At 62.3% G+C, this 57671-nt stretch carries 31 protein-coding genes and 3 pseudogenes (1 of these 34 running past the window's edge); 21 read left to right on the forward strand and 13 right to left on the reverse strand.

Annotation, left to right across the window (positions count from 1 at the left end):
• Nucleotides 1-447 precede the first annotated feature (447 nt).
• A complete protein-coding gene (locus NJ1_RS16045) occupies nucleotides 448-1713 on the forward strand; it encodes a helix-turn-helix transcriptional regulator (protein ID WP_067694698.1) in 1266 nt (421 codons plus the stop codon).
• A 54-nt stretch (nucleotides 1714-1767) separates the two neighbouring features.
• Here the strand turns inward: NJ1_RS16045 and NJ1_RS16050 are convergent, their stop codons facing one another.
• Nucleotides 1768-2169 (reverse strand): GlcG/HbpS family heme-binding protein, encoded by a 402-nt coding sequence (locus NJ1_RS16050; RefSeq protein WP_067694323.1) that lies wholly within the window; start codon nucleotides 2167-2169, stop codon nucleotides 1768-1770.
• 62 nt (nucleotides 2170-2231) lie between these two features.
• Nucleotides 2232-3452: a formaldehyde dehydrogenase, glutathione-independent gene (fdhA, locus tag NJ1_RS16055; RefSeq protein WP_067694701.1), complete on the reverse strand. Its 1221-nt coding sequence runs from the start codon at nucleotides 3450-3452 to the stop codon at nucleotides 2232-2234.
• A gap of 391 nt (nucleotides 3453-3843) precedes the next feature.
• Between fdhA and NJ1_RS16060 the strand changes: the two genes are divergently transcribed.
• Nucleotides 3844-5097 carry an MFS transporter gene (locus tag NJ1_RS16060; RefSeq protein ID WP_067694326.1) on the forward strand — a complete coding sequence of 418 codons (1254 nt, stop codon included), beginning with the start codon at nucleotides 3844-3846 and terminating at the stop codon, nucleotides 5095-5097.
• Between the two features lie 1488 nt (nucleotides 5098-6585).
• Here NJ1_RS16060 and NJ1_RS39120 read toward each other — a convergent pair.
• Together NJ1_RS39120 and NJ1_RS16065 are read right to left on the reverse strand one after the other, a co-directional pair.
• Entirely contained in the window at nucleotides 6586-7068 is a 483-nt protein-coding gene (locus NJ1_RS39120; protein WP_157574008.1) for a hypothetical protein, read from the reverse strand.
• A 24-nt stretch (nucleotides 7069-7092) separates the two neighbouring features.
• Nucleotides 7093-7884, reverse strand: a complete 792-nt coding sequence (locus NJ1_RS16065; RefSeq protein WP_067694330.1) for a peptide deformylase — start codon at nucleotides 7882-7884, stop codon at nucleotides 7093-7095.
• Nucleotides 7885-8685: 801 nt separating this feature from the next.
• Here NJ1_RS16065 and NJ1_RS16070 point away from each other — a divergent pair.
• On the forward strand, nucleotides 8686-9951 hold the full coding sequence (locus NJ1_RS16070; RefSeq protein ID WP_067694333.1) for a hypothetical protein: 1266 nt from the start codon (nucleotides 8686-8688) through the stop codon (nucleotides 9949-9951).
• A 436-nt stretch (nucleotides 9952-10387) separates the two neighbouring features.
• On the opposite strand, the gene NJ1_RS38125 is transcribed toward NJ1_RS16070, so the two are convergent.
• Together NJ1_RS38125 and NJ1_RS16075 are read right to left on the reverse strand one after the other, a co-directional pair.
• Nucleotides 10388-10729, reverse strand: coding sequence for a WhiB family transcriptional regulator (locus NJ1_RS38125; RefSeq protein WP_084478383.1), 342 nt, complete (start codon nucleotides 10727-10729; stop codon nucleotides 10388-10390).
• Nucleotides 10730-10946: 217 nt separating this feature from the next.
• Entirely contained in the window at nucleotides 10947-11921 is a 975-nt protein-coding gene (locus NJ1_RS16075) for a JmjC domain-containing protein (protein ID WP_169813156.1), read from the reverse strand.
• 543 nt (nucleotides 11922-12464) lie between these two features.
• On the opposite strand from NJ1_RS16075, the gene NJ1_RS16080 reads away from it, so the two are divergent.
• From NJ1_RS16080 to NJ1_RS39125, 6 genes are all read left to right on the forward strand, one after another.
• Nucleotides 12465-12884: an effector-associated constant component EACC1 gene (locus NJ1_RS16080; RefSeq protein WP_157574010.1), complete on the forward strand. Its 420-nt coding sequence runs from the start codon at nucleotides 12465-12467 to the stop codon at nucleotides 12882-12884.
• A complete protein-coding gene (locus NJ1_RS16085) occupies nucleotides 12874-17154 on the forward strand; it encodes a WD40 repeat domain-containing protein (protein WP_157574011.1) in 4281 nt (1426 codons plus the stop codon). Before NJ1_RS16080 ends, NJ1_RS16085 begins: the two co-directional genes overlap by 11 nt.
• 847 nt (nucleotides 17155-18001) lie before the next feature.
• Nucleotides 18002-18844, forward strand: coding sequence for a glycosyltransferase family 2 protein (locus NJ1_RS16090; RefSeq protein ID WP_067694346.1), 843 nt, complete (start codon nucleotides 18002-18004; stop codon nucleotides 18842-18844).
• 200 nt (nucleotides 18845-19044) lie between these two features.
• The gene (locus tag NJ1_RS16095; RefSeq protein WP_157574012.1) at nucleotides 19045-19947 is read left to right on the forward strand and encodes a hypothetical protein; all 903 of its coding nucleotides are present in this window, start codon (nucleotides 19045-19047) and stop codon (nucleotides 19945-19947) included.
• Between the two features lie 1055 nt (nucleotides 19948-21002).
• Nucleotides 21003-22010: a hypothetical protein gene (locus NJ1_RS16100; RefSeq protein ID WP_157574013.1), complete on the forward strand. Its 1008-nt coding sequence runs from the start codon at nucleotides 21003-21005 to the stop codon at nucleotides 22008-22010.
• 544 nt (nucleotides 22011-22554) lie between these two features.
• A complete protein-coding gene (locus NJ1_RS39125; protein ID WP_157574014.1) occupies nucleotides 22555-23190 on the forward strand; it encodes a WXG100 family type VII secretion target in 636 nt (211 codons plus the stop codon).
• Nucleotides 23191-23444: 254 nt separating this feature from the next.
• Here the strand turns inward: NJ1_RS39125 and NJ1_RS16110 are convergent, their stop codons facing one another.
• Nucleotides 23445-24662: a trans-sulfuration enzyme family protein gene (locus NJ1_RS16110; protein WP_218025206.1), complete on the reverse strand. Its 1218-nt coding sequence runs from the start codon at nucleotides 24660-24662 to the stop codon at nucleotides 23445-23447.
• A 36-nt stretch (nucleotides 24663-24698) separates the two neighbouring features.
• Here NJ1_RS16110 and NJ1_RS16115 point away from each other — a divergent pair, with 36 nt between their 5' ends.
• Both NJ1_RS16115 and NJ1_RS16120 read left to right on the forward strand, forming a co-directional pair.
• Nucleotides 24699-25154, forward strand: coding sequence for an Lrp/AsnC family transcriptional regulator (locus NJ1_RS16115; protein ID WP_084478335.1), 456 nt, complete (start codon nucleotides 24699-24701; stop codon nucleotides 25152-25154).
• Nucleotides 25155-25315: 161 nt separating this feature from the next.
• Nucleotides 25316-25579, forward strand: coding sequence for a hypothetical protein (locus NJ1_RS16120; protein WP_067694357.1), 264 nt, complete (start codon nucleotides 25316-25318; stop codon nucleotides 25577-25579).
• A 56-nt stretch (nucleotides 25580-25635) separates the two neighbouring features.
• Here NJ1_RS16120 and NJ1_RS16125 read toward each other — a convergent pair whose 3' ends face one another.
• A complete protein-coding gene (locus NJ1_RS16125) occupies nucleotides 25636-26940 on the reverse strand; it encodes a beta-ketoacyl [acyl carrier protein] synthase domain-containing protein (protein WP_067694709.1) in 1305 nt (434 codons plus the stop codon).
• Between the two features lie 954 nt (nucleotides 26941-27894).
• Here NJ1_RS16125 and NJ1_RS16130 point away from each other — a divergent pair.
• The 5 genes from NJ1_RS16130 (at nucleotide 27895) to NJ1_RS16150 (ending at nucleotide 47136) form a co-directional block, all read left to right on the forward strand.
• Nucleotides 27895-31455, forward strand: coding sequence for a non-ribosomal peptide synthetase (locus tag NJ1_RS16130; protein WP_281202130.1), 3561 nt, complete (start codon nucleotides 27895-27897; stop codon nucleotides 31453-31455).
• Between the two features lie 7 nt (nucleotides 31456-31462).
• Complete coding sequence (locus tag NJ1_RS16135; protein ID WP_084478339.1) at nucleotides 31463-35281, forward strand: type I polyketide synthase; 3819 nt, start codon at nucleotides 31463-31465, stop codon at nucleotides 35279-35281.
• Nucleotides 35268-40313, forward strand: coding sequence for a type I polyketide synthase (locus NJ1_RS16140; RefSeq protein ID WP_067694366.1), 5046 nt, complete (start codon nucleotides 35268-35270; stop codon nucleotides 40311-40313). The genes NJ1_RS16135 and NJ1_RS16140 overlap by 14 nt, the downstream gene beginning before the upstream one ends.
• Nucleotides 40310-46249: an SDR family NAD(P)-dependent oxidoreductase gene (locus NJ1_RS16145; protein ID WP_245717409.1), complete on the forward strand. Its 5940-nt coding sequence runs from the start codon at nucleotides 40310-40312 to the stop codon at nucleotides 46247-46249. Before NJ1_RS16140 ends, NJ1_RS16145 begins: the two co-directional genes overlap by 4 nt.
• Nucleotides 46250-46311: 62 nt before the next feature.
• The gene (locus tag NJ1_RS16150) at nucleotides 46312-47136 is read left to right on the forward strand and encodes a class I SAM-dependent methyltransferase (protein WP_245717410.1); all 825 of its coding nucleotides are present in this window, start codon (nucleotides 46312-46314) and stop codon (nucleotides 47134-47136) included.
• 229 nt (nucleotides 47137-47365) lie between these two features.
• Here the strand turns inward: NJ1_RS16150 and NJ1_RS41000 are convergent.
• Nucleotides 47366-47618 (reverse strand): annotated as a pseudogene (locus tag NJ1_RS41000) (hypothetical protein); the annotation flags it as partial.
• Nucleotides 47619-48328: 710 nt separating this feature from the next.
• Between NJ1_RS41000 and NJ1_RS16155 the strand changes: the two are divergent.
• A complete protein-coding gene (locus tag NJ1_RS16155; RefSeq protein ID WP_084478341.1) occupies nucleotides 48329-49801 on the forward strand; it encodes a serine/threonine-protein kinase in 1473 nt (490 codons plus the stop codon).
• 525 nt (nucleotides 49802-50326) lie between these two features.
• On the opposite strand, the gene NJ1_RS16165 is transcribed toward NJ1_RS16155, so the two are convergent.
• A complete protein-coding gene (locus NJ1_RS16165; protein ID WP_084478343.1) occupies nucleotides 50327-51556 on the reverse strand; it encodes an IS110 family RNA-guided transposase in 1230 nt (409 codons plus the stop codon).
• Between the two features lie 1015 nt (nucleotides 51557-52571).
• Between NJ1_RS16165 and NJ1_RS41005 the strand changes: the two are divergent.
• Nucleotides 52572-52622, forward strand: a pseudogene (locus tag NJ1_RS41005) (hypothetical protein); the annotation flags it as partial.
• Nucleotides 52623-52796: 174 nt separating this feature from the next.
• Here the strand turns inward: NJ1_RS41005 and NJ1_RS41010 are convergent.
• The 3 genes and pseudogenes from NJ1_RS41010 to NJ1_RS16180 form a co-directional block, all read right to left on the reverse strand.
• A pseudogene (locus NJ1_RS41010) lies at nucleotides 52797-52991 on the reverse strand (transposase); the annotation flags it as partial.
• A 477-nt stretch (nucleotides 52992-53468) separates the two neighbouring features.
• On the reverse strand, nucleotides 53469-54353 hold the full coding sequence (locus NJ1_RS39140) for an anthrax toxin lethal factor-related metalloendopeptidase (protein WP_157574015.1): 885 nt from the start codon (nucleotides 54351-54353) through the stop codon (nucleotides 53469-53471).
• Between the two features lie 753 nt (nucleotides 54354-55106).
• Nucleotides 55107-55910, reverse strand: a complete 804-nt coding sequence (locus NJ1_RS16180; protein ID WP_439957696.1) for an IclR family transcriptional regulator — start codon at nucleotides 55908-55910, stop codon at nucleotides 55107-55109.
• 128 nt (nucleotides 55911-56038) lie between these two features.
• Here NJ1_RS16180 and NJ1_RS16185 point away from each other — a divergent pair, with 128 nt between their 5' ends.
• The 3 genes from NJ1_RS16185 to NJ1_RS16195 form a co-directional block, all read left to right on the forward strand.
• A complete protein-coding gene (locus tag NJ1_RS16185; protein ID WP_067694378.1) occupies nucleotides 56039-56788 on the forward strand; it encodes a CoA transferase subunit A in 750 nt (249 codons plus the stop codon).
• A 69-nt stretch (nucleotides 56789-56857) separates the two neighbouring features.
• Nucleotides 56858-57511, forward strand: coding sequence for a 3-oxoacid CoA-transferase subunit B (locus NJ1_RS16190; protein WP_281202131.1), 654 nt, complete (start codon nucleotides 56858-56860; stop codon nucleotides 57509-57511).
• Between the two features lie 66 nt (nucleotides 57512-57577).
• Nucleotides 57578-57671, forward strand: partial view of a site-specific integrase gene (locus NJ1_RS16195; protein WP_245717411.1) — the 5' end (the start) only. It continues 236 nt past the right edge of the window; the window shows 94 of its 330 coding nt (coding positions 1-94); the start codon lies at nucleotides 57578-57580; its stop codon lies beyond the right edge, outside the window.

The following is a 57671-nucleotide window of genomic DNA, read 5'->3' on the forward strand; positions in this document are numbered from 1 at the left end:
GTCGTTGTGGATCGATTCGGGGAGCTGAATCGGCCGCCGTCCCCTGCGGTCCCTGGCGTAGTTCGCTCCTGGAAACCCTGCGATGATCATGTCGATCATTTCTATTCTGGCCGTCGGAGTGCGGTACCGCGCAGGAGGCCTTACAGGGCTGAGTCGATCGACAAACTTCCATGATGACCTACCTCGCCCGACAGGCGCGATCGGTCTCTCGGCCACCAGGTGTCCTCATTTCCCACCCACCGGCCTCCATATACCAAGCGCGGACAAAAGCACGTGGCCACAACGTCGTCCGGAGGGGCCGACCATAGGTTGCCGACAGCGCCCACAGCATCGACAGGGTCGTCACGCGATGAGTTCTCACACCACACTCGGTCTACCTTCACAGACAGGACAGAACTACCCGTTCGGATAGCGTGCACCCATCAGGAGGTGCCTACAGTGATGACAATGAGCCACCTGGTCACACCCAGCAGCTCCGACGCGCTGGTGACCATACGCGCGGTCATAGACGGACCACTGCCAGGGATCGCGCAGCGATTCTCCCGATCGATCGCACCGCTGTGCCGGCACACCGCGCTCATCATCTACACCAGGGAATGCACAGGCCGCCCACGAAAGGTTGCCGGGGCACCGCAAATCGTTACCCGCGCGACCATCACCGAACTCGAGGCCCTCAAACAGACAACCGAGCCCGGCACTCGTTTCCAGGGACGCGCGGTCGTGGGTGCGGTTCCCCGGCACGTATGGGTGTCCCACGACCCCAGCGGCATGCTCCTGGTGCTCGTGGTCGAACACGACGTCGATCCCACCTGCGCGTTCGTTGTCGAAGCGATGTTCGGGCTCGTTGCGACCTCCATCAAGCAACAGGTCACGCAGGCCAGTCCCGACTTTCTCAGCGATTCCCGTGCCGCATCCAACGAACGAGCACGTACCATCGCGGAACTGACCGCCGCCCACGAGGCGAACCTGTTGGCCGTTCTCGGGGCACTGCGTTCGGGACGCTACGACGATGCACACGCCCGCAGCGTCGCGACACAGATCACGTCCAGCGCGTTGATCGACGTGCGCGCAGCGACCGAGAACGATCGCGCGCTCGCCCAGGAGAACATCTTCACCGCGTTCGTGCGCCTGCGCCACGACCTTGCTGTCGTTCTGGGTGAACGCGATATCGACCTACAATGCATCGAACCGACTGACCGCAGCGAAACTCTCCCCGGCGAAATTGCCCACGCCGCCCGAGCGATCGTACGAACCATCGTGGTGGCACTAGCCGCGCACCCAGAACTCAGCAGACTACGTATCGCGTGGGATCGCCGCGACCACGCTCTGCTGATCGACGTACGAGACCAGCAGAGCACGCCGCTGGACAACGCGTTCCTGGCACACGAGTTGGCCGGACGGGTCGATCCCCTGGGCGGAACCCACACCATCGAGACTCTTCCGGGCTGGGGCAATCGCATAGCGGTCTCGCTGCCGCTCGAGCCGCCCCCCATACACACCGTCGGCGACACCATGACAACGCTCAGCAAGCGAGAACTACAAGTGCTGCAACATATCTCAGCAGGAAGGCGCAACAAGACCATCGCCGCGGAGCTCAATCTCAGCCAGAACACCGTGAAATTCCATGTGAGCAGAGTGCTCAGGAAGCTCGGTGCCACCTCACGCAGCGAAGCTGCGGCTATCGCCGCTCGCGCGGGGCTTGGAACAGCCTGACCACACGACACGAATTCCCGGTAGTGCCGCGCAGTGCAGGCTGTGCTGCCCCGATCAGAAACTGTCCCGACCAGCTTCCGCGATCTGTTGGTCCTGCTCGCCGGAGCCACCGCTGACTCCGAGCCCGCCGATCACCTTCCCCTCACGCCTCAAGGGAACTCCACCAGCGAAAATAGCCACACGCCCGCCATTGGTGGAATGGATACCGAAGAACTGCTGCGTAGGCTGGGAGTTCTCCCCCAGATCTTTGGTCTGGATATCGAACGCACGCGACGTCCACGCCTTGTTGATCGAGATATCGACACTGCCGATCCACGCCCCGTCTTGACGCACGTGCGCGATCAAATTACCGCCGTCATCGACGACGGCGATGTTGACCGGCTGACCGATCTCGACGGCCTTGTTCTCCGCTGCCTCGATGATGGCGCGAGCCTCAGCCAAAGTGAGAGTGGACATGAATGAATTCCTTCCATTGTTTGGATTCTGTTCGGGTAGAGATCAACTCGCAACAGCCAGGTTCAGTCGGTGAGGAGGCCACTGGGGTCGAGCACGTATTTCGTGGCGGCGCCCGCATCGAACTCCGCGTACCCGCGCGGTGCGTCACTCAACGCGATCGCCGTGGCGTTGACCGCTCGCGCGATCTGAACCCTCTCGTGCAGGATCGCCTGCATCAAAGGCCGGTTGTACTTCATGACCGGACATTGACCGGTAGTGAACGACAGTGACTTTGCCCACCCCGTCCCCAAACTCAACGACAGCGCCCCGACTTTCGCCGCATCATCCACAGCACCGGGGTCACCAGTGACGTACAAACCCGGAATACCGATCGCTCCCCCGGCCTCGGTGACGTTCATCAGGGAATTGAGCACCGCCGCAGGCGCTTCCGCCGCCTGCGCACCACCTCCGTGACTGCGCGCCTCGAATCCCACCGCATCCACAGCCGCATCCACCTCCGGAACTCCGAGCAATTGCTCGAGTTGATCTTCGACACGGCCGGCACCGACATCGACTGTCGCACAACCGAAACTTCGCGCCTGCGCCAAACGATCCTGGTTGAGGTCACCGACGATCACCACCGCTGCTCCGAGCAACTGCGCCGAAGCAGCCGCCGCCAGCCCGACCGGACCCGCACCAGCGATGTACACGGTCGAACCGACTGTGACTCCCGCGCTCACGGCCCCATGGAATCCGGTCGGGAAGATATCGGACAGCATCGCAAGGTCGAGAATCTTCTCGAGTGCCTGATCGTGGTCAGGAAAGATCAGAGCGTTCCAATCCGCGTACGGTACGAGCACATACTCCGCTTGCCCGCCCACCCAGCCACCCATGTCCACGTAGCCGTACGCGCTTCCCGGCCGGTCGGGATTGACATTCAGACACAGGCCGGTCTTGCCGGCCTTGCAATGGCGGCATCGTCCGCACGAGATGTTGAACGGCACCGACACAATGTCACCGACCGCGACGAACTCCACATCGGGACCGACCTCCACAACTTCCCCGGTGATCTCATGTCCCAATACCAGCCCCACAGGCGCGGTGGTGCGACCACGAACCATGTGCTGATCGGAGCCGCAAATATTGGTCGCCAGCGTCTTCACGATGGCCCCGTGCGGCAACTTGCGACCGACGTTCGCCGGATTCACCCCCGGACCATCCCGCAGCTCGAAACTCGGATAGTCGATCTGGACAATCTCCACTGTTCCTGGACCCTTATACGCCACAGCGTGGTTTCCGGGCATGTAGCCCTCCTCGAGATACCCGTGCGCTGCGCGTGTGCTGCGCACATGTCATGCCGTCGATCCTCATACGCGCAGCTCCGCACCGAAATCACCACTTCGGGGCGTCGACACCGCCCAAACGAATAGCTTCACCGCCCGCACGGTCCTGGACTGGACCGACAGCACATCGGTCGCCAGCGCGCACGAAGACTCACGCGATCGACCACCGCGCGAGCGGGACACAGGATTCGAATCCACCGATCAGGGGACGTTCCCACCACGAAGAAGCCCTCACCGCAGTGGTAATTTTCGGCATGAGCACATCCGAGTCACGAGAAAAGACCAGCTCAAGGCGCTACTCGATCAGTGCGCAACTCTCCCTGGCGGTATCGACGACAACCACACACTGACCGTGCGTGCCTTCAACTCCGATACCGAAACCCCAGCCAACTCGGGTCCACTCCGGGTGCTGACAACGCTGTGTCTGACCGAGATCACCAGTTGGGGCATCCTCTTCTACACCCTGCCCGTACTAGCACTGTCCATCACACAGGACACCCACTGGCCCTTGTCGATGATCACCGCCGCGTTCTCCCTCGGACAACTCGCCTGTGCCGTCGCAGCCATCCCCGTCGGCCGTGTCCTGGACCGGGGCGGGCCACGCATGGTGATGACATTCGGATCGATACTCGCAGTGCTGGCGCTGAGCACCGTCGCACTCGCACCGAACCTGGCCATCTTCTTTCTGGGCTGGACATTTTCCGGCGTGGCCATGGCCGCAGTGCTCTATCCCCCCGCCTTCGCAGCAGTGACCCGCTGGTGGGGCGAGCAGCGCCTCAAAGCCCTCATGATCCTCACCCTCGCGGGCGGACTCGCCAGCACCGTCTTCGCGCCATTGACAGCATTGATCAACGAACACACCGACTGGCGCACAACATATCTGATACTCGCCACCGGGCTGGCGCTCATCACGATCCCCGCACACTGGTTCGGTTTACGTGGCCCCTGGCCACACCCGCCCACATCCCCACCCGCCCACGCTCAGTTCACCAACCACGCCACCGTGACCCGCAGCCGCGCATTCGCAATGCTCACTCTCACTTTGTGCCTGAGCGGATTCACCACCTCCGCCGCAGTGTTCAACCTCGTTCCCCTGCTGCGAGAACAAGGTATGTCCCCCACTGTGGCAGCGCTGACGCTGGGGTTGGTGGGAGTCGGACAAGTCCTGGGCCGGATCATCTACCTTCCCTTGGCCGCGCGCAGTACCGCTGCCACACGCACTCTCACCGTCGCGGTCGCCGTCGCCTCCGCCACCATCCTCCTGGGGCTGGTTACCAGCACAGTCTTGCTGATCGCCGGTTCACTCGGTGCCGGACTCGCCCGGGGATCCTTCACCCTCATTCAAGCTACCGCGGTCACCGACCGTTGGGGCACAACCAATTACGGACGCCTCAACGGTCAACTCACAGCACCGGTCGTCATCATCATGGCTCTGGCGCCCTGGGCCGGCACCACCCTGGCCAGTTGGACCGGTAGTTACGCCCACACCTACCCCTTGCTCGGCGCAATCGCGCTGCTGGGAATCGTGACCAGTACCGCAGCGAGCCCACCGCTCACCGAAATCACCAGCCCGAGCAGTCAAATCCGCGATGCGAGAACGCGATAGCCGACACGGCATCGCTCCCCGTGCCGTGCCGAACCGCCTGACACCCGGAACACGATGTTCCGGCTCGCCATCTCCTAGGTCATAGGTCTACCGCGACCGACGGACACTCTCGGCGCCATTCTCAGCAGTGGGAATCGAGCATGATGGAACGGACCGGTTGCGACAGAGGTATCGGTACTCCTCGCAAACAAACCCTGCCTCTGGCGGCATCACCACATTCCGACGGCCACCACACGCGAGCAGCACGTACCCTGCCAGCATGTGAAAGCCTGTCGATCTCTCCCGGATCGACTGTCGGACAAGTGATTCCGTGGTCCAGCAACGGTCCAAGGTGGGTGGTGACCGACCAAATATCCGAGTGTGTTCGGCCACCACCCACCCCCAGCAGTGACGAAGTCCTGCAGGGCGAACACCCGGTACGGCTCGCGAGTCCGGTAATAGGGGCGCAAAAACAACAGAGTCGTGTTCGCTGCTCAGCGCCGCCGTTCGGCCCAGAGTCGAGGGGGCGGGTGGGGTTTGCGCATATCGTGCGGCTACCCCTTGACACAGCGATGCAAGGTTCTCGGGTATGCGGGACCGGGACTTGGCGATAGTTCGTGCAGTCCACCCAGTTCCAGCGCCGTCGATCCCAGTCTGCGAGACCTTGCCGTAGTGCATGGTGCCACAGCAACGAATGCGGGATGTCGTGCCTGTGGATCTTGCCGTACAGCAACGCCCATGAACAACCAGGTCGTCGATATCGATTTGGAGCAGGTCCTCTACGCGGGCGCAGATCTCGTTCAGCATCCTCCACACAGCGACTTTCCCGCACGTGCATGTCTCAGAAAAGGAGACGGGCCGCATCGATCGCGATCTGCGCGCGAACCGGGTGTCGAACTCAGGCTGGGGCGAGAGGCCGCCGGGTGGGAACCGCCGGCACGGCCCGCCCTGTTCGCGGCACCAGCTCAGCCGGGCCAAGGCCAACGCGGGCACCGTAGTCGCAGTGGCCGGCACAAACCCCAACCTCGGCAACACGCATAGAGCCACCGCAAGCTCGAGGCGCACCGCGGGCCCGGCCCGCGCGACGCCACCGAATCCGTCCCGAACCGCAACGCTGCTGATCAACACGCGTCAGCAGCCGAGCAGCACACATCGCGCTTCCAAATCGCGCAGCACCGGCCTGACCAGCGCCTACACGAGCTCGGTGGTCCCTACGCCGTTGCTACCCGGGCCCCCGACGCCCGATAGCCGTCGCTCCGCTGGAACTCACACGCCATTGCTTCATTACTCCGAGCGCGCGCCGCACCAGGATCGGTGATTGACCGCCACGGTCTGCACCGCGACCACCCACTGCGCCAGGACGCAGATGTTGGACGTCAGGCGCGCGGCGGTGACGTGCTGCCCAACGAACGGAGTAACTGGCCGATCGGCCCACCGCCGGTGAAGAACGCGCGATCGCGCTGCCCTCCAGCAGTGCTGGACGGGCAACGCGATCAATTCCAGACCTGCTTACGGGAGCGTGAGTGAACCACTCCCAGCGAACCCGCCCGAGGCACTGCCGGTCAAAAGGACCGGAAGGAAATCAGCCGAGCCGGTGCTGGGCTCAGGGTGGTTGATGGGCGCTGTGGTGATCTCGTCCGCCGCGGAAGCCGACGCTGCACCACCGAAAACCATTGCCAAGCCAGCCAGGCCGCTGAATCCCCATGCACCGAGGTTGTTCTTCATCAAGGTATCTCCAAGCCGTTGTTGCGTGTGACAGTCGAATCGACAGCCAAGACGGTATCCGCCGGCCACACATCGCCCTTCCCACGGCTGGAAAGCCACATAGGAAACGATCGTCGATGTCATCGGCGCCCATTGGACGAGCAACCCGCACTCGACATCTTTACTATCAATACGGACAACGCCGCGGTCGCAGACCGGCTGAAAGAATGCCCCGCTTCCGGTCGCCATGATCGGGGTCACATTCGACACCGCCTGCGCGGTGGCCATGATCGCCCAGGTGGCCCACCGCAGTCAGGTCCCCTGCTCGCGCGCCGCGGCCTCGGCCGCCCGCATTGCTCGATACTCCGCGATCGGGATAGTGACAACGTCGTAATCGGTGTAGATTTTTCCGTTCAAGTGGTCCCACTCGTGCGCCCACAATCGGGCACGCGCACCCGAGAAGGAACTCGTCTGCGGCGTCCCGTCGAGCAGGACGTGGTCGAAGTAGACCAACTCATCGCGGTCCGTCTTGCCGCGCTCATCAAAGAAGGACAAGCAGCCTTCCCAATCCAGCTTCCGGGTGCTCTCACCGGAGCGGGGGATGTCATTATTCATCTTGGGGTTGTACAACGTCGTCCACCCGGTATCCGGCATGTAGACCACCGCAACGGAATACTCGAGTGCCTCTTCGGTGGGGTGTAACTGCATGGTGTTGAGCCCAGGGCCCTCCTTGAACGGATGCACTTTGCGCGCCTCCTCTCCGACCGCGATCAGGATCTCTTCTGCTCGGCGAGCCTTGTCCGCGTCCTCGGGCAACCGAAGCGGGCGTGCGGTACGACTCAGCAGCGGATCCCCTCTTTGTACGATGCCGATGGCAGCCATCTGTTGGCTGGGCAAGAGTTCCGGATCCTGATCTGTGCGCAGGTGCTGCTCCCGAACGAAACCCACGGGTGTATCTGCCAGTGCGCGCGCCCGCAGTCCATCTCTGAGTTCGCCGGTGACCGGTGGGAGTCCTCCACGCTGTGTGCCTATGCCCGTGACAGCGGCCGTGAGGCGGTCGATGATCACCCTCATTGCCTCTGCGAACGTATGGATCAAGGGCATCCGTCTTTCTCGATCGACAACGCTCCGGGCACAATGAGTTCTTCCGATATCACCCATCCACCTCCCCGCTATCTCGACGAACGATAAAACAGGGGTGGGTGTCCTGAGAAAAATCATCGGTAGTCCCAGCGATGACAAAGTGCGCGCGGCCGGCCCGGATCATCCCGAAGTAGTGTGGGCCCGAGCATGCGGGAGCGCGTCGCCCGACGTTCGTAAGATCCGCCGTAATCCCTTGCCCGGGAGCGTATCGAGGTGTATTCACACCACTGCGGGCACCCGCCGGCGACGACCGGTCCTCGCGCCGCCGAACTCGACCTCACCGCAGCCGATCCAGGATCCACACGAGGCCGTGAAACGCACTCCACACAGGTTTCGAGTAGATCTTCCGCGCCACGTTCGTCGTGGTCCAAGCACATATGTGCACGAACTCCGGTCGAGGCTCAGCAGCATCACCGCCTCACACGGAACAGCTCACCGAGCACGTATGCTCGGTGAGCCGATATTCTGCGGTATTCCGTTGGGTCGCATCAGGGTGTGATGCAGACCCGTGAATATTAGCCCATAGGGCCGCCAGGCCCGCGACGGCCCCGGCCGTCCATGTGCAGTCCACCATCAGGAACGTTCCCCCGAGGACTCGGCTTATCGTCATCGATCGGACATTTGCCCGCACATACCAGAACGAGCCATCCACCAGGGCCGTGCCACACATGTTCTCAGCTCCCACCCGCGTCGTGGCGGAACCCACCCGATATATCCACACATGGGAACCGCGATTCCTCGTATTCCCCGTACGTTGGCCACATGTCCAACCAGGAGCGCTCTCAGATGCACGAGCTGAGACACCATGCGCCATGGGGTGGTGTGTTCGCCGCCGCCGCCGCGATCGGTCTGTGCGTGCCACTGACGATGTTGTTCGCGGACACCTGTTCCTACCGGACATGCCGAGACCCGTTGGTGCCGTTGTCCTTCGCTGTAGGCGTGACCCTCGTCGGGGTCGCATGCACTTTGATCGTATCCGCGACGATGATCCACTGCGCAGGGCGTCAGGGGCGACCGCGGTTCAAATACGCGGTGATCGCACTGGCCGGTGTGCTGGTGTCCGTCTGCAGCGGCGGAGCGCTCATGGCTGTCGATGTCGATTCCCGGCCAGATCTCTCCCTGGCCTCGAGAGACATCGAGGCCATGCTCAGCCATATCCCGGGAACCCGGAGCGTGTCGATCGAGATCGGCAACAACTTCTCGGCGGTAGTAGTGCTGAGCGAGGACGCATCGACCGAGCAGGCCAACGCAATCATCGCGGCCTTCCACCATCGCACCACGGCGTTACCGGATCTCCGCGAATGGGATACCGATATCGAAATACGCCGCAACGACCAGAAGAGCGGCTTCAAAGTGGGAAACGGAGGGTTCGCCACGGCTGCAGACCACATCGCGCAATGGCATTCCCTAAGCAGCGCCTTCCCCGATGATGAGATCGAATGGACCTATCGATGGTCCGCCCGCTCGAACTCGGACACACTCTCGTCCGGCCACCTCGGTGTCGGGGACATTTTACTCAGGCTCCCGCACGCCAATGACTTCCACGCCGTCAGCGAAACCTACCGACGCCTGATGAACCAGTTCGCTGATCTATCGAGTGCCAAATGGCAGATCGAAACAACGGCCCCTGAGCGCGGGTATCTACAGATGAACCATCGATACCCCACCGAGGTAGAGCTCTCGGTATGGGATCGGCTCAACATCGACCAGAACCCGCCTCACTCGGTGCGAATGGCGTCACAATCCGTTCTACCGTCCTCTCCGACCACGTGGCGGCCGTCCGTCATCGAGCGCTTCGATTCCCAGGACCTCAACGCCGCTAAACTGCTGGCCGAGAAGCACCTCCCCATAGTCGCCGAGCTGGGTGCATCCGCCCTCGACTACCTAGCTACCCCCAACACGCTCGACAGCCTCGGAAGCTACGATCGCGATCGGGGTCTTCGGGTCACCATCGGTGGGTGCCAGTCCACCGACTACCCGCCCACACCGACAGAACAACTGTTCGTGGATCTGTTCGGACAATGCTGATCGGCGAGAGAAGAGCACAGCCAGCGGTCGTGGGTATTCTCGCGCCCAGCCCGACCAACTGCACCAACGCAGGACGGCATGTGAGCGCGCTGATGAGAGCTGATGCTCTCATCAGCGCGCTCACCAGGTATGACACTGATCTGCTCATCACACGTAGATCCTCATGCTCGGCGGCCGGCTGCTACCGACCTCGGCACGGTCGAAGACCACAGCCGCCGTACTTCTCCCGCGCGGCTACGAGCCACGCCGCGATCACGGGCCCCTGATCGATAGCACCAGGCATCACGATCGTCATTCTCACCGCCGCCGAGACGGACACACCCTGGCATCCCGCTACACGGGCATCCGCGCCCGTGAGTCCCGAGCCGGTTGACTCTGTGCCCGATCAGCGGAGCGGCACTCACAGGGGTCTCTACCATCCATCGGCCCCGGCACATCAGCACACTCCACGCCGCGCATCGCATCGGCGCTGATGTCGGCTCACTGTCTTGGCCGCAGAGCCCGGCTTCTTCCCGAGCAGATCGTGACGCTCTTGCTCGGACATCCCACCCCAAATTCCAAAAGGCTGCTCCGTTGCCAGCGCATACGACAGGCACCGATCCACCACCTGACACGAGCGGCAAATCTGTTTCGCCCGACGCACCCGATCAACACGAGCCCGACCACGCTCCCCATCAGGATGAAAGAACATCGCCGAGTCCATTCCACGGCAGGACCCCGAATCCTGCCACCGCGTATCATCAGCGATTCCATGGTCACCTCTGACCGCTACCGACATGGCCACTCCTTGAACAGGTTGATTCCGGGTCAGAGTAGGACGTCCCCAGGCATGGAAAGCCGTGCCGCACTTCGGTGGCAGCACGACACCGCCTCGACCGTAACCGAACCGAACAAACCCCAATATCCACCGATGAGCATCCGTCCTCACCCCCAGCGAGTACGCATCGGAATTCACCCCTGCACGACATGTTCCTAGACGCGAACCGCGCGCTGGATCAGTCGGGCAAATCAGCGAAAAACGGATAGACCGTGCCAGGATTCTCCGACCAACTCTCTGCACGGGCCAACTCGGCGAACGACGCTCCGGTCGTGCGGACTTCTGATCCACTCGATCTGGCAAGGACCTCCGCGAGAGCAGCGACAGTCTCCGGGGCCTCCAACGTCCGCGTCAGCAAACCTATCGCCGTCGTGAGTTGATCCTCGAGTTCGTCCTGACTGGTATGGCGAGAGTGCACCAGCTCCCACGCCTGCCGATCACGCTCGACCGCAAGACCGACCAAATCCGAAAGCAGATCCTGCCGGCGGCGAACACGTAGCGCTACCACAAGATGCAACGACGTCGACCGCTCTGCAGCCACCACATGAAAAGTGTTCCTGGGCAGATACATGACATCGCCCGACCGCAGCGAGTGAGACCCCGATGCCTCCCCGAGTGCGGCCGGATCGAGACGAGTCACCCCGGTCTCGAGCCGTCCTGATGTAGGCCACAGTTGCCAGCACGAGGAACCCTGCAACTGGATGATGAACAAATCCACCAGATCGCACGACGGCCCACACGCCTGGGTCCCCGCTGGACGCAAGAACGCTGTGACATCCACCGGCGCGCCGAACCGCGTAGACAATCCGGCAGCGAGCATTCGAAGACTCGGCTGATCACGATCGATCAACGGCCATTCTATCGTCGCCCCGTTCCGGAAACAGTCGAGCACCTTGGAAGGAACCACATGATCGGGTACACGCTCACCACTCACCCACACGTCCGCGGTAAATTTGCTCGTCGGAACACGTTCAGAATTCTCGATGAGTTGGATGTAGGGCGGGCGCAGATACTCCGAATTCACGATCCGATCGAGATCGACGACGGTCAGCAACTCTCGGTAGGACTCTCCGAATGCACCAGCGTTGAGATAAGGTGCACGCCCGAAATAATCGGCGAAAAACGCGGACTCGTCGCCGACCAGGTCGGACAACGGTGACACAAGCATATACAGCTGCCTCTCGCAGAGCAGAAACAGTCGGTGTCGAAACAACGCAGCCCTTGCGACGATGGGTCGGATCGACACGCAAGCCGCGCACCATCATCGACAGCCCGTCATCGTCCTGAGGTATGCGCACCCCCTCGAGCTGACCAGGCATTCACCGAACGGCAGATGGAGTCTAGGTCACGCGCCGGACCCTCCTTCGACGATATTCCCACGACTGGCAGTCTCTGCAGAACACCCTCAATGCCGTTGCGCAAGAGTCGATTCAGGCGCCGCGTACAGAATCGACGACCCACCGACACCGTAGGCGCACGACGTTCACCCATCCGATGCTCTACGTCGGTCGCGCCGGGCAGCCTCGTCGGAAACTCGATGATGCGATCAGGCGTAGGTGCATCACTCGCGGGAGGTGCTCAACGCCGACGCCTGCCCGGTTGCGCCCACAGAGATCTCCGTTGCCCGGTGAACCCCAGCGCTGCAGTGGAATTCCATGACAGAATCGCGGCGGGAAACGAAAACCAGGAGGGGCGTGTGGATCTCGCTATCGAAATCGACGCCATCGAACCGATCGACCCGGCTGAAAAGCTACGGGCTCTGCGCACCGAGTTGATCGAGGACGAAGCACTACACGAGAAGATTTCCATCCTCTCAGCGCCGCCCGCCGAAGGGACGCTCGGCACCGCCACCGACATGGTCATCGTGGCCTTGGGCACCGGCGGAGCGATAACGGTCGCCGCACGAGCCACCGCAACGGTCCTGACAGCATGGTTGCATCGAGAACACACCAACCTCGACATCCACCTCACCGACACAGCCACCGGTCGCTCGGTGGACCTGAACATCGAATCAGGAAGATCCATCACCTACGACGAGCTCGCCACCTTCGTCACCCGATCGATCGAGAAACTCGTCAACGACTCCGTTGATCGACCCGGCTCCGATGCCGAATGACCCCACACCACCGCGCCTGACTCTCACCGGGTCAGGAACTCGGGTCCTGATCGTCGCGACCGAGGACTACCCCCAGGGCGAATTAGCGACGATAGGGGGCGTACTCGCGATCGCCCGGCGACTCGCGCAGGCCTTGGCCACCCGCTGCGGTGTCGACCCCGCCAACATCGAACTGCTCGAGAACCCCGCCAACCCGGACGCCATCGCGATCGCGTTCACAACCGCGGCACAGCAAGCGACCGACACTCTCGTCTTCTACTACATCGGGCACGGCGTCTTCAACGACGACCTCACATTGATGCTCGGCACCCAAATGACCACAGGCCCGAACAATCAGCGAGGCAAAGCCTGGCCCGTCACCGAGATCCAACGAATCAGCACCGACCACGGAGGACCTCGCCTCCTGGTGCTTCTGGACTGTTGCAACTCCGGCCGTGCCCAATCCTCCTCCCTGGTCAAAGACTTCGACCTGCGCGCACGCGGTCGCGGGATGTTCATCCTCGCCGCCGCGTACCGAGAAGCTCACGCAGCACCCGACAACCAGGGCACCGTATTCACCCTGGCTTTTCTGGACCTGCTGACCAAAGGCAGCACGCACGCTGCACGATGGATCCGCGTTTGCGACATACCGCACCTGATGCAACGACTGCTCGACGGGCGAGCAACCAAACGTGGTGACCCCGCGCCGATCCCGATCCAGGCAACGACCGGAAACATCGGCTACCTGATTCTCGCCTCGAACCTTCAAGGCCCGGAGCCCACCACCCGACTGGCTCACCTGACCGACCTGGCCGACATCGAATACGACGGCCCCTGTCCATGGACAGACCTCGCCCCGATCTACGCCACGACCACCGCCCAACTGTTCGGACGCGACGCATTCCTCACCTCGGCCCTCACCACCATCTCCGAACTGGCCGTGAGCTCAGGGCTGATCACCCTTGCGGGCGCCTCCGGCGTGGGCAAGACCTCAGCGGTGCACGCGGGCCTGCTACCTGCCATTGCCGCCGGCGCATTGAGCGTCCCTCGCTCGAACCTCTGGCCGCAGTTCACCATGACCCCAGGCACCAACCCCATCGAAACACTCACCACCACTCTGGCCACACACCTGTCCCCGGCCCGCGACCTCGACGACCAACTGCGCTCGTGCCCTGACCAGTTCGACTCCGCCCTCACACGAGCGATGCGCGAGCATCCCACTCCAGAGCACATCGTGTTGGTGATCGACCAGTTCGAGGAACTCTTCAGCGATCGCGTCGACAAGGACGATCGAGCGCTGTTCATACGAGCACTCATCGCTCTCGCCGACGGCCCAGCACTGGTGCTGCTGTGCTCACGCGCCGATTTCTACGGCGCCTATCTCGAAGATCCCATCCTTGGCCAGGCACTGTCGCCCCAACGCCAATTGAACCTGCCACCGATGTCGGAACCCGAACTGCGAGAGGTGATCACAGGACCCACCGACGCGGCCGGAATGGCGATCGAAGCTCGATTGGCAGATCAGATCATCAACGACCTACGCGAAGGCACACGATTGTCATCAGCCAGCCTGCCGATGCTCTCGTGCGCACTCACCCAAACCTGGCACAACCGGCTCGGATCCGTTCTGACCCACGACGGCTACACCGCCGCAGGAGGTGTCGGTGGCGCGATCGCCCAAAAAGCCGACCAGATCTATCAGGAACTGGCCGACAAACCACACGTGCTCACAGCAGCCAAACGCATACTGATCGCATTGGTCCAGTTCCGCGCTACAAGCGGCCCCGTCCGACAAGCAGTGACCATCGACAATCTCGTCGTCGGAGCCAGCGACGAACAACGCTCAGCATCGGCTCAGGCACTCACAGCACTGCGCGATGCCCGACTCGTGGTCATCGACGACGACACCCACCTGGCTCGCCTGGTGCACGATGCACTCATACGCGAATGGGGAACACTCGCAGGCTGGATCTCCGAACACAAGGAAGGCTCGGCCACTCGCGATAACCTCATCGCAGATGCTGAAAAATGGGCTTCGGCACCATCGGCTCGCAACTCCTCCTACCTCTACCGCGACGACGCACTGGTGATCGCCGAACGGTTCGCCGAAAATCACCCGCTCGGCACCATCGCACGCGAATTCCTCGACGCCTCCCGACAGCTACGAGCCCGCGAACAGCACGCAGAGCACACCCGCCGCACCCGAGAACTCCACATCGAGAAAGCACACTCCGCGGCATTACGCGTCCGCGCTCGAATCCTGATCGCGCTCACCACCGCCGCCGTCCTCGTCGCGATCACCGCGGGCTTCTACTTCGTCCGTGCGCGTGCGGCGCAGCAGCAGGCCACTGCGCTGCTCTACACCACTGTCGCAACCCATCTCGTGCAAGATGCACAACAACTGTTCGGCCGGGGCCGCGACACTCGCCGCGCCGTGCTGGAAACGCTCGCCGCGCACGCCCTGGCACCGGAAACGACCACCCTGGCGCTACTGGGCGCACATATCCACACAAGCCAGGTCACCGCTCTGGCCAGGCTCGACGGCATCGCGAGCCAAACAGTCACCGTCGACACACGGTGGAGAGTCCTCGGCGACTACACCGGTACGGTTCGAGTGTGGGACACCCACACAGCCACCGACCCCCGCCCACTGATCGGCACAGCCCACGACGCTGTCGTCAGTGTGAGCATCAGCCCCGACGGGCGATGGGTCGCCGCCGGTGACGTCAGAGGAGCGGTACGGGTCTGGGACACCCGAACATCCGAGGGGCCCCTGTCTCTGGCCGGCACAGGCAACACATCGGTCAACGGCGTCGCCATCAGCCCCGACGGACACTGGATCACCGCAACCGACTCCGCGGGAGCGGTCCGAGTGTGGAACGGACCCACCACGAACTCACCACGCATGCTGCCAGGAGCCGATCAATCAGGCCTCGACGGCGTTGCCATCAGCCCCGACGGGCGATGGATCGCCGCTGCAACCCTGACTGGATCAGTCACCATATGGGACACCACAGGCGACCCTGAACCCCGACCGCTTCCCGGGGCCGGCAACTGGCGTGTGCGTGCAATAGCCATCAGCTCCGACGGCCGGCAAGTCGCCACCGGAGACGAACTCGGCTGGGTCCGAGTGTGGGACGTGAGAACCGCCACCGGGCCCCGCGTACTTTCCGGCAGTGGTAATGCGCCGACACTCTGTACACAAATCAGTCCCGACGCACAACATGTGGTCGTCTGCGACATCGACGGCGCTATACGAACCTGGGACCTAGCGCAACCCCAACCTCAGGCACTACCTGATCTCGGATTAGCCGAGACCTACGCTATGGCAATCAGCCCCGATGGTCGCTGGATCGCCCTCAGCGACAACACCGGCCAGATAGGGGTCTTGGACCGGCAATCACCCACCCCGCTGCAGGCCTTTCCCGGCACCAGCGGGTCTCTGGCGCTCATCGCGATCAACAACGACGGGCAAGTCGTCATAGGCGACACCGCAAACACCGGCGCAGTTCGCCTGTGGAACGCGCACACCCAAGCCCCACCGCGCACACTGATCGATTTCCACTACCCTTTCGCCAGCGGCCTGTCGACAAGCAGCGACGGACGATGGGCAGTGGCCGGAGACATCCCGGACACCGTACGAGTGTGGGACCTTCGAACCACCGACGAACCGAAAACCTTACAGGGGCAAGACAACTCGGCAGTCAGCGCGGTGGGCATCACCCCCGACGGCCAATGGGTCGTAGCAGGGCATTACCACACCGGAGCGGTCCGCCTATGGGACACTCACACCGCCGGAAACCCACGAACCCTCCGCGGCACCGGCAATGCCGATGTCTATCAAGTAGCCATCAGCAACGATGGACGATGGATCGCCGCCGGCGACGCGGCAGGAGTGGTCCGGTTGTGGGACACCAAGGCATCCCACAACCCTCAGATCCTCACCGGCCTCAGCGCCGCTGTCTACAGCCTCGCGATCAGTCCTGACGGACGATGGATCCTCGCAGGAGACACCAACGGCGCCATACGGATCTGGAGCACAGACGCACAACAAATCGGCACCATCAGCGCAGACCAAAACCTCGGCACAGCAGGCGGTTTCGGCTTCGACCACACCCGCCGATCGATCACCGTGCTCTCCACCGGCGGCATCTCCCTCCTGCCGTTCCCAGCGCCGGACACCACAAGCCTGTGCGCCACACTCACACAACCCATGAGCGCAGAAGAATGGCGAGAATGGGTCTCCCCCGACATCCCCCAGCGACCGGTATGCCCGCGTGCCGACCCTTGACCAGGCGGGTTGAACTCCAGAATCGACGCCGAACAGCGCGACAAAGAAGGCAACGACACCCGGTCCGAACATCCTCACCGTGCATCCATGTCTGAACGTCCGATCACACGAAGACCGCCGAGTGTGCTCGCCACGCACCGACGTTCTACGGCGGCGAAAGCATTCGAATGCTTCCCCCTTCGAGGCACTACCCCGATTCCCTGTACTCCGGAATTTCGCCGTAGCGTTGTTCGCCCCCGATCGGCAACCGCGCGAGCACCTCCCGATCTGCATGATCGAGGGCAAAACCATACAACCCGGCGAGCTGGTCACCTCGGCCTCGCCCACCACGCCTAACGACGCTCGCGGAGTGCCGGCGCGGGCATCGCTACATGTGCCCGGTGCCGTGGTCGATTAGCTCGTGCCCGATCCCGGGTGCGAGAGGCGCTGATGGGCTTCCGGGGTGTCGGATACTCGGCGAGGTGGCCCTACACCCACCTCTGGACCCCGACAGAGCATGCCGATGCAACCTCCTCAGGTGTGCTGAAGCGGACGGGCAGCGCGACGCTGTGCGAAGAAACTGCGCGAGCAGGCAGTTTTCTAGAACCCCAGAACCCGGTGCGCACCGCAACAGGGAACGAATCACGATACCGAGGGGTGGTGTATCGACCGGATTCCTCGCCCCAGCTATATGCGCGACGTGGGACTGCGCTTCACCCCGGCGGCTTCGGGTTTGACACCGAGTGAGTTCTCAGCCGTCGGGCTTCCTGACAACGGGAACAGTTGAGCATTCACGACCTGGGAATCTGCCCTACCGTGCATCTGCGGTATGCACGCCGTGTCCCAAAATCCGAGGTGGATGTAGTCGATGACCAGCCAACCTGCTCTGACAGTTGTCGTTCCAGTTCTCAACGAATCAGCTTCCATCGAGCCCACCCTGCGCCAACTAGTAGCGCAGGCCAAGATCGAGGAAGTGATCGTGGTCGATAACGGAAGCGATGACGACACAGCCCACGTCGTGCAGGAATTCGCCATCCGACACCCGAAGGTAGTGCTCCTGCACGAACCAGTGAGAGGGATTACCTTCGCCCGAAACGCAGGCTTCGACAAGGCCCGCGGCGACATTATCGCGCGGACCGATGCAGACACTGTAGTTTCCGATGAATGGGGCGCCACCATTCTCGGTTTTCTGGCGGAAAACCCCGACACCGCCGCCGTCACAGGGCTCTGCACCTACCATGACTCGCCCGTCGGCTTCCTTCTGAGATGGGGCCAACGGCTGATGATCCGAACACGACAGCTCGGGGGACCCGTCGGCAACATGTACGGACCGAACATGGCGCTCCGTCGCACGGCCTGGCTCCAAGTTCGTGAACACACCCAACACCGCGCCGATGTGGCCGAAGATCTCGATCTGGCATTGTGCCTGCTCGAAAGACACCTTCGAATCGAACAGCTCACGACAATGCGCGCCCAGACGTCGGCTCGACGTCGACGCACCAGCCCAACTCGACAATGGCAATTCCAAATGATCGGCCTGCGCACCCTACGCGACCACGGAATCGAGCCTCGCCTGGTCGATCGAGTCGTTGTCACGCTGGCATGGCTGACACACACGATCCAATGGCCCATCTACCGCTGGTGGGACTTCGGACGTCGACGGTTCAGCCTCCACCCCGGCATCGAGCGAGTTTCCTCGGTAGGCCGCTAGTGCCTCCCGCAGACTCCGTACGCGAGTCCAACACCAGAACACATCTGGCACCCGTTCTTCGTTACACCACCCTGATGGTCGTACTGACGATAACGGCAGTCCTGGTGACCGGATGTGGCTATTTCGATCACGATCGCGCCCAGGCCGATCACGACAATTGGTCACGCAAGATCGAGACTGCCATCCGAGCGCTTCCCGGGGTGACCGACGCGTCACACCGGTTCGAGCACTACAAGGGCAAACACTTCACCGCCAATCTCGATGTGCGGCTCAGGGACGATGCCACACCGGCCGAGGCCGCGTCCGTGGTGAGTGTTATGGGTGCTCAACAGCTTCCGCAGCGTTTCCACGAGGATCCGATACAGCTCACCATCGATCGAATGGCGGACTCCTATACCGCGTACTGGCTTCTCGGTCGTGACGTGAGCACTGAAGCGATCGCCGCACACGCGTGGGCACGACTATGGGCCGTCCGCACTGAAGTGCACTGGGACTCCAAAGGCGGCGACGCGAGCCGCGTAACCAACTCCATCGACGTCCGAGCAGGCTCCGAGCGCGAACCTCACCACGCCACCGCAGCGATGCGCCGAATCATCCACGACTTCCCCGAACTGGCCTCCAATCAGTGGACCGTATCCGCCGTTCATGAGCGCGAGCGCGGGTTCACCAATCACTCGGAACGGAGCCCCGGATCCTATCCATGGTCCCACGATCGCCTCGTCCCCCACCAACAGCCCACCCCCCGCTTCCCGTCCAATGAGGAACTCGATCTGTGGCAGTGGTTCCTGACTGATCAACCTGTCCCGTTCTTCGTTCAGGTGTCGGTCTACGACCCGCCCTCCGAAGGCCGCACACTGGACGTCACCGTATTTCCCGCCGTGGGTACGGAATTCAGTGCCGCGCAGATCACCCAACTCGCCGAACTGCATCTCCCCTACCTGGCTGGCTCCGGCACCGTGGTCGACTACACGATCCACACACCCAACGGCCCTGCGTACTCCATGGGCCCGTTTTTCGAGGTTGTGGTCGGCGGCTGCCAGACATCAAGGCACAACGTCTCCCCGGAATCTCAGCCCTACGTGCGTCAGTACGAACACTGCTGATCCGAGCCCCACAAACCGCCGTGTCGAGATGATGAGTGCCCGCGATGTGGAGCACTGCAGGTAGCTGAGTATGAGGTGATCGGCCACGGCAAACTGGATAACGAACGATCCTGTGGTTTCACCGAGCTGGAGCCAAAGTCGTGTTCGGCCAGCCTCGGATCGCTACTGTCAGTCGATCTTCCGCAGAACCCTGTACGGTTCGGTCATCGACACCAGCAGATGTCGCCCGCTCAGTTTCAGGACGCAGAACTACTCGTTACCGACAGCCAGCCTCGCACCGAACGCGACCACCAAGTCCTCCGGAATCACATCCATCGCACACCGGACGCTCTCGCGGTCCACCCACATCTTGGCAGAGCCTGCCGCGCAGCTCATCAACAGGTGAGGCGCCCCGTCCAGGAAGAACTAGGGCCACACGGTCACATAGATCTCACACAGTTGAGTCGTCCAGTTCGGGTGCAACGAGGTGTTGTCACGCTCGAGATAGCACGCGAACTGGGCCTTAACCTCACCTCGATCAGGTGTCTACCTCATAGCCGCCCGATTTTCGGCGATTACCACGGAGACCCTGGACCAGCGGACCGGCTGGGACTTGCCCCTTGCGACACCCACCGGCCGAGCGGCAGACGCCGAATCAGCCAGCGCTGAGGCGAAGAAATCAGCAAGGTACTCAACGATCTCCTCTGCGCCGTGCCGGCACCGGACAGGTGCCAGTCTCGCAGATGCCTCGCTGATCGCGTTGGATCCGACCGAGCCCAGCACCTCGAAATCTCTCGGTACGACACCAGATGCGTTATCGCTCTGGACTTCCCAACCGTGAGCAGTGGGTAGGTTGTCGTCATGATCGCACCGCTGCTCAGGGGCGTTGACGTGATGCCGTGGGCAGATCCCCATCACACCTCCGGCTCGGTACCTGACATGCCGAAGCCGTTGCGTCCGTCCCACCACCACAGCTCGGACAACACCCCGCATACATCGACAACCGCCGTCGCACAATTCTGTAAACCAGTCGTGAACGAGAAGTACGCAGCCCCTCGCAGCGCTGGAGGAGCCAATTGACCAGCGACATACTCCCAACCCACGCGCGCGAACAGGCATTTGACCACCTTCACGAAATGGTCACCTCGGTACGCGACGACCTCGGCGTACCGCCGACTCTGACAGAGTTCCTGGAGATGATCGCGTGGTCCATTCCCGACGCCAGCGACAAATTCGAGGGCGTCGCATCACACGCGATATTCACCGCCACACTGGCGAACGGCCACACCTACCGAAGCACGGCCTCGCACGTACCGGACTTCAACGACGCTACGTTCTGCGCCGCAGACGATCTCACCCGCTTGATCATCGAGAGCGTTGCCTGCACTCACCGTCGCACCGCGACACTCGCCGACATAGCAGTGGCACTGCTGCAACTTCTCCGCCCTCATGACCACCTCCTGTTGGATATCGCCGGAACCGACGTGCGCAGCATCAGTGCCCGCGCCAAGAGACCTGTCGCCCGCGCCACGAACGGCGACCTGCTCGCCATACCCGTGCGCGGCGGATTCGCGATCGCGATCGTGATCACCAACAACCGATTCGGTCTGGGCCTGGGGCTGTTCGAGGGAACCACACCCCACCCACATCCACGCAACGACAATATCCCCGCCGGCGTCGTATACACCGACGGCCGGGCCATCGCCGCCGGCACATGGCCGATAATCGGACATGCCGATGCGCAACTGGCCCAGTTCCCCGCTGAACCGGAAATCTACTACAGCCCGCACCAACAATTCCGCGGCACGACCGATTTGGGCGAATTCGGCGCCGCGGAAACCGCAGCCGGTGCACTGCGACTCATCGGTCGCGACGAAGCCGCCCGTATCGGGCTCCTCGACGACAGCTACCATCAATTTTGGGATAGCGACTACCTTCATCACAAACTCGAAGCGGCTGCACCCGACGTTGAACGCCCAGATCCAGCCGGCGATGAACCTTCCGCGCATATCCCTACGAAAAACGTCACAACCTCACCAGAAGTCAGCAGACCGAAATCGACGGCCAACCAGGATCTTCATTAGGTGCCAACCAGTGGAGTCGCGCCGTGTCAATGCGTTCGATACGTCCTAAACAACCACGACGTCCACCCAACATTCCATGGCAGGAGATCGATCAATTGCATAAGCTGATCGGACGTATTCGACCGTCGATCGCGATGCCAAGTCCGAGAAGGCAAAGACTGTTTCATGTCACACAATCCTGATGACAACAGGGATACAGGAACCGAAAATGACGCCGCTCTGTGGGTCGACGAGAATAACTTGCCAAAGGCCATCAAGCAATTCTCTTGGGCACTCGATTCTATGAAGTATGCAACGGATCCGAGGCCGCCGTACGAGGCTACCGCACTCGGTGAGGTTACAATATATTTGAGGGAAAATACGATAGAACTGAACAATCAGATAGCAGCCTGGATCGACGACGGGACCAGATTGAACAGTGCCATGAAATATACTGTGGACAGTTATCATCAACTGGATTCAGCTAGCGCAAAAAAATTCCCCGACGGACATGACTAGTTTCGGTGACTAGCGGTTCGTCTCGCACCCCAAGAACGAGAACCCTATGAGTTTGGTAATCGACAACAGTACAAGTTGGAACTCCGGGAATACAACATTTTTGCAGTCGCTGATTGACCAGATGGATCAACTGGTGTGGTCTGCGGGCGATAACTGCTCCGAGGAGGGCCTCAAATCTATCATTCAGCTCGCATACAGATTTCAGAAGCCTCCGGGAGAGCCGGATTCAATTCGTGACTGGGCGCAGTCGTATGGAATTCGCGCCGAACCAGTTCAGAACGCCATTGGTCAGATGAAGGGCCTGACTTCCGCGGAAATACCTTCAGTCTGGCACGGGAGCGCCGCGCAAAGATACAGTCGAGCGGTGGACGCACTATCTGCCAGAGCATCGCACCTCGATGACACACTCAGGACGGTTTCCGAAGCCTTGTACGGTTGGGCGCAAACTCTCGAGTTTGCGCAGAAGACATACGACGATGGTCGCAAGCAACTGGATAGCACCATGAACAAGCTGAAGACCCCTTTCCATGACGAGGCCGCTCCCGTCGCTCACCCCGTATCGCTTGCCCTGGCCTTTGACGACGCAAGACGCGGACTAAAATGTCTGCGCCTCACCTCCTCTCAGGTGGACGACGGGATGAAGAAAATTGCTGAAAAGCTGAAATCGACGCACGATACATAACATACCGAATGGAAGTAAAACTCCTGATGTCCGCGCAGTATTATAATGCTGTCGTCGCGGACAAAAAATTCCCACCGATTTCGGAAACCTTACATTTCTACTTCCATGGCTGCAAATAGATTCAGTGCCACCGGGGTACTGTGTGACGAGGGGATCGCATGCCGGCTGGATCTGGTTGCCACAGAGTCGGCGGCGACCCTCGGTATCCGAAGCACACCCGGTCAGGATTGAACGAGTGTGCCCAAGCGCGACTTCTATACCGCGCCAGGATGTATGGCCACACTCTCAGAAAGAGCCTTGTCGAGGTCGTCCCACAAGTCTTCGACGCTCTCCAGCCCGATCGACAGGCGTAACAGATGCGGCGTAATACCCCCTGCACTCTTCCCGTGCTCCTCGACCAACCGATGCGTCAACGCCGCCGGGTGCTCGATCAGAGTGTCGACCGATCCCAGCGACACCGCCGCGGTGATGAGTCCGAGTGCTTTCACCACCGATGACGGATCACCGACGGTTTCGAACGCGATCATCGCACCAGGTCCACGCATCTGGCGCCCGATCAACCCGCGCGAGTCAGCACCAGGAAGGCCCGGATAATGCACCACGGACACTCCCTGGTGCCCGGCCAGCCGCACCGCAAGAGTTGCCGCAGTCGCCTGAGCCGACCTGATCCGCAACGGCAGAGTCGGCAATCCACGGTGAAGCAGATACCCCGCCAACGGATGCAGCACGCCGCCTGTGAGGATACGCAATTGCCGCAACCGTGCCGCCCACGGCTGCGAACACGCCACCACACCGGCAAGCACATCACCGTGCCCACCGAGATACTTTGTCGCGGAATGGATCACAAACGCCGCACCAAGGTTGAACGGATTCTGCAGGATCGGCGTGGCGAACGTGTTGTCCACAGCGACCGGAACATCGGCGGCCTGCATGACGACCGCATCGATATCGACCATGGTCAGTGTCGGGTTGCCGGGCGATTCGATGAACACCAGGCCTGTGTCCGAACGCAACCCCGCTGCGACACTGTCCTGTTCGACCCACGTGACCTCGACATCAAGCAGTCCGCAAGAGAGCAGATGGTCGGTACCACCATAGACAGGACGCACCGCCACCACATGCCGTTTCCTCGCGCACGCCACCTGCACCACCGCCGTGATCGCCGCCATCCCGGACGAGAACGCGACCGCCGCAGCAGCACCTTCGAGCTGAGCCAAAGCCCGCTCGAAGCGCGCGACCGTCGGATTGTGCAGTCGCGAATACACCGGCGACGGCGAGGTCGCCGCACCCTCGGCGAATCCCTGCAGCGCATCACCACCCGCGCACATGTCACGAATCGGATAGGTCGTCGACAAGTCCAACGGCGGGGCATGAACGCCCAGCCCCTCGAACTCGTCGCGTCCGGCGTGAACTGACAACGTCTCGATGTTCATAGCACGCAGCTTCGCGCACAACACCGGCGTGTAGTTCATCCGCCGAATACAATTCGGCGAGGAAGGAGCTAAAACGTGCTGGATTCGGTAGATCTCGCCATCGTGCGGGAGTTGCAGAACGATGCACGAATCTCCAACAAGAACCTCGCCGCGAAAGTGAACCTTGCACCGTCGACGTGTCTCGAACGCGTACGGATCCTGCGACAACGCGGGGTACTGAGGGGATTTCACGCCGATGCCGACCCAGGCGCGCTGGGACGACCACTGCTGGCCTTCATCACGATCCGAATCCGTCCTCACACCCGCGAGATAGTCGATCCCTTCATCACCTACACCCTGCAACTGCCGGAAACCATCGCTCTATCACATGTCGCCGGCCCGGACGACTTCCTGGTACAGGTCGCCGTGCGGGACGCGACCCACCTGAAACAGGTACTGCTCGAATGCTTCACCTCCAGACGCGAAGTGACGCAACTGCAAACACACCTCGTTTTCAGCCATATCTACAAGTGGGCTACCGACCCCATGTAGAGCCGAACATCCACCCCTACGCACGGCTCCATCGACCAAACCGCACCCTCGAGTCACACCACGAGCCTCTGATCGATGGGATGACCGTTCAGCTGCTCCGCCGTAGGTTGCCGGTGACGTCTGCCCCCTGATCGCGCGAGGCGACCGTTCGCGAGATTGCCGTGCGTGTCACGATCAGTCTCGACCACGACGTCACGGTGCGGACCTGCGGTGACGGACTCGCGACCGTCTCACAGCAAGTCACTGTGACAGGGCTCGACCGCCGGTTACAGGTCGCGCACACCAGCACCTTCAACGGTCCGATCGAGGACCGTGACGCCACCACGGACGGCAACAAGTGGGCGTGGATTGCCCAGGAACATCTCGGATCGGCGACCGCCGCGGATTTATACGCGGGGTCCGGTCACGTCCTGACAACCGCTTGATCGGATCGACGGTCTGTCCACTGTTACCGGCCCGACAGCCTGGTCGAGCAAACACATCAACGCTGCTCGGGAAGCCCGAGCAGGACATGTGCATTGCTGCCGGTCACACTGAACGACGACACAGCAGCGTAACGCATCCCATCATCGCAAACCGGCCACGACTCCAGACCCTGAGCTAGCGCTAATGACGTTGTCTCCCAATCGATATCGTACGAAGGGTTCTCGGTGCACAACCCTGGTGCGATCTGCCCGTGCACACCACACAGCAAGACCTTGATCATGCCCATCACACCCCCAGCCGCTTGCGAATGCCCGATGTTCGACTTGACCGAACCCACCGCCGTCCTGTGTCGGCCACCATTCGCCAGGCCGTACACTTCATTCAACGCCAGCAGTTCGGCCCTGTCATCCGCACACTTCGCGGTGCCGTGGCCCTCGATCAAACCGACCTGATCCGCGGAGACACCCGCGACCTGCAAGGTCTTTCTCATCAAACGTGCCTGGGCCTGTGCACTCGGTGCACTGATCAGTCGTGACTTGCCGTTGTGAGTACTGCCGATGCCAAGGATTCTGGCATAGACCCGGCGTCCCATCTGTCGAGCCCGCGATTCGTGCTCGACGACCAGGACACCGGCTGCCTCACCCAACACAGTTCCCGTTGCCTCGCTCGAGTAGGACTTGCAATGACCATCCTCGGACAACGCGCGCAGACGCGAGAACGAGTAGTAGGCCATCGGCGAATTCATCACGCATACCGCTCCGGCCAACGCCCACTCGCACTCGCCGGACCGTACCGCACCTACCGCAGTCTGAAGAGCGTTGAGCGAGGAAACACACGCAGTGTCGATACTCAAGGAAGGCCCGACAATGCCCAAACACTGCGATATACGTCCAGACGCACCACCAAGCGCCATACCCGCAGCCCGATACCCGACGAGTCTGTCGATCCTCGCCGACCGCGGAGCGTGCCCTGTAAACGAAATCCCTATATAGCAGCCGACATTCTCACCCACGAGCCGCCCAGGATCGACGCCGGCGTTCTCGAGCGCCTGCCATGCCACCCGAAGCGCGGCCCAGTGCTGTGGATCCATGGCGGCGGCCTCGTCGACCGAGATGCCGAAGAAATCCGGATCGAATCGCGTAGCGTCGGCCAGAAACCCACCCGCATCGGGTACACGTTCCAAATCTAGTTCAACAGGAACGGGATCCAGAAGTTCGAGCCCCCATCCGCGGTCACGTGGAAACGGTTCCATCAGATCACGCCGATCCCGCAAGGCAGTCCAAAACTCCGATGCGCTTGTGACGTTGCCCGGCGCTTCCAATGCGAATCCGCTGATAACAATGGGGTCGAGCTCATTCACGCGGTCATGGCCTTCCTTCTGTGCAGTTGTGCAAGGCCGCGCCGGTACTACGTGCAGGACCAGCAAACCGAGGCCGAATCGAGCCTCAACGTAGCCTTACCTGAGGCCCACCCCCTCGGGGGCTTCCCACTGCCGAGAAGAAGCGCCGGTACCAACGCGAAAAGGCGACGGGATGGCCTATCCGAAGCATCTGAGAGTATGGATGCCTCTTGTCGGCGGTTGCACTGACTCCCAACACTATTGGCGTGATGGCCGAGAGTTGACCAGGTCCTGTCGCCTAGGATTGTGAGCTGATCGGCCCAGATCTCGGGGTCGATCAGGCATCAAGACGGCCGTGGCGGCTGTGATCGGTGATCGACCCCAGGTGCTGACCGACAAGCAGCGGAAACTGCTGGAGCTGCTACTGCCCGAATGCCAGCGGCGCGTGGGCCGCAACTTTGCCGACAATCGCCTCGCCGCTGCCCCACCGACGGCACCTGGAATCAGTGCCGATCGCGCGGCTGAACTGGTACGACACACCGGCAACTGGACTGGGTCGTGTCACTCGACTCCACGATCGTGCGAGCCCACCAACACGCTGGCGACGCGGTGGGGGGCTAGGAATCAGCCGATCACGCCATCGGACGTTCCCACCGCGGGCTGACCCCAAGATCCACTTGCGTAGCAAGGCAACCTGAACGGTGGCGGTATCTCGACTTGCCGCCGGGTGTCCGCCTATCTGCATCAGTGGGAATACGAACCGGACTCAATGGACTTAGGATTGGCTATCCGAACTCTCGAGTCGGTGTGTGCCCGGCGTAAGCGCACCTGCGCAGCGGGACCTCACGACTTTCAGTACACCTACCGACCCACATCACCGCGGAAGGACATCGACGACCACGCTCGCACAGCCGGAAGAGACACCGTCCCACACCGAGCGGCACAAGGGACAATTACCACACTTACGCCCCAAATATGCTGTCCGCCAACCGATGTGAGACTCACCTGCCGACGCACGCGCGCACGAATTCGAGTTGGGCAGCCTCACCGCAGTTGTCATGTCAAAGCTTGTGCTACGAGGCAGTCGGATATCCACCCAAAGACATCACCCCATGCTGTCCCCCACTGCATGGTCTCGAAGGTGTGACTCGGCGCAACCGGTCAAGTTTGGCAGATAAGGGAGATATACGAATGCCCTCACCCGAGAGAGCCCGCTTGACCCCGGAGTGGGAGTCGCTGCTGCGAGCAAAACTGGTCGAAAGCGGGCTTCTGACGCCGGCTTCATACATCCAGGCGCGACCGCCCGGCGGTGTGATTCCACTGTCCTCGACACAGCGCCGGATGTGGTTCGCACAAGCCCTGTCCCCCGACGACGCCTCCCTCAACATGAGCGTCGCCCTGCGAATCGACGGCCCACTCGACGTCTCATCGCTACAGAACAGCATGACCTGGTTGTTCGACCATCACACCATCTTGCGGACCCGGTACCGTCGTGGCCCAGACGGTGAACCGATACAAGTGATAGAGCCGACGTGCAACCCCCCGCTCCCGACCGTCGATATCGTCACCACATCACTGGCATTCGAGGAAACCGTCCAGGCCCTGGCCCAGGAGATCAGCGAGCGCCCGTTCGATCTCGCATCGGAACCTGCACTGCGAGTGGTTCTTTCACGAGCGGCAGCGGATTTGCATGCTCTGATCCTGGTTCTGCACCACATCGCCGCCGATGAGACCACATGGGATGTGCTGCTCTCGGATCTGTCGTCCCGGTACGCCGACCAGACCGGTCACCTCGACACCGCCACCGCGCCGCCAGCCCTTCAATACGCAGACTATGCAGTGTGGGAGCAACAGCGGCTGCGCCGCGGTGACCTCGACACTCAACTCCACTACTGGATAGACCGGCTCACCCCACTGCCGCCCACCGTCGCCTTTCCCGCCACGACACCCTTCAGCGCACAATCGGACCCAACGGGCGAACAATGCAGGCATGCACTCCCGCGCAGCACCATCACCGGTATGCATGCTCTGGCACGAGCCCACCAGATGTCTCCGTTTCTGATCGTGCTCGCCGGGTTGGCCACGGTAGTACACCGATACACGCACGCAACGGATCTGGTGATCGGGATACCGGTCCTCGTGCGCGATCTGCCCGAAATCAAGGACATCAGCGGCAATTTCACGAACACCCTCCCGCTCCGACTAACCATCGAGAGCCATTGGAGCATTCTGGACGTACTGCACCACACTCGATCCGCGTTCCTCGACGCTCACAACCACCGTGACATTCCCTTCGAGCGGGTTGTCGAACAGGTTGCGCCGCAACGCACAACAGGCCGTTCACCCTTGTTCGAAGTGATGTTCGCAGCGACTCGCTCGGTCACTAGCGAACTGAACCTGGCGGGAACGACAACGACCGAGCTTCGGTTACCTCCCACGACCTCGATCTTCGACCTCGCCATCGAGCTGATCGACGACACCACCCTGGCTGCCACATTCCGCACAGCAAAGTACACCCCGGAGTTCATACAGCAAGTACTCGAGCATCTTGCCTCGGTACTGACGCACGCGATGACCGATCCCGCTAGAGCCCTCAGCGCCCTACCCATGATCACCGAGTCACAACGCGAGCGAATCGTCCACGGCTGGAACGCCACCACCGACGCCCGCTACCCCGGCGAAAGACCCGTGCACTCACTGGTCGAGCACCACGCCCTGCGCCACCCGAATGCAATCGCGGTCGTCGCCGACACCGAGCAACTCACCTACCGGGAACTGGACGAGCGTGCCGGAGAATTGGCGGCGCAGTTGCGCGTCGTGGGCATCGGTGCCGACAACCTCGTCGCAATCAACATGGCGCGCTCTGCGGAACTGGCGGTGGCGTTGCTCGCGATACTCAAGGCCGGTGCCGCATTCGTGCCCCTCGAACCAACATGGCCCACGCACCGGATAGCCCAGGTGTGCACAATCGCACGGGTCGCGGCGGTGCTCACCCACGGAACTTCGGGCACACGACTACCGCCCCTGCACACACCGGTAATAGAAATCGACCAGAAGCCTAGCCGCGCAACGGGTCTCCAGAATCACGCACCCGCGGTACCGATGGCCTCCCTTGCCTACGTCGAATTCACTTCCGGCTCCACAGGCACCCCCAAAGGGGTCATGGTCACTCATGCCGGACTCTGCAACCGACTGCTGTGGCAAGGTGCCCTCATCGGGTTCGAACCCGGCGACAGCGCCCTGCACAAATCACCACTCGGGTTCGACATGGGTATCAACGAAATCTTCCTCCCGCTCGTGCACGGAGGCAGAGTGGTCCTGGCTCGCCCTGACACAGAAGCGGACCCCGCGGGCCTGCTCGAACAGATCGTGCGCAACGAAATCACGTTCATCGATCTAGTACCCTCGCTGCTCGAGCCAATCCTGGACCGACCCGAATTCGCCTCGGCGGTCCACACGCTCCGCAGCGTGTGGACCGGCGGAGAGTCACTGAGCCCGGAACTGCTCGAGCGATTCACCACTGCCTGCGAGATTCCCATGTACCACGGTTACGGACCCACCGAAGCGACCGTCGCGTGCACACACCAGATCTACCGACCAGGCACACGCAGGCACACGATCACTATCGGCACACCCAACGCCAACAATCAGATCTACATTCTCGACGAGCGTCTGCGCCCGCTCGCCCCCGGCATCCCCGGGGAACTGTATGTCGGAGGCATCCAGCTCGCCCGCGGATACCTCAGCGACCCGGCACGCACCGCCGACCGGTTTGTCGCCGACACGGTGTCAGGCAACCTCGGTGCCCGCCTCTACCGCACCGGAGACCGAGCCCGCTTCCTGACCGACGGCACGATCGAGTTCCTCGGCCGAACAGACAACCAGCTGAAGATTCGGGGCCGCAGAATAGCGCCGGAGGAAATCGAGAACACACTCCTGACACACCCGGCCGTTCGCCGCGCGGTGGTGGTGGCCCGAGATGACCACCTGCTCGCGTACTGCGCATGCGACGAGACCGCACTGACCTGGCCCCAGCTGCACGACTGGGTGAGCACACGATTGCCACAACAGATGATCCCCCACGCCGGGGCCATCCTCGCCGCATTACCACAGTTGCCCTCGGGCAAGATCGATCGCGGTGCAGTGCAGCGAATCCCGGTCGAATCCACTGCCACACCCACCACCTATCTCGAGCCGCGGTACACCATCGAGCGGGTATTGGTGCAGCTGTGGCTCGACGTACTCGACGTTGCCCAGATCGGTGTGGATGACAATTTCTTCGACTTGGGCGGGCACTCGCTGCTATTGGCCCGCGTACAGAAGCTGATATCCGAGCAGCTCCGATACGAGGTGCCGCTACTCGACCTCTACCAACACCCCACCGTCGCACAGCTCGCCATCCACCTGCAGGGCACCCGCCAACACGGCACCGATTCCCCGGTAGCCGGCAGCGGACTCGACTCTGCCCGCGTCCGAGCACAACGCGGACAAAGCGCCCGCACCGCGCGCCGATCACACCTCGAACATAGGCGGTAAAACAACCATGCAGCACTCGGGGACACAGGTACAACAGTGGCTACGAGGCGGACCTCTCGATTCGACCGAGCAGCAGACGTTGGTGGTATTTCCCCATGCTGGTGGCGGAGCCACGTTCTACCGTCCGTGGCTGGACAACGACAACTTCTCAGTGCGAATCGTGCAATACCCCGGGCGGGAAGACCGGATCTCCGAACCACGCCCATCGAATCTGAACGCACTCGCCGACGGCGTGGCCGAGGCACTCTCGAGCGCGGGCGATCGACCGATATGCCTATTCGGCCACAGCATGGGCGCGCTCGTGGCCTTCGAGGTTGCACACCGACTCGAAGCAACCGGGCGAGGCAACCCGCTGCGACTGTGTGTCTCCTCGTACACCCCTCCACATCTGCCCCGCACTGCCGCACCTCAGGACATGAACGACGAGACATTACTCGCCCACGCACGCTTCGCCATGGGCGAAACCGGCGCCTTCGACAATCCGGCATTGCGTGCATTGGTCATCTCCGGCCTCCGAGCGGACTTTCAGATGCTCGCGCAGTACCGCACCGACCCCGAACCTCGCCTGAACGCACCGATTCTCGCACTACGAGGCGCGGAGGAGCCCATCGCCGCCACGGACATGGACGCGTGGGCGCAGCTGACCCGCAGCAGCTGTCGTTCGCTGACTCTCCCCGGCGGGCATTTCTACCTCATCCCAGAGAAGACCGCTGTACTCGACACCGTGCATCGATGGTGCGCGGAACTCGATCAGAGCACACACCCTGTCAAGACCAACGACACCGGAACATCACCCCTACCTCAGGACAATCTCCTGCGCGAGGATGACATCGCAGTGATCGGACTCGCAGCGCGCGTTCCAGGCGCCGCGGACCTGGAAGAATTCTGGAGGAATCTCTGCACCGGCACCGAATCGCTCACTCAGTTCACCGACGAGCAACTGCGCTCGGCCGGGGTCGGCCCCTCACAGCTCGAAGACCCACGGCTGGTGCGAGCCCGCCCGATTCTGGCCGAGGCCGCCGACTTCGATGCCACGTTCTTCGGGTACGCCCCGAGCGAGGCGCGTCTGATCGATCCACAACAACGACTTTTTCTCGAATGTGCCTGGGAAGCAGTGGAATCGGCAGGATACGACCTGCCGCGCTACGACGGCGCGATCAGCGTATTCGCCGGCGGCTCCGGCTCGACGTACTACCGAGTCAACCTCCGCGAGAACTCAGCACACCTCGAGGCCGCGGGCTACCTACAAACAACCCTGTCGACTGAGAACGATTTCCTCGCCCCCCGCGTGTCCTACAAACTGAACCTGCGCGGACCCAGCATCTCCCTGGGCACAGGTTGTTCCACCTCACTCGTCGCGACTCACCTTGCGGTGCAAAGCATTCTGTCCGGCGAATCAGATATGGCATTGGCCGGAGGCGCGTGCATCACCTTCCCCCAGCACGCCGGATACGTGGCAGCCAGCGGCGAAGCCATCTCCCCCACCGGGCGCTGCCGTGCCTTCGACGCCGAGGCCGACGGCACGATCCTCGGCGACGGTGTCGGGGTGATCCTGCTCAAACGAGCAACCCAGGCCGTGCACGACGGCGACACGATTCTCGGCATCATCAAGGGAACCGCAGTAAACAACGACGGCGCACACAAAGCCGGATTCGCAGCGCCCAGCATCACCGGACAAGCCCAGGTCATCGCCGAAGCATTAGCCGTTGCCGACGTACCCGCCGAAACCATCGACTACGTCGAAACCCACGGCACCGGTACACCGATCGGCGACCCGGTGGAGATCGCCGCACTCACCGACGCCTTCCGACACGACGGCGACACCAGGACCGCATCCTGCAGGCTCGGCACACTGAAACCGAATATCGGACACACCGGCCCCGCATCCGGCATCCTCGGACTCATCAAGGTTCTGCTGGCGTTTCGCCACCGGACCTACCCCCCTGCCACCAACTACACGGTGCCCAACCCGCAGATCGATCTCCCGCGAACCCCCTTCTACATAGGCTCGAGCCTGCGCGCCTGGCACGCACCCCACGGCAAAGCACGCCGTGCCACGGTCAGCGCCTACAGCATGGGCGGCACGAATGCCCATGTCGTACTCCAGGAACCACCACCAGTCTCACGAACCACCGACCCGGCCCCGAACGAACCACAACTGCTCCTGCTCTCCGCACGGACACCGCAGGCGCTCGCGACCACACGAAAAAACCTCGCGCGACATCTGGCGCGACATCCCGAACACAATCTCGCCTCGGTCGCGGCCACACTGCGCATCGGACGACGCGCGTTCACTCATCGCTTCGCTGCGGTGTGCATCGACTCCGCACACGCACAAGCAGCCCTCGACGGAATCGGGCCCACACCGTCCCTCAGCGGAATCGCCCCGGGCACACCATCGCCTGTCGCTTTTCTATTCCCTGGGCAAGGCAGCCAATTCAGTGGTATGGGAGCCCACCTCTACGCAACCTCGCCGATGTACCGGCGACATATCGACGAGTGCGCCGACAGCTTCGAACCGCTGATCGGCATGGACCTACGCACCCTATTGTGCGATGCAGTACACGAAGCCGCGGACATCTCACTCAGGCACACCAGCGTGACCCAGCCCGCGCTGTTCACCGTCGCCTACGCATTGACCCGACTGCTCGATCACTGTGGCGTACAACCTGTCGCCATGCTCGGACACAGTATCGGGGAGTTGGTCGCTGCCTGTGTCGCTGGTGTATTCACTCTCGAGCAAGCCATCGAACTCGTAGCGCTCCGCGGTGACCTCATGCAGCACTGCGAGCCCGGCTCCATGGCTGCCCTCGAGGCACCGCTGGACACAGTCACCGCGATGCTCCCCGAGGGGGTATCGGTAGCAGCGATCAACGCCCCCCAGCAAATCGTCGCCACCGGAAGCGCGCACGGGGTCGACGAACTCCTCACCCGGGCTACAGCGATCAACATGCGGTGCACTCGGCTACCGGTGAATCGCGCCTTCCATTCCGCCCTCTTGGACCCGGTAGCCGAGCGCTTCACCGCCGCCGCAGCACGAATGCGGTTGCGCCCACCACAGTGTCCTTTCCTGTCGAACGTGAGCGGTACCTGGATCACCGAGACCCAGGCCATCGACCCCACGTACTGGGGACGCCAATTGCGTGAGACCGTGCAGTTCGCCGCAGGCCTCACACAACTGCGCACCGACTACCCCGAGGCACTGCTGGTCGAGGTCGGTCCCGGCCACACTCTTCGAGGGCTCGTTGCAATGAATGCGCCTGGCACCGAGGTCGTTTCGACGCTGGGTGGCCGATCCGGCGACAGCGCCGTGGCTGCCGCCACGGCAGCCGCTCGCCTCTGGGTCGCGGGCGTCCAAATCACGTGGCCACACCCAGAACCGCTGCAGCGAATACCCTTGCCCACCTATCCATTTCAACGCGAACGATTGTGGATAGGCCCATCGAGCGCACGCGCCCACAACGCTCCCGACACGCCTGCGCCGGACATGACCGAGCCAGCAATCCCGAATTCCGAAATTCCCGCCGACTCGCACAACACGACGGTCGATCAGATCTGGTGTGAGGCACTGGGAATGAGCAGCGTCCAGCCTCGCGACAACTTCTTCGATCTCGGCGGCAATTCCCTCATCGCTGCTCGCATCGTGACAGCCCTCGAACACCGCTGCCAGGTGCAGGTCTCGGTCGCTGAACTCTGGGATCAAGGCGCAACGCTGGGCGACCTCGCCGATCTGGTCGCACACCGCCGACACAACCACACCACTGGCAACCCCCACCTCGTCCCGGACGACACTGCAGGAAGAGACACCCCCGATGAGCGCCGATAAAGACATGCCGCACACAGGGATCGCGCTCACCGATGTGGCGATCATCGCGATGCAATGCCGGCTACCGGGCGCTGACAACGTCGAGCAGTACTGGTCGCTGCTGGCGGAAAAACGCGAAGGCACACGAGTACTGGACCAGCTTGCCCACGCGCCGGGACTGGTACGCAGCCAAGCCTGCATCGACGGAGTCGACCTGTTCGACGCGGCATTCTTCGGTTACCTGCCGGCCGACGCCGCGATAATCGATCCGCAACAGCGATTATTCCTCGAATGCGCGTATCACCTGTTCGAACAAGCCGGATACGACCCCGACCGCTATCAGGGGCTCGTCGGCGTCTACGCCGGATCCGGGCAATCGAACTACCACATCGCTAACGTGCTTCCGGCCCTCGGGGCCGACCCGACGTCGTCGGACGCCTTGCCCGCCGCCTTTGCCAACGCGCCGTCCTCACTGACCGGCCGGGTCTCCTACCATCTCAACCTGCGGGGGCCCAGCCTCGCGGTCAACACCGCCTGCTCGACCGCGCTGGTCGCGATCCACCTCGCATGCCAAGATCTGCTCGACTATCGATGCGATCTGGCCCTAGCCGGTGCCGTGAGCATCACTCCCAACCCGGGCAACGGCTACCGATATGTCCCGGACGGGCCCTTGTCTCCCGATGGTCGTTGCCGAGCTTTCGACGCCGACGCGGCAGGCATGTTTCCGGGTGACGGCCTTGGAATCATCCTGCTCAAACGACTCTCCGAGGCACTCGCCGACGGCGACCGAATCCGCGCTGTCATCAAAGGAAGCGCGGTCAACAACGACGGCCGCAACAAAGTCGGGTTCGTCGCCCCCAGCATCACGGGCCAGAGCGAAGTCATCCTCGCCGCGCACGCGGCGGCCCGAATCGAGGCGAGCTCGATCGGCATGGTCGAAGCGCACGGGACAGCGACCCTCGTAGGCGACCCGATCGAGGTCGCGGCGTTGACCAAAGCGTTTCGCCAATCCACCGACCGGATCGGATACTGCCTGCTCGGCTCGGCCAAGACCAACATCGGGCATACCGACACCGCCGCCGGCGTGGCCGGTCTCATCAAGGCCGTACTTTCTCTCGAGCACGGACTGATACCGGCAAATCTGCACTACACCACACCGAATCCCCTCCTGGACCTCACCGGCAGCCCGTTCCGCATAGCGCACGACACCACCACATGGCCTGAGAGCGAGGGGCCGCGACGTGCCGGTGTGAGCGCTTTCGGGATCGGTGGCACCAACGCACACATCGTGCTCGAACAAGCACCACCGGCCGCCATAGCCCCACACTCGCGAACCACGACCTCCAGATCCGAAGCACTCTTGATCTTGTCTGCTGCTACCCCCACCGCACTGGACCAGCAGGCCAGGCGACTCGCCGACCATCTGCGCAGCCACGAGGACACCACACCCACTCAGATCGCCGATGTTCTACAGCTCGGTCGACGCGAACTCCCCTATCGACGATCACTGCTCTGTCGATCCGCGACTGACGCAGCAGCATCTCTCGATGCTCTCATCACAACGACTCGTGCGGGCGACGGTAGTGTGCCACTGATTCTGCTGCTGCCCGGGGGCGGAGCCCAGTATGCCGGAATGGGGCGCGAGCTCTACGACACCGAGAACGTGTTCCGATCGACGATCGATCGGTGTGCGCAGATCCTTGCCCACCAATGCGGCATCGACCTGATCCGCCACCTGTACCGCGACGAGGGTCTCGATGACGAACGGCTCGAGATCGTGTTCCCCGCACTACTGGCAACCGAGTACGCACTCGCCGCCTTGCTTGCATCCTGGGGGCTCGAGCCCAGCGCTCTGCTGGGCCACAGCCTGGGTGAGTACACCGCTGCCTGCCTGGCCGGCGTGCTGGAACTCGACCAAGCACTGCCGCTGGTCTCCGCACGAGGACGACTCTTCGCTCGCGGTAGCGGTGCAACCACCAGCATCGCCTGTCCTGCCGCCCAGATCACACCACTTCTCACCGGTCGACTCACCATCTCCGCGCTCACCACCGCATCAACATGCACAGTCTCCGGACCCACCGACGAGATCGCCGAACTCGAACGGCAGTTACAGCAGCTCAGCATGCAGTGCCAGCGGGTGCGCGTGCCGATGGCAGCGCATTCACCCGAACTAGACCCCGTTCTCGAGGAATTCGCCGACCTCCTGACCGATATCACACTGAGCCCGCCGCGAGTGCCCTACCTCTCGAATGTCACCGGCACGTGGATTCAGCCCCACGAGGCAACCAATCCCGCCTACTGGGTCCGGCACAGTCGCGAGCCGGTGCAATTGGCAGCTGGATTCGACGAAATAGCCCGAATGCCGCACGCCGTTCTGATGGAAGTCGGCCCCGGTCGCACACTGACGCGGCTGGCTCGACTACACCATGACGTGCCCCGCCCCACCGTCGCGACCATGCGACATCACGACGACGAACGCACCGACCGACACACACTGCTCAGCGCGGTCGGGCTAGCCTGGGAACACGGCGTCCATGTCGACTGGCACACGTTGTCAGGAAATCGGCGGCACCCCACACGCATCGAACTTCCCGGCTACCCATTCGAGCGTCAGCGGCATTGGATCACACCGCCCGATACCACGCACCACACTCACGACCGATCGAACACGACAATCCCTGTGTGGCGCACCGCCACATACCCTGCACTGCCTGCGCGGCCGGCAACCGCGCGATGGCTGGTACTCACCGCCGACGACGTGCCCGCTCGAGAGGCCGCGACTCAACTAGCCGAACTTCTCGGCCCGGGCTGCGATGTCGCCGAGGCCGGACAGGAGAGGTCAGGGGCCCACTACCAGCACATCGTCTTTCTTGCTGATGGTCCCGGAGCTGAGCCCACTCGCGAGCGGTACACAGAGTTGGCGCGCGTGCTCGACGCCACCGACGCGGAGGCAGCAGTGCACATGTGTGTGCGAAACGCTTTCGACATCACCGGGACCGAAGCCCTCGACGTGCCGCAATGGCTGGCGATCGGCGCAGCACAATGGCTGCGTCGCCACACCGCTGCCCGCACGGTCGACGTGGTGGACACCGACCGAATCGATGCCTACCTGCTTGCGGCGGAACTGTCCTTACCGGGTGCCAACCGAACCGTCGCGTATCGCAACGGGCGACGCTGGCTCCTGGACAGTGAACCGATCACCGCGACGGCGCCAGCCTGGTCCACCGCCGCAGCGCAACTCCGTACAGCGCCGATCGATATCACGCTCCCACCACACTCGGCACCGGCCTTCGGCGCCTTGGACGAGCTGTGTACTCGCTACGTGTATGCGCACCTGCACAACGCCGGCGTCTCCCTCACGCCCGGCACCCGATTCACACGCGAGGAACTCCTCGACCGCCTGGACGTCGCACCGCAGTACCACAAGATCATCGACGTGTTCCTGCGCATCCTGCGCCAGGACGGCCTCCTCACCGATCAGGACGACCACCTACGAGTTCTTGAGGTGCCGGCCTCAGCAGATATGCCCCACCTCGCACAATGGTGCACCCGGCATCCCGATCTCGCCGCGCAGGCACAGTTGCTGGATCAGTGCATGCGCGGCTATGCGGCCGTGCTGCGGGGACAGCGCACCGGCAACGAGATACTCATGCCGGGCGGGGACGACACTCTGTACCGCATCGTCACCGAACAACGAAGTGCGCGTAGCAATTTCCGGGCACACTGCACCTCGATCAGCACCGCGCTGCTCACGCTCGCCCGCAACGCCACCACGACACGACCGTTACGAATTCTCGAAATCGGGGCTGGTCGAGGCTATCTGACGTGGCCCATCGCCCACGCATTGCGGGATCTACCGGCAGAGACCATCGAGTATCACGTGACCGATATCGGGCGCTCGTTCGTAGTGGCCGCACAGCAGCGAGCCGAATCCGAGAACCTCGAATTCCTGCGATTCACCACCCTCGACATCACTGCGGATCCGGCCGAATATTCCCAACCGCTCGGCGGGTTCGATGCCGTGCTCGCATTCAACGTGCTACACGTCGCGCCCGACCTGCGCGCCGGTGTCGGCAACGTCGCCTCCCTCACCGCCCCCGGCGGGCTGCTGTTCGTGCTCGAAGCCAAGAGCGAAGAGCGCTGGGACTCATTGATCGACCCGTTGATGACCGGTTGGCTCGACGTCCACGACGACCTACGGACCGGCACACCGCTCCTGGCACCACAACAATGGACCACACTGCTGGACACGAACGGATTCACCGCCTCGACCCCCTACGACGGCGGTCCGGCAGACAATCACACGTTGATCATCGCCGAGCGCCCCGAACCGGTGTGTGTCCTGGATCCACAGTTCGACCGCGCGATAGCGACCGTGCGTCAGATCACGATGTCCGCACCGTCCGCGCATCGCACCCTGATCATCGGCCCACACGAGGACACCCTCGACGCCGCACTCGCCGCCGGGTATGCGCGCGGCGCGCTCACCGCCCGCCATCGCAGAGGCTACCCCGACTGGACCTACCTCGACACAACACCGGACCACGAGCCATCCAGATACCGGTTCGGCCAAATACTCAGCGCGCCTGCAACGCCCGTCGCGGTGCTGGCAAATGAGACCCACCCAGAAGCCCGCATCGATCCGACGCCGTCCCCCGCGCCCCAACCATCCGCAGGTTCCTCGTTCAATCAACGACCCTCGCTTTCCACGCCCTACTGCGCACCACGATCAGAGTTGGAGGAACGCATTGCCAGGATCTGGCAGCGTGTGTTCGGATACGACCGGATCGGCGTCGATGATCGTTTCCTCGAACTCGGCGGTGAATCGCTGTTGGCCATGCAGATCGCCGCAGAACAACGCAACGCGCTGGGGATCGAAACAAGCATGCGACAGCTGCTCCAATCCGGAACCATCGCCGCCATCGCTGCGACAGCGCAAACCCCACCGCGCGACGCGAAAGCCCCAGCGCACTCCACGCCGCCGGCACGTCGCGGACGCGCCGCACTGCGCACCGCCGACGGCACGATGGTGATCGAGGGAGCCCACGCGTGACCGTCCACCGCATCGACCTCTCTTCGGCTCCAGCGCAGCAGGTCACGCTGTTCCGGGCCTCTTTCGCCCAGCAACGAATGTGGTTCCTGCACAAACTCGATCCCGCCAACCACTACTACAACGTGCCGCTCGTCTTGCGGTTCGGTGGTGTGGTGCACCCCGAGGCCTTACAGCGGGCGCTCATCGAGCTGGTGTCGCGGCACGAAATCCTGCGGACCACCTTTGCCGAGGTCAACGGCCAACTCATGCAAGCAGTAGCCCACGACACGACCATCACAATGCCCCGCACTCACATCGAACCTTCCGATGCACGCTCGGCGCCTTTGTCTCAGCACCAGCACGTGCAAGCGGCGGTGCTGGACCTCGTGCGTGCACCGTTCGATCTCAGTGTCGGACCACTGCTGCGAGCCCACCTGCTCGAACCGCGAGACGGGGAATACCTGCTCGTGCTCACGATCCATCACATCATCGTCGACGGCTGGTCGCTCGGGGCGGTGTGCGAGGAATTGCGCGCCCTCTACACCGCTGAGGTAACCGGCGTTCCCGCGCAATTACCGCCGCTGCACCTGCACGTCGGCGACCTCTCAGAGCGCGAGCACGAACTCATGAGCGGTTCGGTACGCGAGAGCCACCTCACCTACTGGCGCTCACAACTCGCCGGCGAGCTGAAAGCGCCCGCGCTACCGTTCGACCACGAGCGCCCCACGCGCCCCACATTCCACGGCGCCAGCCTCGACTTCACCCTGACACCCGCAGATACCGCCGCAGTGATCGAGTTCGGGCGAACCACCAATGCGACCCCGTTCATGACCCTGCTCTCGGTGTTCTACGCCCTGCTCTACCGCTACAGCGGATCCAGCGATCAGGTCGTAGGGGTTCCGATGGCAAATCGGCAGGACAGTCGAAGTTCGAACCTCATCGGATTGTTTGTCAACACGATCCCATTGCGTGCCCGCTTCAATCCTGACGCCGCATTCACCGAACTGCTCGACCATGTTCGCGACATCAGCGCAGGCGCCTTCGAACACCAGGAATTACCTCTCGATCACATCGTCGAGGACATCGCCCCGGGACACGCTCCCGGTCTCAACCCGCTCGTCGCCGTGCTGTTCACCATGCAGAATCCACCGCCGACCCACTACGACTTCGCCGGAACCCGCGCCTCGTTCCTGCCCGTGCCCACCGACGCCACTCGCGCCGATCTGGAACTACATTTCTGGCAACACAGCGACCACATCACAGGGCAGTTGGTTTACAGCACCGACCTATTCGACCGGACCACACTCGAACAACTGCACACCGACTACACCACGCTGTTACGAGCGGCACTCACCTCACCGCATCTCTCGATCCGCCGGTTGCCGATCGGCACCGAAAAGGCAGTCGTATTGCAGAACCTGCACCGGCTGCTCGTGCACCCGCAGGACTCCGTCGCGATCGCAGGCTCGCAGGTGAGCGTGACACATCTCGCCCTCCGCCAGAGCGCGGCCGCGTTGGCCGCGACCATCACCCCGATCGGACACGACGCGGTAGTGGCCCTCGCACTCGAGGCCGGACCAGATCTCGTGGCCGCACTCGTGGCAACAGTGTCCCTCGGCGCCCGTCACATCGTGTGGACTCCGCCCTCGTTGCCCCCTGTCTACCAGCAGCGATCGCTGCAGCAGCTTCAACCCACCGCCATCGTCGACACCGCCACCATCAGCCAAGCACGCGCCATCAGCGCTACCGAACCGCTGAAAACAAACACGTCCCCAGGACTCCTCGACAGCGCCCTGGCCACCATTCTCGTGACATTGCTGCAGCACGGCTCCGTGGATCCACACAACCTCGCCCCGATCCCGCACACAGTGTTGACCCCCGATCACCGCATCGCCCCACCAGGAGTGCTGGGCCAACTGCACATAGGCCGTGCCGGCGAGGGCGTGCTGGCCACAGGAGTACAGGCACGTAGGCGCACAGACTCGCGTGTGCAGATTGCACACACCCCCCGCAAGCTCGCCTGGGACGGCTATCGCTGGGCCGAGCTGGTGACAGCTGAAGCAGTGCTGCTGGACCACGAGAGCATCGACGACTGCGCGATACTCACACGCCAGAACCCGTCGGGCACCACCGAACTGGTGGCCTACGTGGCAACCTCCGCCTCTGTCTCGCCTTCGCAGCTGGCACAATTCGCACGCACCGCATTGCCCCCACCGCTGGTGCCCCACGCATTCGTTCCCGTTCCCACCCTGCCGGTGAACTCGACCGGAACACTCGACACCGCGGCGCTGCACCGATTGCCCGTGATCGACGACGAACTGGTTGCCCGCTGGTCCACGCACCTGCCCGGCGCCCACATCCACGTGGTGCCCGACCTTTCCCACAATGCACGAATCCATGGACACGATCCCGCAACACAGCTGCGGTCGACACCCTCGGCGGCCACGGCCGGGCCCGAGAGCAAGACCGACGAGCCTGCCGTGCTCGATGGCGGCCCAGGTGTAGCGCCAGAAGTGACATCCTTACCCGCAGCGCTGGTCCGGGCAGCGCACGAGAGCGCAACGACCGAACTGGTCTTTCTCGATGACGCGGGCACCGAGCATGCGCTGACCTATACGCAGTTGCTCGGCGCAGCGCGGCGCATACTCGGGGGTCTGCGCGAATCAGGGTTGCTTCGAGGAGATCTGGCGATCATTCATCTGTCTCGCAACGAGAATTTCGTAGCCGCCTTCTGGGGATGTCTGCTCGGCGGAATCGTGCCTGTGCCGCTGGACCCACGCTCGCCGAACAACAGCGACAAAACACTGGTCGCATGGAACATGCTCGCGCGCCCACTGATCATCACCGAACCCACGCATCCACCGCTGCCTCAGGACGCACGTATCGCCTTGATCGAGACCCTGCTGGCGCACTCACCCGACACCGAGCACCACAATCCCGATCCCGACACACTCGCTGTACTGCTCCTGACATCCGGCAGCACAGGGCGACCCAAGGCCGTGCGTCTCACCCACCACAACATCCTCACCCGCTCGGCAGCGACCGCGCACATGAACAGATTCGGACCCGACGATGTGTCGTTCAACTGGATGCCGCTCGAGCATGTCGGCGGCCTCGTCATGTCCCATCTGCGCGATGTGTACATGCGCTGCCGCCAGATACACGCACCCACCACCTGGGTGCTTGCCGACCCGCTGCGATGGCTGATCCTCGCCGATCGATACCAAGTGAACACCACCTGGGCACCCAACTTCGCCTTCGCGCTGCTCGTGGACCGCCTCGCCGAGGCCGACCCCGAACGACTCGACCTCAAATCGCTACGGTTCATCCTCAACGGCGGCGAGCCGATCGCACCACGCATCACACGGCGGCTACTGCGCACCCTCGAGCGGTTCGGCCTGCCCAGCACCGCGATGCATCCGGCGTGGGGGATGTCCGAGACCTCATCAGCCGTCACATACTCCGAGAAATTCTCACTGGACACCACCGACGACACCGACGAATACACCGAAGTCGGCAAGCCGATCCCCGGCACCCGATTACGTATCGTCGATGTCAACGACGCCATTGTCCGCGTAGGCGAGACAGGGCGAGTGCAGATCAGCGGACCCACCGTGACCGACGGATACCACCTCGACCCAGAACGCACGCGGCAAGCCTTCAGCCCCGACGGCTGGTTCGACACCGGCGACCTCGGCCTGATCTGTGACGGTGCCTTGACCCTCACCGGCCGCGCCGACGACCTCATCATCGTCAACGGCGTGAACTACACCCCACAGGCGATCGAGTCCGCCGTCGAGCGCTCCCCTTTCGTGACCCGCGCGTGCACAGCCGCCATCGCAGTACATGCACCAGGAAGCAACACCGACGCTTTAGCCATCGTGTTCAGCCCCCGACCCGACGTGACGCAAGCCCACGCCCTGGCCGATGTGCGCAACCGTGTACTAGTGACTGGCCCGAACCCCGATTTCCTCATTCCTGTTCCACCGGAAAGAATTCCGAAAACCGACAGCGGAAAAATCCAACGGAACTTGCTCAAACAACAGTTCGCCACAGGTGAATTCGCCGACATCCTGCCCGAGGTGCCGGTCGCCACAGCATCCGCGAACACCGTGCCGAGCTGGTTCTTCCGCCCGATCTGGCAGCGTCGCGAGCGACGCCGACCCGACTTCGCACCCGACTGCGCGGTTCTGTTGCTGAGCGATCGGGCAGACATCGAGGCACAGCTGGCGGATCGGTTGACCGCACAAGGCGTTGCTGTAATCCACTCCAACGCGAAGGACATCGCCACAGGATCCTCCTCGCTCCCGCATGACACCACGATCCGCGCCGTCGTTCAGTTCGTCACCGAGCCCCACCAACACATCACAGAGCACCCGGCCACCAGGTCCAGCGCCTCTCAAGACTCGTTCTCGCGCAGCGTTGTCCAAGTGGCGCAACTGATTCGGGCACTACCAACCCTAGGGCGTACCCCCGCCTTGTACGTGGTCGGCTCCGGGATCCACGCAGTCACCGACTCCGATCAGGGCAATACTGCGCTCGCAGGGATCTCGGCACTCCTGCGCAGCGCAGCGGCCGAGACTCCAGGATTGCGGACGCGCCTCATCGATCTGGATCCGGCTGATCCAGCCGCGGCCGCCCACCAGTTGGCAGGGGAACTGGGCGACACCACCAATGACATCGAGGTCGCCTATCGATCCGGTACACGCTGGGTCAGGACGCTGCAACGACTACCCGAACCAAGTACGCTTCTGCAGATCCCGTCCAGCGCTTTGCATCTGATCAGTGGTGGACTCGGCGGACTCGCGTACGAGCTTGCCCGGATGCTGATCGAACGCTTCGACGGGCGTGTACTGCTGATATGCCGCCGCGATCCGGACGAAAGGCAGTTCGCAAACTACCGCCGATTGTGCGATATCGCCGGCGCGCAGGCTGTACGGATCGCTGTTGCCGATGTGCGCGACGCCGAGCAGGTATGGAACGCAGTCACCGCAACCGAACGCGACTGCAATATCCAGCTCTCGGGCATATGGCATCTGGCTGGCAGCTACCGCGAGCAACCACTGATCACCGCCACCGACGCCGACTTCACCGAAATTTCCGCGGCGAAGGTCGCCGGGATCCGGAGTCTGCATCGGATCGCCTTGCGCAGACCCGGTGTTCGCTTCGTGTCGTTCTCCTCGGTCAACGGATTCTTCGGTGGCGCCACAGTCGGTGGATACTCGGCCGCCAACTCCTATCTCGACACCTTCACCCGCTATCAGCGCTACGCCTGTGGCATCGACGCACACAGCATCGCCTGGACGATGTGGGACGACGTCGGGATCTCCGCCTACGCAGGACATCCGGACAGCGCCCGAGCACGGGGCTATCACGTTCTCACCCGCGCAGAGGCACTCACCTCGCTCCTGCTCGCGCTGTCCGTCGACGAACCACATGTACTCATCGGCCTCGATGACACCAAACCCGCTATCCGCGCCCACCTCGGGCACTGCGCACCAGCCCCTCAGATGCTCGTGGCGGAACTGACGGACGCCCTCCCCGCCACCGCGGCTACGCCGCTCCGGGACAGATACGGTGCTCTCGTCCCGACCCGGGTCCAGCTGTCGGACCAGGACCATCAGCAAGTGTCACCACACAACGAGATCGAACAGCGAGTATCCGCGATCTGGAAGCAGGCGCTGGGATCTGATCGGTTCACCTGCACCGAGAACTTCTTCGATCTCGGTGGAAACTCGGTGCTGCTAGCCCGCGTCCACGCGCTGATACAGACCGCATTCGACCGCACGGTCCCCCTGGCCGAGCTATTTCGCTACCCCACCGTGTCGAGTCTGGCCGCTTATCTCTCGGGCACCGACCAGCCATGCCATCTCGACCCAGAGCCCGGTTCGGGCAACGACCGCGCCCGGATCCGCAGGAACGCACGAGTACGCCGCGCCCGCCCCGACCGTCGATGACTCGGGCTACCTGTCGCCGAACCGTCACGCACAGCAAATATTCACACATCGCAGGAGCATTGATGCAGATCGCAGGGATTGACCTCACAGACATCCACGAGACAGCACTGTGGAATCTCTACACTCGCGCTAAAGAATCTCAACGACCCGAGGGAGTTCTTCAGGATTCGCAGTGCATCCGACTGTTCGAAGCGATCGACTACGACTACGAGGGCAGATTCGGGAAAAAACAGAACGGCCTACATGCGGAAAAATCCCGAATCTTCGACACTGTCGTGAAAGCATGGTTGACCGAACACCCCCATGGAACAGTCGTCGAATTAGGCGCAGGGCTCGAAACACAGTTCCAACGGATCGACAATGGAACTGTTTCCTGGGTGAGTGTGGATCTCGACGAACTGATCGAGATACGGGAAAAATTCCTGCCGCCCATCGACCGGCAACATTACATCGCCGCCGATGTGTGCGACTTATCGTGGATGGACGAAGTCGGATCCGGACCCACCCTCATCACAGCACAAGGTGTGCTCATGTTCTTGCATGAAGAGCAGGTACGCCACCTGATCGTAGCTATCATCGACCGATTTACAGGTGCAGAGCTGGTGTTCGACACCATTTCTCCTGTGATGTCCAGAAAAAGCATGAGTGGCTACTACCTGACAGCGAACTGTCGTCTACCAATAATGCCGTGGGGGATCACGCGAAACGATATCGCTCCAACGCTGCGGCAATGGCATACCAATATATCCAGCGTAGAGGTGCAGAGCTTCGGCGCCGTCCACGGTCCCTTGAAGGTGCTCAAGCCGCTGGCCTTCTCGATTCCCGCGCTTCGCGACATCGCACCGGTGGTAGCGCATGTGAAAACCGCTACCACCGCACCAAGGTAGCGAATCAAATTCTGTTGCGAGTCACGCCGTCAGCAACCCAGTCTGCAGCATCGATGTTTTTGCCGAAGGTGACCGAAAAGCGCACTGCGACAACGTTATCACAACGACACTTCCAATTATCTGGCGAAATTGCGGACGATCCTTCAAAGTATCGAGAAGGCATCGACATCACCAACTAAGCCAACTCGAAAGCACCTCAGGCGCCCCATGTTTCACGTTCCTGAGAAAGAGAAGGATCGGCGAAGCGTCGAGACACTGGCACGAACACGTCGCCGGTGCATAGCTGTGCCGGCAAACCGAACTTCCCACAGCTTCCAATAACGCCGGTAGGCAACGGCATTGCCCGTCTTGCGAACTGGTCGAAATAGCCACGCCACTTGGCCGACACGATCCCCGTCGGTGCGTCGTCGAACACCTTCCGGCGACCCGTCGCGCTCACGCAACACGTTCACCGCGATCAGTAACGCCGTCGCCGACGTGCCCGCCAGCGAACCCGGTCCACCGACAACTAGCCGAACTCGGCTTCCACGCGACCACAGACACCGGGCCCCTCCCTCGCGCAGTTCACCGGCCGACGGCACCGTCGAGCGGCGTGAGAACTTGGTTGGGATCAGCCCCGCCAATGCGAGGGCGATGGTGAGGCAGAAACGTGCCAGTTCGTCGATCCGAAAGAGCCAGGAGAAGGTACCGGTCGCGGCTGGTACAGCGTAGCGGGTTCTACAGTGGCGCTTGCAGCGAAGCCTCTATTATCGGGCACACCCACGTCTGCGAATGCGGCTGCGGGGCACCAAATCCATCAAACCACCGTCGAGATCTGTACCTCGAGCAGTCAAAGCGACGCATTGTGCGTGCCCGTAGTGCGCGGTGACCCGCTGGCAAGGCATCCTTGGTGCGGTCGACGAACCCCGCACGGCCGCGCGCGCCACGCCTATGCAAGGGCGGCACTCCCCGCGCGCCGGAATCGCGACCCGTAAGTACTACGACATCAGGTCCAGCGATGAGAATGTGATGGCCATGCTGCGTCACTGGCACTCGGAAACCGCACGCTGATTGACCTCCGTTACCAGCCGCGCGCCGCCATGCGGAACATCGGTCTGTGAATATGAGGCGGGTGAAAGTTGTTGTGGTGCATGTACGAGACTGAGCAGGACACCCGCTGGCGACTGAACGCTGACGAGAACGACGAGCAAGGATGGCAGTGGAACACTTCACGATCGCCGACCGACAGTGGGCGAGTGTCCGAGAGCTGGGACGCGGTGGTTTCGGAGTCGTACACGAAGTGGTGGGGCCGGACGGAGAACGCGCCGCGGTGAAGGTGGTGCCCAAGACCCCCAAGAGCGAGCGTGAGCACCTGGCGGCTGATCTGCGCGACGTACGCAATGTCGTGCCGGTGCTCGAGATCGACGAGACAACGACGTCGTACTTGTTGCGGATGCCGCTGGCCGAGACCAACCTGCGGTCGTACCTGAATGCGCGGGGGTCACTACCCGAGCCCGAGGCGATCGCAATCGTGCACGACCTCGCAACTGCCTTGGACGACCTTGGACGGGTACTGGTGCACCGGGACATCAAGCCGGAGAACGTTCTCCGGCTGGCAGGGCAATGGTGCCTGACGGATTTCGGTGCCGCGCGCCTAGTCGATGCCTCAACCGACGCGATCACCCACAAGTACACCGCCACCCTCGACTACGCGCCGCCGGAATGGTGGCGTCACGAGCACTACGAGGTCGAGGGCGACGTCTACAGCTTGGGTGTGCTGGCATTCGAACTACTCACTGGCACAAGGCCGTTCCCAGGCCCCATGCCCGAAGACCTGCGACGGCAGCACGCGACGAACGCGGTCCCCGAACTATCCGGAGTCTCTCCCGCACTGGCGGATCTTATCGTCCAGATGATGGCCAAGGCTCCGGTACGCCGCCCGAGGCCCCGCAAGGTTCTCGCCGCTCTCGACAGAGTCACGCAACCACACTCGATCCCCGCGCCGGGCGCGACCGCGTTGCAGCACGCCAATCTGGCCGTGACACGCCATCGCGATGAAACCCAGGCCGCCGAAGCCGCGCTAGCGCAGGCATGGGCAGAACGGCTCGAACTCGCGGCGTTCGGTCTCGATCAACTCGACAAGATCATCGAGAACCTTCGCGCGACCATACTGGACAACGCGGACCACACCAAGGTCGTTGGCGACAATCTCCATCTGTGGTTCGAGCTGTCCGGCGCGCAGCTGATGTTCTCTCTCGTGGATGACGTGAAAGAACTGCAATGGCGCAAGGAAATGCCGTTCAACGTCGTTCTCACCGCCCAGATCGTCGTGAACGTCCCCGCCGCCGATCCCACCGGCTGGAGCGGGCGGTCCCACAGTCTGTGGTTCTGCGACGCGGTCGTTCTCGGCGAGTTCGCCTGGTACGAAACCGCGTTCGTCGATCAATCCAAACAGACCGACTGGTGTCCGTATGCGAGCACAGTGTGCGAGGAAGTGGTCGAGGCGCTCACCGGGGAGCTGACCCCGATACGAGTCGCGATGCCGTTCTCCGAGGTCGATCCAGCGGAGATGACGGAGTTCGTCGATCGCTGGTCGGGATTCTTCGGCACCGCAGTCACCGGTACCTTGCACCGTCCGGACCAGCCGATCGAACACGACCCGACGGGCAGCTGGAGAACATCCTGATCACTGCAATCCACGACCGCGCATCTACTCGGGTCAACTGCGCTTGTACGCCCTCCCTGGAGTGCCCGGTCAGCGATGGACATTGACGAGCCGTCCCTCGGCTGCGGGACCACCGCCCTCGCGCCCCGAGAGCGAAGACCAGTCGCGATCCAGTACGTACAGATGGCCCGATCAGTAGTCAGCACGCCGGAAGGCCTGCTGCACTTCGAGGAGATGCGCCAGTTCCACGACGTGTTCGCCGACGAGATAGCCGAACAACTGCTCAATTGGTGGCGTTACCGCCACGTACGCCCGTCGAATGCGGCCGCCACAACGATGCGGTGCACCACAACTGAGTGTATGACGGCGGACACGCACACGCTGCCCTAACTTCGACACTGCTGGACCAGGCATCCGCTGATGGGACTTGGCCTACGCGCTGACCCAGTTCGCGCCCGTGATCGTGGGCGGGACAATGGAACCCATCACCTTCACCACAGATTCAGGACCCGCGTGCCGGAACATTCCTCAACGCAGCCGCATCAATTACTGCACGTCGCCGGCCCTCGGCGCACCGTCTACGCGCGGCGGCTTTGTCTCGAAGATCCGGTTGTCGCGCAACAAAGCCCACAACACATCGACCAATCGCCTGGCCAATGCGAGAAGTGCCCGAGTATGGCGATGTCCCTCGGCTCGCTTGCGCTGGTAGAACGTTCGTGAGGGGCCTTCGATACTGATCGAGACGAAAGCGGCCATGAAAAACACACGCCGCATTCTCCGGTTGTAACGCCTGGGGCGACGTAGGCTGCCGACGACCCGGCCCGAATCGTGCGGCACCGGCACCAACCCCGCATAGGAAGCCAACCGAGCCGGCGTCGCGAATTCGGTCAACACCTGACCGCCAGTGTTGATAAGGAACTCGGCGCCCAGATTGGGGCCCATCCCAGGCAGAGACTCGATCATCGGCGCCTGCGCGTGTGCGCGGAAGCGGGCGGTGATCTGCTTGCCAAGATCCTTGATCTCGCGATCGAGGTCCAGCAACTTGGCCGCGAGCCGTTTGATCAGCGAGGCAGTCGTGGCCTCGCCCGGCACCGCGACGTTTTGCGTACCGGCCGCGGAGCAGGCCGTCCCGGCCATTTTCTCGATCATCGTACGGCGGACACGGTTTTCGAGGAGATGCGCTCTGACACCCTCGACCCCCGCGGCCCGAACCTCCGATGGAGTGCACAACCCGGAGACCAAGATCAAAGCCGCACGTGTTGCGTAGTCGAACGCAGACTCGAGTGCGGGGAATATCGAGGACAGCATCGCGCGAAGCTGATTGAGACCACGCACCCACTCGTTGCTGAGGTTGCCACGATAATTCGACAGCTGCGTCAGCTCGGCGACGAGAACATCAGGGGCTGTGACCGGTTGCAAATCCATACACATCCGCGCTGTGTCGGCGATAACCCGTGCGTCCTTGACGTCGGTTTTGCCTTCACCCCGAAAGACCCCGGTCATCGTGGCCACGGTGTGACCAGGCACGTAAACCACAGACTCACCCGCACGAAGCAGGACCGTGATCAACAACGCTGCCAGCGGACTGACCAGATCGATTGCCCACAGCACCTCGCCGTCAATCCCACGGACGTGATCGATCGCCGCCTCGACCGCGAGTTGATCGTTGGCGACCTTGCGCGATGAGCACACCCTGCCTTCCGCATCGACCACACACAGATGGTGCGACACCTTGCCGACATCGATCCCGGCCCAGATCCGTTGGTTCACAGTCACTTTCACACACCCCGTTCGCACATCCGAAGCATGAAACACAGCCCGATCAGTCACGTCGAGCCCACGCTTCCTCCCCTCAGATCTCAACCAGAGACCACAACAACGAGCGCGACAAGGCAGCGATATTTCCAATAGCCACAAAAGGCGAGAATTCTAGAGCCACACCTCATCGCGTCGTCCGTCCAGCGCCACGGCCCATGGACACCTCACAACGTAGCAAGCACTCGACGTCCATAGGCGCGGATCAACACGAACGACATCACAGACCTCTCCATGTCGACTGAACCCGAGTTAACTCACCCCGCCATGAACCTTCCTCCAGAGCCCGACTGATGGCTGCCATGTTCGCTCGTCACGGGACACCAGGAGCGGGTCCTGTACAGACCTCCGCACACTCGGCAGCCGCTCATGACCCAACTCGGATGTCGCGCATCGCGATCACGCAGCGAGCACCTCTGTGCCACAACGCTGCTTCTCTCACCCAGCATGGCCGATCGTTTGCTACGTTACTCAAATCCGGGGTCCAGGCCCCGGACAGCAAGACGCGGTGGGGTGTAGCTAATGGTGTATAGCCGCTGTCGTGGCTTGGTCGAAGCAGCTGCCCCATCGCGCCAAACAGCTCCACTCAGCGTGCCCGCGATGGAATCGCCGATGCCAGCCTCGAACTGTCCGCCATTGCGCACAAGCAGCACCCTCTTTCGCGCGCGACGCGGCTGATTCCTGGAGGCAACCTGTCGGTTCTCGTGCTCGCCTGGTCAGCACACGTTCGCGGCGCTCGAGTATGTCGAGCCGCTGTCGGTGACGAGAGGTGGCACTCGACGAACTGGACCCGGCTTGCCGGCCATCCTGAGGCCCGTGCGAACCCACGGGCCTCAGGATGGAATTGAGAACTATGAGCTCCTAACAGGTTCGGTCAGGCAGCAACGGGTTCCGTTGGAGTGCAGGATGTTTCGCCGTGGTAACACTCTGGATCGTGGATGACGAGTTGTGGACGGTGATCGAACCGCTACTCCTGGTGACACCGGCCGGGACACCAGGACCACCGCACATGACCTTCCGACGTGTGCTGCAGGGCATCTTGTTCGTGTTGATCACCGGACTCGGATGCGAGGACCTGCCCCCCCGGAGCCGAGGTTCGGGTCCGGATGACCTGTCGGCGCAGGCTGCGGGACTGGCCCGCCGCCGGAATGTTCGAGCAGACCATCAAGCGGTGCGCGCCGTGCTCATGCCGGTCGAGCAGCGTGGGCAGCATCAGGTGATCGTTGACGTGGGCCGCGGCCAACGCCACGGCGAGCGGGAAGCCGTTTCCGCAGGTCAGGATGTGGTGCTTGGAACCGGGTTTGGCGCGGTCGACCGGACTGGGACCTGTTGAGGCAGCCTTCTTTTTCGCCCGCACATGCGAGCCGTCGACCATCACCCGGTCGAAGCCGATCATCCGGGCGGGTCCAGCCCCTGCGCGGGCGTGCGGGCCGACCTCGTCACCGAATCACCAACCTGATCGCGGACGAAGGATACGACTACCCGAGTGTGTACTGCGAACTGCGGCAACAACGTATCACCCGCTATATCGCCCGACGCGGCACTCGCGACGAGGTCACCGACGGTCTTGAATCGTCGAGCGGAACCTTCGCCCTGCTACACCAGTACCGACAGCTGGCAATCCGATGGGAACGCCGCACCGACATCCACCACGGATTCCTCGACCTCGCCGCAGCCCTCATCTGTTGGCGACGACTCCGTAATCGAACCCGATAGGAGCTCTAAGCATCGTTGCTTTCCCCGTGCTGGCGTACCCACGAGTCCCACGCCTCATAGTCAGGGTGACCCGGACCAATCGTGACGAGAGCATCACCAATTATTCCGTGGGCTTCTGCGCGCATCGGCACCGTTAAGGTTCCGTCGGCATTGCGTATTACCTCCATATAAATCTTCTCTTTCCAAATCGTGTACGTTCGAGACTGTGGTGTAGCTCGGAGAAGTAGCCCATGAGCCGATCCCCCTGTTCCTGTTTGTTTACGTTCATTCCGAGCGCATCGGCCATCGCGATTGACGCCTGACCGGAGGGTTTGGAGCGATAGGCCACCCATGCGCCCAACCCCTCAGCGAATGTTTCTTGACGACCTGCCTCGCCTTTCTGTGAAAAATAAGGTTTCATCGTATCTAAACTATTATAGAGCTTGCCGAACTCTGCCGAATTAGACACATCCCCGAGGGCATGGTCGAGGGCATGGCCACATTCATGTAAAGCCACGGAAATGCTACCGTGCTTGGCGCTGGTGAGAACCACCCGGTGCGTCGCCCTCTGATACAACCCTCCCACCGCGTCCCAGGACGCACCAATGGGGTAACCGCGTGGTATTTCTCCTCGAAGTTCGGACATGATGGCAGTGGCCGGCCCCTCGGCGATATCGATGCCCCCTTCCATCTGGCTGGAGAAGTGTTTGACCATATTATTGAAGTTGTCCGGAAGGTGCTCGAGGTCGCACAGGTGCCGCTCCACAGCTGGCCCGCGCCCCAGAATCCTGAGCCTGTCGCCATATGTGGCAGCAATGCGCGGACTGAATGATCTTGCGAAGTCATCGACTGAATAACTGTGGCCTGAAATGGAAGTTTTTCTGACAGGAATACGCGAAGCGCCTTCGAGGTCGGCGTCATTAGCCTTCCGCGCAGCCGCCTTTGCTCCGTTTCCGATCCCACGAATGACGCCTGCATCATATTCGGCTGCCTTGCCCGCTCGAAGAATCGACGGAACTACACCCTTCCGAAGTAGATCCGCAATTGCAGTACTGATCCGCACCGGGGCTCCTGCGCGCTGGTCTCATTGCGATAGTGTGGCATTGTCCTGTTTGAAAAAATAGTAGACAATGATCTGGGAGGCTGCCGAAAATTTCGACGTGTCTCCCGGCGTCCGCGGAAATTCTCGGATTTGAGTTTTTGACGCATGGACGACTGGTGGTGCGTGGCGTGAGAAAACCGCCGGATGCTCTGCCGCCACACTCCTTCGACCGTTGTTGGATCACGGGATCATCTATTTGACGGTCGATCTGAAGAGATCGACACACTTGCGTATGGTGACGGCAACTAGTTCGGCTCTCATTCTCGGGTTTAAGTTAGACGAAGCCGCCAGAGACAAGGCTTTCTGTGTTGAGCGCCAGTCCCCCTCGCAGTCCTGTCCATGATGCCTACCTCCCGCTAGCGGGAAGGAAGATGCCACTGACAAGGAAAGAACTGGTCCACAGCCGCCGCCCGGCCGGCGTGCTACCAGTCAGGCGGGTCAGGGCGTTGGCGAACCGGAAGAGGTTGGACACCAGCGTTTCTACGTGGACCGGCCGGACTCGAACAGACAAACCCTGCAAGGCTGCATCACGCAATCGCAACGCCGTAGAGCACTAGTGCATCCGGGTGTGATTTGGTGACCTTCTCGCCCTAGGCGATCGCATCGTCGGCGCCGGCGGAGATGAGCTGGTCCAGGCTGCCGATCATGCCGCCGGGTCCTCCGATCCGCTGTCGAGACCGCGCATCGCGACACCGCGGCCACCCCACGAACCGGCTAACGCGATTTGAGTCGATTCGAGAGCTGATGGGCTTTGTCCATCAGCAGTTGTCCCATTTCGGTGCATCTGGGCTCGCGGAAGCGTGTTTCGACTCCGGTGACCGTGAGAGCCCACGCAGGGCGACCATCCCGGTCGAAAACCGCGGCACCCACACCCCAACTTCCCTCGACGATGAGCGCGGGGTTGACCGCATACCCATTGGCCAAAGTGACCTCGATACGTTCGCGGATTCGTTGTTCGGAGTGAACATCACCCCACTCAGCGACCAGGTCGGTCCGGGCTAGGTAAGCGTCGATCTCGCGGGCCGGCAGATGACTCAAGATCGCCAGTCCGGCCGAGGCGACACCCAGGGGGAAGCGTATTCCTTCGTACAACACATGTGAGCGCAAAGGAAAGCTTCCCTCTCGACTCGACACACACACCGTCTCGTCGCCTCGGCATGCGGACAGGAAAGCACTCTCACCAGTCAGACGCGCGACCTGATCGACAATGTCACGCGCGAGACCGGTGATGTCGTAACGGGCGGCGGCGGCGGCTCCGAGTAGATACAGCTCGGGACCGAGCAACCATTGCCCAGTTCTTGCGTCACGATCGACGAGCCCTTCCGCGGCCAGAGACATCAGAAGCCGGTGAGCGGTAGGGCGCGCCAAACCGGTGGCGATAGCCAGCTCGGTGGTCGACGATCCACCGGACTCGCACGCGCTGATGGATCTCAACAGCCGCGCTGCTCTCTCGATCACGTGAGGACTCTGCTGCGCCGACTGCACCACCACATCGATCGTACAGACACGTTCATTCAGCGGACACACAGCGGAAGAGACGACCGGAGGGCGAGCACTTTCGTACAGACATCTTCCATAATCCTGCAGATAGTGTTGACTCGCCCCAAGCGCGAATAAGCGTTCGCTGTACGAACGAGAGGTTCACCATGGCGATCAAGGTGTGCGAGTCTGCGCAGGAGGCCGTTGCAGACATCCCGAACGGCGCCTCACTCGCAGTCGGAGGGTTCGGCCTGTGCGGCATCCCGGACAAGCTCATCCACGCCCTGGCCGAACGCGGGACATCCGAGCTCGAAGTGTATTCGAACAACTGCGGTGTCGACGATCAAGGCTTGGGAATCCTGTTGGCGGCCGGTCGAATTCGCCGAATAACCGCATCCTACGTCGGCGAAAACAAGGAATTCGCCCGCCAATACCTCTCAGGTGAGGTCGAGGTAGAGCTGACTCCTCAAGGCACGCTCGCCGAACGCATGCGCGCAGGCGGTGCAGGTATACCAGCGTTCTATACCCCAGCTGGAGTCGGAACGCCCGTGGCCGAGGGTGGACTGCCCTGGCTCTACAACACCGACGGCTCGGTCGCGACAGCATCGCCCCCCAAGGAACTGCGCGAGTTCAACGGCAAGAGCTACCTACTCGAGGAAGCGATCCTCACAGACTTCGCACTGGTTCATGCCGAATTCGGTGATACCGAAGGCAACCTCGTCTTCAACAAAACAGCGACGAACTTCAACCCCCTGGCAGCGATGGCCGGCCGAACCGCCATCGCGCAGGTCGAACAGCTCGTCCAGCCGGGAGAACTCGACCCCACGCAAATCCACCTCCCGGGTATTTTCGTTCAGCGCATCGTGCATACCGGGTTGCAGGACAAGCGAATCGAGAAGAGGACAGTGTCAGCATGAGGGGCAGGGCACGACGAGGGCCGAGGAGCATAACCACGCAACGCCCCGCCCATCCCGGAAGGAGGCAGCGTGAGCTGGTCTCGTGAGCAGATGGCCGCCCGCGCCGCGGCGGACATGATCAACGGCGAGTACGTGAATCTAGGGATCGGGCTGCCGACCATGATTCCTAACCACCTCCCTGAAGGCGTAAAGGTGATACTCCATTCAGAAAACGGCATCCTCGGTACCGGGCCGTATCCGACCGTTGATGAGGTCGATCCCGACCTCATCAACGCGGGCAAGGAAACCGTCACAGTGAATCCGGGAGCCGCGTTCTTCGATGCGGCGTTGTCGTTCGGCATGATTCGTGGTGGACACATCGACACTGCGGTCCTGGGCGGCATGCAGGTCTCCCGACACGGGGACCTCGCCAACTGGATGGTGCCGGGCAGGACGATCAAAGGCATGGGCGGCGCCATGGACCTGGTCCACGGTGCCCGACGCGTCATCGTGGTCATGAAACACACTGATCGCGACGGCGGCGCCAAGATCGTCGAACAGTGCACGCTGCCCCTTACGGGAAACGCTGTGGTGCAACGGATTATCACCGATCTCGGAATCATCGACGTTCGGGATGGAACCCTCACGCTCCGGGAACTGGCACCTGGCGTCACCGTCGGGCAGATCGCCGCCGCCACCGGCGCGGAACTGATCATTGATCTGCAGGAGTCATCGCACACCTGACGCACATACCTCCAGGTACGGCACCTGCCGCGATTGATCAAGTGCCGCACCCGCGGACCGGTGTTCGTGACTCACCGCCGGCCCGGTCCCGGCAAGTACCTCGCCGATCGCGACCTGTGCCCCGACACCGGGCTGGCGCGGCTGTCCTACGACCAGGCTC

It is taken from the genome of Nocardia jejuensis NBRC 103114 (assembly GCF_001613145.1).
In the GTDB taxonomy this organism is placed as follows: Bacteria; Actinomycetota; Actinomycetes; order Mycobacteriales; family Mycobacteriaceae; genus Nocardia; species Nocardia jejuensis.

Coding starts and splice junctions, on each gene's coding strand:
- NJ1_RS16045 (WP_067694698.1), top strand. CDS start 448: ATGAGCCACCTGGTCACACCCAGCAGCTCCGACGCGCTGGTGACCATA.
- NJ1_RS16050 (WP_067694323.1), bottom strand. CDS start 2,169: ATGTCCACTCTCACTTTGGCTGAGGCTCGCGCCATCATCGAGGCAGCG.
- fdhA (WP_067694701.1), bottom strand. CDS start 3,452: ATGCCCGGAAACCACGCTGTGGCGTATAAGGGTCCAGGAACAGTGGAG.
- NJ1_RS39120 (WP_157574008.1), bottom strand. CDS start 7,068: ATGGCCACCGCGCAGGCGGTGTCGAATGTGACCCCGATCATGGCGACC.
- NJ1_RS16065 (WP_067694330.1), bottom strand. CDS start 7,884: ATGCCCTTGATCCATACGTTCGCAGAGGCAATGAGGGTGATCATCGAC.
- NJ1_RS16070 (WP_067694333.1), top strand. CDS start 8,686: ATGTCCAACCAGGAGCGCTCTCAGATGCACGAGCTGAGACACCATGCG.
- NJ1_RS38125 (WP_084478383.1), bottom strand. CDS start 10,729: ATGTCGGTAGCGGTCAGAGGTGACCATGGAATCGCTGATGATACGCGG.
- NJ1_RS16085 (WP_157574011.1), top strand. CDS start 12,874: ATGCCGAATGACCCCACACCACCGCGCCTGACTCTCACCGGGTCAGGA.
- NJ1_RS16090 (WP_067694346.1), top strand. CDS start 18,002: ATGACCAGCCAACCTGCTCTGACAGTTGTCGTTCCAGTTCTCAACGAA.
- NJ1_RS39125 (WP_157574014.1), top strand. CDS start 22,555: ATGAGTTTGGTAATCGACAACAGTACAAGTTGGAACTCCGGGAATACA.
- NJ1_RS16110 (WP_218025206.1), bottom strand. CDS start 24,662: ATGAACTACACGCCGGTGTTGTGCGCGAAGCTGCGTGCTATGAACATC.
- NJ1_RS16130 (WP_281202130.1), top strand. CDS start 27,895: ATGCTGTCCGCCAACCGATGTGAGACTCACCTGCCGACGCACGCGCGC.
- NJ1_RS16135 (WP_084478339.1), top strand. CDS start 31,463: ATGCAGCACTCGGGGACACAGGTACAACAGTGGCTACGAGGCGGACCT.
- NJ1_RS16140 (WP_067694366.1), top strand. CDS start 35,268: ATGAGCGCCGATAAAGACATGCCGCACACAGGGATCGCGCTCACCGAT.
- NJ1_RS16150 (WP_245717410.1), top strand. CDS start 46,312: ATGCAGATCGCAGGGATTGACCTCACAGACATCCACGAGACAGCACTG.
- NJ1_RS16155 (WP_084478341.1), top strand. CDS start 48,329: ATGGCAGTGGAACACTTCACGATCGCCGACCGACAGTGGGCGAGTGTC.
- NJ1_RS16185 (WP_067694378.1), top strand. CDS start 56,039: ATGGCGATCAAGGTGTGCGAGTCTGCGCAGGAGGCCGTTGCAGACATC.